The 57671-nt window shown below is 60.2% G+C and carries 50 protein-coding genes and 1 tRNA gene (1 of these 51 running past the window's edge); 5 read left to right on the plus strand and 46 right to left on the minus strand.

From position 1 onward, the window contains the following. Nucleotides 1-480: 480 nt before the first annotated feature. The 13 genes from QNJ86_RS02405 to rpoN all read right to left on the minus strand — a co-directional run bounded on the left by QNJ86_RS02405 (nt 481) and on the right by rpoN (nt 18427). The gene (locus tag QNJ86_RS02405; protein WP_283830980.1) at nt 481-2553 is read right to left on the minus strand and encodes an elongation factor G; all 2073 of its coding nucleotides are present in this window, start codon (nt 2551-2553) and stop codon (nt 481-483) included. Between the two features lie 181 nt (nt 2554-2734). Beyond that, nucleotides 2735-4975, minus strand: a complete 2241-nt coding sequence (locus QNJ86_RS02410; RefSeq protein ID WP_283830981.1) for a sigma-54-dependent Fis family transcriptional regulator — start codon at nt 4973-4975, stop codon at nt 2735-2737. A 224-nt stretch (nt 4976-5199) separates the two neighbouring features. Then, the gene (locus QNJ86_RS02415) at nt 5200-5784 is read right to left on the minus strand and encodes a hypothetical protein (protein ID WP_283830982.1); all 585 of its coding nucleotides are present in this window, start codon (nt 5782-5784) and stop codon (nt 5200-5202) included. Between the two features lie 33 nt (nt 5785-5817). Beyond that, complete coding sequence (locus tag QNJ86_RS02420) at nt 5818-6540, minus strand: class I SAM-dependent methyltransferase (RefSeq protein WP_283830983.1); 723 nt, start codon at nt 6538-6540, stop codon at nt 5818-5820. A gap of 38 nt (nt 6541-6578) precedes the next feature. Further along, the gene (locus QNJ86_RS02425) at nt 6579-7418 is read right to left on the minus strand and encodes a trigger factor (protein WP_283830984.1); all 840 of its coding nucleotides are present in this window, start codon (nt 7416-7418) and stop codon (nt 6579-6581) included. A 103-nt stretch (nt 7419-7521) separates the two neighbouring features. Continuing rightward, complete coding sequence (locus tag QNJ86_RS02430; RefSeq protein WP_283830985.1) at nt 7522-9024, minus strand: ATP-binding protein; 1503 nt, start codon at nt 9022-9024, stop codon at nt 7522-7524. A 60-nt stretch (nt 9025-9084) separates the two neighbouring features. Continuing rightward, nucleotides 9085-10761, minus strand: a complete 1677-nt coding sequence (locus tag QNJ86_RS02435) for a vWA domain-containing protein (RefSeq protein ID WP_283830986.1) — start codon at nt 10759-10761, stop codon at nt 9085-9087. A 13-nt stretch (nt 10762-10774) separates the two neighbouring features. After that, nucleotides 10775-12823: a leucine-rich repeat domain-containing protein gene (locus QNJ86_RS02440; RefSeq protein ID WP_283830987.1), complete on the minus strand. Its 2049-nt coding sequence runs from the start codon at nt 12821-12823 to the stop codon at nt 10775-10777. 558 nt (nt 12824-13381) lie between these two features. Further along, nucleotides 13382-13645, minus strand: coding sequence for a hypothetical protein (locus QNJ86_RS02445; RefSeq protein ID WP_283830988.1), 264 nt, complete (start codon nt 13643-13645; stop codon nt 13382-13384). Between the two features lie 74 nt (nt 13646-13719). Continuing rightward, nucleotides 13720-14064, minus strand: coding sequence for a 4Fe-4S dicluster domain-containing protein (locus QNJ86_RS02450; RefSeq protein ID WP_283830989.1), 345 nt, complete (start codon nt 14062-14064; stop codon nt 13720-13722). Between the two features lies 1 nt (nt 14065). Continuing rightward, nucleotides 14066-16405, minus strand: a complete 2340-nt coding sequence (locus tag QNJ86_RS02455) for a molybdopterin-dependent oxidoreductase (RefSeq protein ID WP_283830990.1) — start codon at nt 16403-16405, stop codon at nt 14066-14068. Nucleotides 16406-16452: 47 nt separating this feature from the next. Next, nucleotides 16453-16620: a hypothetical protein gene (locus QNJ86_RS02460; protein ID WP_283830991.1), complete on the minus strand. Its 168-nt coding sequence runs from the start codon at nt 16618-16620 to the stop codon at nt 16453-16455. A 427-nt stretch (nt 16621-17047) separates the two neighbouring features. Continuing rightward, a complete protein-coding gene (rpoN, locus tag QNJ86_RS02465; protein WP_283830992.1) occupies nt 17048-18427 on the minus strand; it encodes an RNA polymerase factor sigma-54 in 1380 nt (459 codons plus the stop codon). A gap of 310 nt (nt 18428-18737) precedes the next feature. Between rpoN and QNJ86_RS02470 the strand changes: the two genes are divergently transcribed. After that, nucleotides 18738-19130: a hypothetical protein gene (locus QNJ86_RS02470; protein WP_283830993.1), complete on the plus strand. Its 393-nt coding sequence runs from the start codon at nt 18738-18740 to the stop codon at nt 19128-19130. 12 nt (nt 19131-19142) lie between these two features. On the opposite strand, the gene QNJ86_RS02475 is transcribed toward QNJ86_RS02470, so the two are convergent. The 5 genes from QNJ86_RS02475 to QNJ86_RS02495 all read right to left on the minus strand — a co-directional run bounded on the left by QNJ86_RS02475 (nt 19143) and on the right by QNJ86_RS02495 (nt 24219). After that, nucleotides 19143-19853, minus strand: a complete 711-nt coding sequence (locus tag QNJ86_RS02475; RefSeq protein WP_283830994.1) for an ABC transporter ATP-binding protein — start codon at nt 19851-19853, stop codon at nt 19143-19145. Beyond that, entirely contained in the window at nt 19831-20874 is a 1044-nt protein-coding gene (locus tag QNJ86_RS02480; RefSeq protein ID WP_283830995.1) for an ABC transporter permease, read from the minus strand. The genes QNJ86_RS02475 and QNJ86_RS02480 overlap by 23 nt, the downstream gene beginning before the upstream one ends. 2 nt (nt 20875-20876) lie before the next feature. Then, nucleotides 20877-21725, minus strand: coding sequence for a molybdate ABC transporter substrate-binding protein (gene modA / locus QNJ86_RS02485; RefSeq protein WP_283830996.1), 849 nt, complete (start codon nt 21723-21725; stop codon nt 20877-20879). 284 nt (nt 21726-22009) lie between these two features. Then, complete coding sequence (gene modD, locus QNJ86_RS02490; protein WP_283830998.1) at nt 22010-22852, minus strand: ModD protein; 843 nt, start codon at nt 22850-22852, stop codon at nt 22010-22012. A 62-nt stretch (nt 22853-22914) separates the two neighbouring features. Further along, the gene (locus QNJ86_RS02495) at nt 22915-24219 is read right to left on the minus strand and encodes an amidohydrolase (protein ID WP_283830999.1); all 1305 of its coding nucleotides are present in this window, start codon (nt 24217-24219) and stop codon (nt 22915-22917) included. Nucleotides 24220-24444: 225 nt separating this feature from the next. On the opposite strand from QNJ86_RS02495, the gene QNJ86_RS02500 reads away from it, so the two are divergent. From QNJ86_RS02500 to QNJ86_RS02510, 3 genes are all read left to right on the plus strand, one after another. Continuing rightward, on the plus strand, nt 24445-25302 hold the full coding sequence (locus tag QNJ86_RS02500) for an Mrp/NBP35 family ATP-binding protein (RefSeq protein ID WP_283831000.1): 858 nt from the start codon (nt 24445-24447) through the stop codon (nt 25300-25302). A 186-nt stretch (nt 25303-25488) separates the two neighbouring features. Then, nucleotides 25489-25564, plus strand: a tRNA-Ala gene (locus QNJ86_RS02505). A 295-nt stretch (nt 25565-25859) separates the two neighbouring features. Continuing rightward, nucleotides 25860-28733 (plus strand): EAL domain-containing protein, encoded by a 2874-nt coding sequence (locus QNJ86_RS02510; RefSeq protein ID WP_283831001.1) that lies wholly within the window; start codon nt 25860-25862, stop codon nt 28731-28733. A 45-nt stretch (nt 28734-28778) separates the two neighbouring features. Here the strand turns inward: QNJ86_RS02510 and QNJ86_RS02515 are convergent, their stop codons facing one another. The 8 genes from QNJ86_RS02515 to QNJ86_RS02550 all read right to left on the minus strand — a co-directional run bounded on the left by QNJ86_RS02515 (nt 28779) and on the right by QNJ86_RS02550 (nt 35264). Then, nucleotides 28779-29618, minus strand: a complete 840-nt coding sequence (locus tag QNJ86_RS02515; protein ID WP_283831002.1) for a deoxyribonuclease IV — start codon at nt 29616-29618, stop codon at nt 28779-28781. A gap of 118 nt (nt 29619-29736) precedes the next feature. Continuing rightward, nucleotides 29737-30039 carry a carboxymuconolactone decarboxylase family protein gene (locus QNJ86_RS02520; protein WP_283831003.1) on the minus strand — a complete coding sequence of 101 codons (303 nt, stop codon included), beginning with the start codon at nt 30037-30039 and terminating at the stop codon, nt 29737-29739. Between the two features lie 119 nt (nt 30040-30158). Beyond that, the gene (locus QNJ86_RS02525) at nt 30159-30653 is read right to left on the minus strand and encodes a pyridoxamine 5'-phosphate oxidase family protein (protein WP_283831004.1); all 495 of its coding nucleotides are present in this window, start codon (nt 30651-30653) and stop codon (nt 30159-30161) included. Between the two features lie 121 nt (nt 30654-30774). Next, nucleotides 30775-31545: an energy-coupling factor transporter transmembrane component T family protein gene (locus QNJ86_RS02530; RefSeq protein ID WP_283831005.1), complete on the minus strand. Its 771-nt coding sequence runs from the start codon at nt 31543-31545 to the stop codon at nt 30775-30777. Next, nucleotides 31542-32372 (minus strand): energy-coupling factor ABC transporter ATP-binding protein, encoded by an 831-nt coding sequence (locus QNJ86_RS02535; RefSeq protein WP_283831006.1) that lies wholly within the window; start codon nt 32370-32372, stop codon nt 31542-31544. The genes QNJ86_RS02530 and QNJ86_RS02535 overlap by 4 nt, the downstream gene beginning before the upstream one ends. Beyond that, complete coding sequence (locus QNJ86_RS02540) at nt 32369-33208, minus strand: energy-coupling factor ABC transporter ATP-binding protein (protein ID WP_283831007.1); 840 nt, start codon at nt 33206-33208, stop codon at nt 32369-32371. The genes QNJ86_RS02535 and QNJ86_RS02540 overlap by 4 nt, the downstream gene beginning before the upstream one ends. A 175-nt stretch (nt 33209-33383) precedes the next feature. Next, nucleotides 33384-34019: a hypothetical protein gene (locus QNJ86_RS02545; protein WP_283831008.1), complete on the minus strand. Its 636-nt coding sequence runs from the start codon at nt 34017-34019 to the stop codon at nt 33384-33386. Between the two features lie 585 nt (nt 34020-34604). Further along, nucleotides 34605-35264, minus strand: a complete 660-nt coding sequence (locus QNJ86_RS02550) for a TetR/AcrR family transcriptional regulator (protein ID WP_283831009.1) — start codon at nt 35262-35264, stop codon at nt 34605-34607. Between the two features lie 256 nt (nt 35265-35520). On the opposite strand from QNJ86_RS02550, the gene QNJ86_RS02555 reads away from it, so the two are divergent. Next, nucleotides 35521-37521 carry an MDR family MFS transporter gene (locus QNJ86_RS02555; RefSeq protein ID WP_283831010.1) on the plus strand — a complete coding sequence of 667 codons (2001 nt, stop codon included), beginning with the start codon at nt 35521-35523 and terminating at the stop codon, nt 37519-37521. 72 nt (nt 37522-37593) lie between these two features. On the opposite strand, the gene QNJ86_RS02560 is transcribed toward QNJ86_RS02555, so the two are convergent. The 20 genes from QNJ86_RS02560 to QNJ86_RS02655 all read right to left on the minus strand — a co-directional run. Beyond that, nucleotides 37594-38511: a slipin family protein gene (locus QNJ86_RS02560; RefSeq protein ID WP_420052773.1), complete on the minus strand. Its 918-nt coding sequence runs from the start codon at nt 38509-38511 to the stop codon at nt 37594-37596. Nucleotides 38512-38654: 143 nt separating this feature from the next. Next, on the minus strand, nt 38655-39053 hold the full coding sequence (locus tag QNJ86_RS02565; protein ID WP_283831012.1) for a GntR family transcriptional regulator: 399 nt from the start codon (nt 39051-39053) through the stop codon (nt 38655-38657). 10 nt (nt 39054-39063) lie between these two features. Beyond that, the gene (gene nrfD / locus QNJ86_RS02570) at nt 39064-40017 is read right to left on the minus strand and encodes an NrfD/PsrC family molybdoenzyme membrane anchor subunit (protein WP_283831013.1); all 954 of its coding nucleotides are present in this window, start codon (nt 40015-40017) and stop codon (nt 39064-39066) included. Nucleotides 40018-40150: 133 nt separating this feature from the next. Continuing rightward, nucleotides 40151-40834: a TorD/DmsD family molecular chaperone gene (locus tag QNJ86_RS02575; RefSeq protein WP_283831014.1), complete on the minus strand. Its 684-nt coding sequence runs from the start codon at nt 40832-40834 to the stop codon at nt 40151-40153. Between the two features lie 182 nt (nt 40835-41016). Continuing rightward, complete coding sequence (locus QNJ86_RS02580) at nt 41017-41466, minus strand: DUF4405 domain-containing protein (protein ID WP_283831015.1); 450 nt, start codon at nt 41464-41466, stop codon at nt 41017-41019. 13 nt (nt 41467-41479) lie between these two features. After that, nucleotides 41480-41836, minus strand: a complete 357-nt coding sequence (locus tag QNJ86_RS02585; RefSeq protein WP_283831016.1) for a hypothetical protein — start codon at nt 41834-41836, stop codon at nt 41480-41482. 134 nt (nt 41837-41970) lie between these two features. Further along, nucleotides 41971-43203, minus strand: coding sequence for an NrfD/PsrC family molybdoenzyme membrane anchor subunit (gene nrfD / locus QNJ86_RS02590; protein ID WP_283831017.1), 1233 nt, complete (start codon nt 43201-43203; stop codon nt 41971-41973). 18 nt (nt 43204-43221) lie between these two features. Then, the gene (locus tag QNJ86_RS02595) at nt 43222-43845 is read right to left on the minus strand and encodes a 4Fe-4S dicluster domain-containing protein (RefSeq protein ID WP_283831018.1); all 624 of its coding nucleotides are present in this window, start codon (nt 43843-43845) and stop codon (nt 43222-43224) included. Then, the gene (locus QNJ86_RS02600; RefSeq protein WP_283831019.1) at nt 43845-46286 is read right to left on the minus strand and encodes a molybdopterin-containing oxidoreductase family protein; all 2442 of its coding nucleotides are present in this window, start codon (nt 46284-46286) and stop codon (nt 43845-43847) included. Before QNJ86_RS02600 ends, QNJ86_RS02595 begins: the two co-directional genes overlap by 1 nt. 426 nt (nt 46287-46712) lie before the next feature. Further along, nucleotides 46713-47273 (minus strand): nucleotidyltransferase family protein, encoded by a 561-nt coding sequence (locus tag QNJ86_RS02605; RefSeq protein ID WP_283831020.1) that lies wholly within the window; start codon nt 47271-47273, stop codon nt 46713-46715. 114 nt (nt 47274-47387) lie between these two features. Further along, nucleotides 47388-48404 carry a slipin family protein gene (locus tag QNJ86_RS02610; RefSeq protein ID WP_283831021.1) on the minus strand — a complete coding sequence of 339 codons (1017 nt, stop codon included), beginning with the start codon at nt 48402-48404 and terminating at the stop codon, nt 47388-47390. Between the two features lie 5 nt (nt 48405-48409). Further along, nucleotides 48410-48892, minus strand: a complete 483-nt coding sequence (locus QNJ86_RS02615; RefSeq protein ID WP_283831022.1) for a GntR family transcriptional regulator — start codon at nt 48890-48892, stop codon at nt 48410-48412. 13 nt (nt 48893-48905) lie between these two features. Beyond that, nucleotides 48906-49880: an NrfD/PsrC family molybdoenzyme membrane anchor subunit gene (nrfD, locus tag QNJ86_RS02620; RefSeq protein WP_283831023.1), complete on the minus strand. Its 975-nt coding sequence runs from the start codon at nt 49878-49880 to the stop codon at nt 48906-48908. A gap of 279 nt (nt 49881-50159) precedes the next feature. After that, a complete protein-coding gene (nrfD, locus tag QNJ86_RS02625; RefSeq protein WP_283831024.1) occupies nt 50160-51389 on the minus strand; it encodes an NrfD/PsrC family molybdoenzyme membrane anchor subunit in 1230 nt (409 codons plus the stop codon). A gap of 17 nt (nt 51390-51406) precedes the next feature. Continuing rightward, nucleotides 51407-52036, minus strand: a complete 630-nt coding sequence (locus QNJ86_RS02630; RefSeq protein WP_283831025.1) for a 4Fe-4S dicluster domain-containing protein — start codon at nt 52034-52036, stop codon at nt 51407-51409. Beyond that, nucleotides 52036-54507, minus strand: coding sequence for a molybdopterin-containing oxidoreductase family protein (locus tag QNJ86_RS02635; RefSeq protein ID WP_283831026.1), 2472 nt, complete (start codon nt 54505-54507; stop codon nt 52036-52038). The genes QNJ86_RS02630 and QNJ86_RS02635 overlap by 1 nt, the downstream gene beginning before the upstream one ends. A gap of 284 nt (nt 54508-54791) precedes the next feature. Beyond that, nucleotides 54792-55196, minus strand: a complete 405-nt coding sequence (locus QNJ86_RS02640) for a GntR family transcriptional regulator (protein WP_283831027.1) — start codon at nt 55194-55196, stop codon at nt 54792-54794. A gap of 103 nt (nt 55197-55299) precedes the next feature. Further along, nucleotides 55300-56265, minus strand: a complete 966-nt coding sequence (locus tag QNJ86_RS02645) for a slipin family protein (RefSeq protein ID WP_283831028.1) — start codon at nt 56263-56265, stop codon at nt 55300-55302. A gap of 84 nt (nt 56266-56349) precedes the next feature. Beyond that, the gene (nrfD, locus tag QNJ86_RS02650; RefSeq protein ID WP_283831029.1) at nt 56350-57279 is read right to left on the minus strand and encodes an NrfD/PsrC family molybdoenzyme membrane anchor subunit; all 930 of its coding nucleotides are present in this window, start codon (nt 57277-57279) and stop codon (nt 56350-56352) included. Nucleotides 57280-57391: 112 nt separating this feature from the next. After that, nucleotides 57392-57671 carry the 3' portion of a TorD/DmsD family molecular chaperone gene (locus QNJ86_RS02655; RefSeq protein WP_283831030.1) on the minus strand. The gene runs 380 nt beyond the window's last position, so only the last 280 of its 660 coding nucleotides appear in the window; its start codon lies beyond the right edge, outside the window; the stop codon is at nt 57392-57394.

Below are 57671 nucleotides of genomic sequence, written 5' to 3' on the forward strand. Positions count from 1 at the left end.
TTTATCTCACATGCAACCTACATTGGAAAGGACGTACTCGCCATAAATCTGGCGACATAAAGAGTATATGAGGGGCGATTCACGAATCGCCCTTTCGCGCGAAGCGCGAAAACGCAGGCCGTCGTTGTATTCTCCGCCTGCGGCGGAGAGGGCGGTTCGTGAACCGCCCCTACGGTCAACCTGTCTGCCGATACGAACTTTCCAGTCAGTCAGCCCGCGTCATAAGGTTAGGGATGTGGAAATACTTGTGGCGTAGTAGCCAGCGCGTTAGCGCGTCACACTTGTTCGCGCGCAGCGCGAAAAGAGGGAAATCGGTTGTGTTCTCCGCCTACGGCGGAGAGGGCGGTTCGTGAACCGCCCCTACGGTCAACCTGTCTGCCGATACGGCTTTCTGGCGTAGTAGCTCGCGCGTTAGCGCGTCACCCTTTTCCCGCCCTACGTAGTGAGGCCTCCGCGAACGGAGGCCTCACTCATTCTCGGTTAGTTCCCGGCGGCGCGGGCGGCTTGGTAGGCTTCTACCAGCTTCTTCGTCACATCCATCGGGGCGGGCTCGTAGCCTTCCAGTTCGATGGTGTAGGAGCCGCTGCCACGCGTGATGGAGCGCAGGTCCTTCGTGTACGTAACCACCTCAGCGTAGGGCACGCGCACGATGATGACCGTCTCGCCGGCATCGTTGGAGTCGGTGCCCACAATGCGGCCGCGGCGCGTGGAGATGTCACCCATCACGGCACCGGCGTATTCCTCGCCCACCGTCACGTTCAGGTTAGCCATGGGCTCAAGCAGGATGGGGTCGGCCTTCTCGCAAGCGGCGCGGAAGCCGATGCGGGCTGCCGTCTTGAACGCCATTTCGTTGGAGTCAACCGCGTGATACGAGCCGTCGTACACGGCGCACTTGATGTCCACCATGGGATAGCCCGCCAAAAAGCCCTCGGTCATGGCGTCCTGCACGCCCTTGTCCACCGCGGGGATGAAGCCGCGCGGAATCTTGCCGCCCACAATTTCATCCAGGAACTCGTAGCCGCCACCGGGGTTGGGTTCCAAGCGCAGCCAGCAGTCGCCGAACTGACCGGCGCCACCCGTCTGCTTCTTGTGGCGACCCTGCGCCTCGGCCACCTTGCGGATGGTCTCGCGATACGGAATGCGCACGGGCACGAGCTTCGCCTCGACGCCCGTCTGCTCCTTCAGGCGCGCAATAAGCGTATCCACCTGAGCGTCACCCATCGCCGTGATCACGGTCTGGTGCGTTTCCTCGCTGCGGCTCACGCGGATGGTGGGATCGGTTTCCACGGCGCGCGCCAGGAACGTGCCCAGCTTGTCCTCGTCCTTCTTGTTCACGGCCTCAATGGCCACGGGGTACTGCGGCTCGGGCAGCGGCAGTGGGTCAATGGCCACCTCGCCGCTCTTCGACAGCGTGTCACCCGTGCGCGTTTCGGTCAGCTTCGGCACCACGATAATGTCGCCGGCCTTTGCGCTTTTCACGTCGTTGGTTTCCTTGCCCATCATGACGTAGAGGTGACCCAGACGATCTTTCTTCGACGTGCGGGCATTCACCAACTCCATGCCGGGCTCCAACACGCCGGAGATCACCTTGAGGAAACTCAGGCGGCCCACAAACGGGTCGGACACGGTCTTGAACACGAACGCCGCCGGCTCGCCGTTCTCGTCAACGAGGGTTTCCTCGCCGTTGGCCAGGCGGAAGCGGCCATGGTGGCGCGGATGCGGGAAGTAGGTGGCGATATCTTCCATAACGCCCTGAATGCCCTGCTCAATAATCGTAGAGCCCACGAACACGGGGATGAACAGTTCCTGCGCGATGGCCTTGTCAAGCAACTGCTCCAACTCGTCCTGCGTCAGCTGTTCTTCGCCGTCGAGGTACTTCATCATAAGTTCGTCGTCGGCCTCGGCCACAAGATCGCACAGCTTGTCGCGGGCAGCCTGCGCCACGTCCATGAAGTCCGCGGGGATGTCCTCAATGCGCTCTTCGCCGCCGTTGCCATCGTGGTAGCGCGCCTTCATGCGGATGATGTCGATAACGCCCTTGAAGTCGACGTCCTCGCCAATGGGAATGCTCACCGGGCCCAGGCGCGAGCCGAAGCGGGCGTGCAGCGTGGCCATAGCCACGTCGTAGTTCGCATTTTCGCGGTCGATATGGTTGATGAACACGGCGCGAGACAGGCGCATGTCCTCGGCCTCGTGCCACAGTTTGGTGGTCATGACCTGCGGGCCCGCCACGGCGTCTACCACAAACAGTGCCATCTCGGCCGCCTGCATGGTGGCCAGCGTGTCACCGATGAAGTCCGGGTGGCCGGAGGTGTCCAGCAGGTTGATCTTGTAATCCTTGTACGGAATGGGGGCGATGGAGGTGCCGATGGTGAACTTGCGCCGGATCTCCTCCTCGTCGTAATCGAGGTAGGATTTCCCGTCGTGCGTCGTGCCCATGCGGGGCGTACGGCCGGAGACGTGCAGCATCGCCTCGGCGAGCGATGTCTTGCCGGCGCCGTCTTGGCCGACAAGCACAATGTTTCGCACGTGTTCGGTAGCAGGAGCTGCCATGTTGACCACCAACTTTCCTGTCGCGTGGTCCTGCGCCGTATGTGTTTCCAAGGCGCGAACCACAGTCGAGCCTTACCTGTCCCTTCGCCGCGCGCTCGTGTGACCACGCGGCGAAGAGCCGTTGCTAGCTAGTGTATCGCAAGTAGACGGCGCGCAGGTCGTAAACGAGCAATTCCGCGCGCTACTCTATGCCGTATTCTTTGAGTTTGCGATACAGCGTGGCCTTACTAATGCCCAACAGCGTGGAAGCCTCCTTCACGTTGTTGTGGGCAATGCGCATGGCCAGACGAATGGCGGCGAGTTCCGCCTCGGCGAGCGACAAAGCACCAGTTGACGCCTCGATGGCATCCAGCACTTCCTCAGGCGTGGGTTCGAGCGCCACCGCGGGGCCACCTGCCGCGCGCCCCTCCGCGGGTACAGCTGGAGTGGACGCATCCGACGCATCGCCGCCGGCGGGCACGGAAGCTGGCGACGTAAGATCAACCTCGTCGTCCGGTTCGTCACCAGGCACGTAATCAAACGCGCGCAGAATGTAAGTAGAGAAGTCGTCTACGTCGATGACGTCGCCTTCCACGGCGTAGTACATCGAGTACACCGCGTTTTTGATTTGGCGCACGTTGCCTAGCCACCGGTAGTTCTCAAACAGACGCTGCGCGCCGGGCGTGATATCGCGCGGCCCACCGGGCGACTTGCAGCGGCACTCGTTCAGGAAGTACTTCGCAAAGTAGAGCGCATCCCCTTGGCGCGCCCGCAGCGGCGGCAGTTCCACCGTGAGGATGGCCAGGCGATACAGCAAGTCTTCGCGGAACGTGCCCTCGCGCACCATGGTGCCTAGGTCGCGGTTCGTGGCGGCCACCACGCGGAAGTCCACCTGCTTGTATATTTTGCCACCAAGGCGCATGACGCGCTTGTTCTCCAGCACGCGCAGAAGCGTGGCTTGCAACTCCAGCGGCATGTCGCCAATCTCGTCGAGGAAGAGCGTGCCGCCGTTGGCGAGTTCAATCTTGCCCGCCTTGCCGCCCCGCTCGGCGCCGGTGAACGCGCCGCTTTCGTAGCCGAAGAGTTCGCTTTCAATGAGGCGCGGCGGAATGGCGGCACAGTTGATGGACATAAACGGCCCATCCGGGCGCGATTCGTTGTGAATGGCCTGGGCAAACAGTTCCTTGCCCGTGCCGCTTTCGCCGATGATGAGAATGTTTTCGGCCGTGACGGCATAGCGGCGCGCCAGCGCGATGGCCTGGGCAATTTGCGGGCTTTCGCCCAGAATGTCCTTGAACGTGATGCTGGCGCGCTCGCCCACGGCCCGCGCGCTCGGCTCTTTGCCGCGCGTGCGTTCCTCCAGGCGCACCAGCACCCCTTCCAGCGCGTCGCCCTTCGTCCCCTGAATGCTGGTGCCGCGCAGCATAAACGTGCGGCCGCGAATACTCGTCTTCGCACTGGCGGTTTTCTTGGTGCCGTCGAGCAACGCACCAAAACTCTGTTGCCAATTCACGTCAAACAGCGCATCCACGGTGGTGTCCACCACGTCCACCGGCCCGCGCCCAATGATGCGCGCAGCCTCCGGGCTGATTTTCTGCACGACGCCCTGCGTGTCCACAATCATCACGGGGTCGCTGCTGGTGTCGATGGTGGTGTCCAGCATGCGCCGCATCTTGGCCGACTGCGCCGTGGTGCGCGCGTATTCCTTGCCCATATTCTGCAAATCGGCGGACAGATGAATGAAGCTCATCTGGTATTCAATGGCTGAACATACCGAGGTAATAAGCCCCAGCGCATGCATGAGCAGCTTGTGATAGGCTGGTGACCAGGGGTCTTCCGGTAGCGGCTGCGTCAGCAGCAGTGCGGCAATAACCACGTCGTCCTCGCCGCGGATGGGGGCGGCATCGGCCGCGAGGCAGTGCAGCGCTTCGCTGTAGTGCTCGTGGCCCACCACCTGGAACGGCTCCTTGTGCCGCATACACAGCGAGTGTGCGTTCGTGCCCATGGTGGCCTCGCTGAAGATATCGCGCTCCTTCACGAAGGGGTGCAAGTCCAGGTTACCCACGCGCAGAAGCGAGGCCCCGTTGCGCGCGACCAACTCAAAGATGTAGTCGTTCGTGATGCCAAGGTCATCCACAATGCCTATCATGGGCCGCGTAATTTCAATAAGCGGCTCGTAGATGTCGAGTATTTTGTCGAATTCCTCGGTGGTGACGGGAGAGGACAGCACGCGATTGTGCGGATCCAGCCCAAACGCGCGGCTGCGCACCCACGAGTCGGCAATTTCGGGCCTCACGGCCGGGGAAAGATGCGGGTCGGTGCCCTCGTGCGTGAACGCGTGCCAGGCACGCTCGATGGCGGGCCCCGTCATATCGTCAGCTGCTGCGTCGGCGGCAATGAAGCCAGCTCCGCTGCGGCCATCAACCGTGTCGTCGGTATTCAAGCTAAGCCCCCTTCTTTTCAGCTTGATACGCTTCAGCCCTCACACGCGTTTCGCGTGCGCCCCCCGGAAGCTGTTTGTTCCACTTTAACATTTAATGCGCCACCTGCGGGGAAGCACTGCATCGAATGCGTAAAAACGATTGATTTCCTCACCATTCTACGCACAAAAAGCGGGGGCCGAAAGGCACCCCGCTTTAACTACTCTGCGAACCCTCCGCGCGGGTCTTACCACACGGCCGCGCAGTCCACTCCGGTGCGCATTTGGCCCTTGCCGTTGGCGCGGCGCATGAACTTGTCAATCTCCCACTTTTCGAAGATGAGCGCACGGTTGGTGCGATAGATGTCATACGCGCCGTCCAGCTCCACGCCGCAGCAGGTATGCTTGCCGTAGATGGAGCAGAACAGATCGGCCGCCTTCTCGTTGAAGCCGTTCTCTTTGAACAGGTAAAGGTCGCAGGAGAGACCACGGCCCGTCATAGGAATGAGAATCTCGCTGCCGTCACTGCTTTGCAGGAAAATGCCGCGATCGTCGAGCAGTTTGTTGTGGAAGACCTCGTCGGCTTCGAAGCGGTCGAGCCACTTCTTCTTTTTCATCTTCGCCCACATGGCCCACACGTTGTTGTAGCGGCACGCGTCGTCGTTGTACACCAGCTCGTAGAACTCGTCACACGTGGACGCCGCCGCCAGGTGTTCGCGCAGCTCAGGCCACACATTGCCCGCCACGCCCGACATGGCCAAAAGCTCGCGGTAGTCCTTCGCCTTCGATCCCGACACGGCCGCAATCTGCTCTTTCAATTCCTGATAGTCCATGTATCTCCCCTTTTTCGTTTCCTAATCGTGCCGCTAACGCGGCTTGCTTACCAGGGCGGTGGTGCGCGTGAAGCGTACGTTTTCGGTGGTGTCAGCCACCGGCACCGTGTAGTCGTCCACGTAGCCGGTTTCCGGCCGCACCTCAGATTCCTCGTAGTAGTCGGGCGCGAAGAAACCCGCGTCCTTCACCATGCGCTCGAACTCCGCACGACTCGGCGAGGCTTGGATGGCGTTGCCGAGCGCCCGCGCCTGCTCCACCGTGGCAACGTCGCGCTCTCCCTCGGCCACCACGCCGTCGAACAAGAACACGCCGCCGGGGCGCAACGCGCGGAAGATCTCATGCACTACGCGCTCGGGGTCGTAGTCGATGGCAATACTGCTGTTGGCAAACACCGCGTCGAACGAGCCCTCAGCGATGCCGGCCGCCGCCAAGTCCTCGGGATACGCCACAGCGTAGTCCATGTTGCAGTGAGGCAAGCCGTTTTTGCGCCACGACTCTTCCTTGAACGACTGGGCGATCTCAATCCACTCCGGCGACGGGTCCACGCCCAGCGCGAACCCCTTCGGCCCCACCGAAGCGGACAGCTTGATAACACCCTTGCCACGCCGACAATCAATATCCAGCACGCGCTTGCCGGTAAGGTCGCCCAGAAGCGTCATTTTGCACTGGCTCGCAAACCCGTACTCCGAGGGCCGCGCCTCGTAGAAGGCCTTCAACACCTCGTGATCGGGCGCTGCCATCGCGTTGTCGGTCATCGAAACCACCCCTTGCACGCCGCCTCTTCGCTACTTGTCTACTTGTACGACACGCGCGAGCTGTTCACCAGCCACGACAGCGCCGCCTCGCGACGCGCGAATACGCGTGCTTCATCGGCCAGGCCCTGCTCCTGCAGCTGTGCGAGAATCTTCTCGCGCTGCTCGGCGTCCTCGCCGGGCATCTGCGCCATCACGTCCTCATCGGAAAGCTCGATGGCCAGATGGTCGGCCAGCGCGTCGATGGCGCACATCGCGCGCAGGGCGTCGGTGGGCATACCCTCCATGCGGTCGGCCTCGTCGGGCTCTTCCACCAGGCGCTCAGCCAGCTTCTCCAACACGAGGTCGGGGAACTGCGGATCGTTTTTCTGCATGTCCTTCAAGCCGAACTGACTGGCCACACCCTCGCGGAACTCCGCCACGGTGTTCGCGGGCTGGAAGTGCTCTTTCACCAGTTCATCGGTGAGTTCAGGCTGCACGCAGTAGAGGATTTTCTCAACGGTCACCGTCATGGTGAGCGCCGAGGCGTCGCCGTCTTTGGCCAGCGGCAGCTTGATCTTTGCCACCACGTCCTTGGTGGTTCCAGCCTCCATGCCCATGAGTTCGTCGTCAAACGAACGCGGCATCTCGCCGCCACCGGTGTGATACAGCGAGTGCTGCAGGATGAAGTTCTTCGCCGGGTTGCCGTCGATGCAGGCGTTTTCCGTGGTCACAACCAGGAAGTCACCCATGATGGCGCCGCGGTCTTCCTCAATTTCGTGATACTCAGCCAAAGGCTCCAACAGCTTTTCAATTTGCGCGTCAACCAAGCTGTCGGGAACTTGCGGTTTCGGCAGCTCCATGCTGACGGGCTCATAGCTGGTGAGCGTGTACTTTCCCATAGTGGTGAATCCTCTCTTCATGCCTTCGATAACTACTTCTACTAGTGCTCGCCCCCACGGGGGCGGTTGTGCCGTTGTGCGCGCATGGCGCGACGAGCTGCGCCTACAGGCCCAACTCTTCAATACGGTGGCGCAAATCGCGCTGCCGCTCCGACAAAATCATGTCCTCATTGTGCGCGAAGTAGGACGGGCTTCCGTATTGGGCCAGGTAGCGCGCCGTTACCGTGCGCGACGTGAGTTCGGTCGTGAACACCAGCAGCTCCTGCTGGTCGCCGAACGCCGCTTCCACAAACTCAAACGCGCGAGCCAGGCGTTCTTCCACCTTCGCCGCGTCGTCCTTCAGGCCCTGGGCCTTGTTCGCAAACTCCTTCTCCACGCGTGCAAATGCTTCCCCCGTATCACCCGTGTCCGCAAGCAGAATAAGCTCATCCAACGCGTGCAACTCGCGCTCGGCATTCAGGCGCTTCGCCTTCGACAACACGCCCGTGGCAAGCGACATTTCCAGCTTCGATTCCTTGCGCAGGCGCACTGCGCGCAGTTCCTCCACCGTGTCCTGCCCCTGCTCCTGAACGGCCACCTTCACGGCGCGCAAATCGTCGCGCACGACCACCAGCACATCGGTGGCGTCCATGATGGTTTGCACGTCGCCGCTGATGGCGTCCAGCAACAGCCCCACCAGCGACAATCGCTCGTCGAACTCCGCCGCCTGCGCGCGCTCGACCACGTCTTCAATAGCGCCGCCTTCCAGGATTTCGTCCACCCGGTAGTCCTCGCGGTACTTGTTGAACAGATCGTAGTACGCGGAAAACTCGCGCGCGATGGGTTCGCTTTGCACGTACTGCACAATCAGGTCGTAGTCGACGGGCTTATTCAGCTTCTCGAACACCGTAATCATATCAGAAAGGTCGTCCCAGCCACGCGCCGTGACGAACGCCTTGCCCTCAAGCGACGCCTCCACCGAATAGAACCGATTCTTCTTGATATCGAGGAACGTGAGAATAGCCGGGTGCGTGTCCTTCGAAAGGGCGTAGGCCTTCCATGCCTCGTAGTCGGGCTCCACGACGATTTTCTTCACGCGGTCAAGCGTGACAATGTCGAACTCGTGCACGCTCTTGTTGTACTCGGGCGGATTGCCTGCGCACGCGATGATCCAGCCGTCGGGCACCTTGTGGCGGCCGAACGTTTTGAACTGGAGGAATTGCAGCATGGAGGGGTACAGCGTCTCCGATACGCAGTTGATCTCGTCCAAGAACAGAATGCCGCGCTCCACGCCCGTGGTCTTCATATAGGTGTACACCGACGCGATGATTTCGCTCATGGTGTACTCAGACGCCTCGTATTCGAAGTCGCCGTAAGATTCCTTCTCGATGAAAGGCAGGCCGAGCGCGCTTTGACGCGTGTGGTGCGTCATGGAGTAGGACACCAGGCCAATGCCCAGCTCAGAAGCAATCTGGGCCATGATAGCCGTCTTACCAATGCCGGGCGCGCCCACCAAAAACACCGGGCGCTGCCGCGAGGTGTCCAGCAGGGGCAGCCCGTGATCGTCGGTGGCCAGGTAGGCCTCGATGGTGTCTTTCACCTGCTGTTTTGCTCGTGCGATATGCATGGTTCGCTCCTCTTTGCGTTGCTCGAAACCGCTTTAAACGCGTATGCGCCAAGCGGCCGCCTATCCCAAGTCCCTCTCGTCCAACAGCACCTTCAACGCCCACGGGGGCACCACGGGGTCGGAATATCCATCATCCAGAAACACAAACACCGCGTCGTAGGCGGGTTGCTTGCGCGGGAAGGTACCCTGCCCATCCGTGAAGTACACCAGCCCCTTCAAGTCGGTGAACTCGCGTTTTTCCACCAGCAGGTTCACGTAGTCGAACACCGGGCGGAAGTCCGTGCCGCCGAAACCCTTCAGCTCCATGGTTTTCAGGTACTCGTCCAGCTGGTCAAGCGAGGTGATTTTCGTGTCCTCTTGCACGCGTGCGTCGCACTGCACAATGTGGATGTTCACACGGTCGTTGAAACTTTCCACGTGCTTCAAGATGTTGTACGTCTTGCGCATGAACGCCTGCACCAAGTCGCCCGACACCGACTCCGAGGTATCAATGGCAATAACGAAGTCACGCACCGAGCGGTCTTCCTTATATTCCAAGGGCTCGATGAGCGGCATGTTGCCGTAGCGATCGAGGCCAAACGTGTAGTAGATGTAGTCGAACTCGTCGGCGTTTACGCGCATGCGCTCGTGCAGCGTGGCGAAGCGGCGCAGGAACTCCGTGTAGTCGTAGCGCTCGCGGTTGATGGCTTGCAGCGCGGCCACCATGTTGCCGGCTTGGTCGCCCTGGCGCGCCATCTGGGATTCCAGCTCTATCTGGATGCGACGGCTGATGTCTTCCCAGGCGTCCGACAACTCCTTTTCCGTTTGCTCGGAGGCGCTGTCGGTGGTGGGGGTGTCGTCGGTATCGGTGTCGCTACCGTCGTCGCGCGTTTCGTCTTCGGCGCGCTGTTGTTCGTCATCTTCGTGCTGCTGCGTTTCGTCGCCTTCGCCGCCGTCGGTCGAGGGCATCTCGGACATGCCGCGCGTGTCATCAAGCGACTCAGAGCCTTCCGTGTTCGGCATCTGGCCGCCCTCGCGGTCCTCGGTTTGCTGACGCGCCGCGCCGGTGGCACCGCGCTGGGCATCGCCGTCTGCCTCGCTGTACCACATGCCGTGCGAGTCGTGATAGAACAGCGGCGCCAACGAGCGCAAATCCACCTTGTTGCCCTCGTTCGAGAAGAAGCGATACAACCGCTCGGCCGTTATCACGCCACCCACCTGCGCCTTCAACAGCTTCAGCGACTCGCGCGCACGCCGGTCCATGTTCGAGGGGAAGGCCTCCCCCACTAAATCGAGCAGCAACGCCTCAATGGCGATGTCACACGACACGTCCCACGGCTGGCGCAGCACCGAGTACAACATAAACGGATGGCGGAAGATGCAGTGGAACAGGCAGTGCACCACGTCGCGCACCACTTCATTCGGCGACAGCTTGAAGCGCGCCACCACAAATTCTGGGTCGTAATAGAACTTCACACCATCGCTGGCCAGGCCATACACGTCAAAGCTGGGCACAAGCGGCATGCGCCACAGCGCCCGATCAAGAAAGCGGAAGCGCACGGCCAGCGCCGAGCGCGCCTCTTCCAAAATGTCATTGGCAATGGGAACGCACAGCTCGTAGCGCGCACGGCGCTCGGCGAGTTTTTCCTCGCTCAGCACGCTCACGCGCTCCGAAGGCTTCGGCTTGGAGAGCATGCCCAAGCGCTCGCGCTCTTTCAGCGCCACATCGCCTTCCAATATGGGCGTTAAATCTTTCAAAACCGCCCCCTTTTCATAAGCTGAAATCTATTCCCGTGTCGGGCACCCAGCGGTGCTTCAGTTCCAACAAACACCCGGTGGCCTGGGCTCTTCCCTCACGCACGGCCACGGCAAGCTCCGCTTCCACCGTTTGCTCGTCAAGCAGGCCGCGTTCGCACAATTCTTCCAGCGCCGCAAGGTTGGCATGCTCGGCAAAGTAGCGACATACCTGGGCGCTGCGGCGTGCGAAAATACCTTCGTACAGCTCGCGCGTTTCATCCGGCAGGCTCATAGGATGCTGCAGCCGGTAGAGTGCGGCAGGCGCGAACTCGTTCACGTCGACCGCATGGGTCACCCACGAGTCGTAGTATTCGAAGTCGAACACCGTGCCCTTCGCGTTCGTGGTAATAAGGTAGGAAGGCGAGCGGTAGCGCGCCGAGAGGCTGGGCACCTGGAAGTCGCCCGACTCGTAGCCATCAATGGGTTCCGGGAAGCGCACGTGCATCCATGGAATGGTGCGCGCGGTGGAAAAGGCACCCATACACACGCTTTGCAGATGGTCGTGAATATAGAGTTCGTCCACGCCACTCGTACCGCAAAACGCCAGGTTAGCCACCTTTGTTACCTGGTCAGGGATGTGCACAATGTGGTCGGGTCCCACGTACAGAAGGCACGTGTCGCCGCCCGCCTTGTTGCCCTCGCGCTCACACAAAAGCCCATTTTCCAGGTAGAACAGCGGGTTGCCCTCGGCCACTTCCACCGAAGAAAGCGGTGTGTTGTGTGTGAGCTGGTTCTGCCCCTGCACCAGAAGTGCGTCCTCGCCAATCTCGCGCACGCGTTCTGACAACGTGAGCGTAATGAGCGCCGTGTCCAAAAACGCGCGCTCACCAATGCGTTCAAGCGAATGCGGCAAATCCACGCGCATGAGCTGGCGGCACCCGCGAAACGCTTCGGCCCGCACTTCGAACAGCCCCTCGGGCAACTCCACCGCGCGCACCGTGCGATGGCGCTTGAACGCCTCGGCACCCACGGCGTGAGTACCCGGACGCACGGCATAGGCCGGAGCGAGGCCGATATACTCAGCAAACACGTCATGGCAATAGAGGCCACCTTGCGCGTCTAAGTCCATGTGCGGGTTCGCGGAGTCAACCGCAATCGCACCTTCATCCACGCTTCGCTGAGCAGGCGTTTTATCGAACGCACGAAAACCCAATTGTTCCACCGAGGCAGGCACCCTCACGCGCTGTATGCCGGACAGCGCAAAGGCCTCTTCGCCGATACTCTTCAAACCGAAGGACAGCGAAACACTTGTCAGCTTGGCGCAGTGGTAAAACGCCATGGCATCAATGTGCTCCACCGCCGGGGGAATACGCACAGAACCAAGCGCCGTCTTCGCAAACGCCAGCCGCCCGATGCTTTTGAGAGAATCGGGCAAGGACACCTCGCGCAAACACGCAACCGAATCGAACGCCCTATCTTCAATAACCTGGCATCCCTCGGCCACCGTGAACTGTTCACAGGCCACCACCAGGCGATACAGCGCGCTCCCATCCTTGGAGTACAGCGCAAGCCCGTCGGTGCTAAAGCGCTCATTATCCTCATCAACCGAGATTTCGCGAATCTTGAGAAGTGGCAGCGGCTTGGCCTCAAGCTCGCGCACCAGCGGGCCAAACCGCACACGCGTAATGGGAGAATCGCAAAACGAATCGTTTTCCAGCTTCACCGTGGGAGCCGTCAGCACCACTTCGGCAAGCTCTCGGCACCCGGCAAACATCGTGCGATCGATAGCCTCAAGCGAAGCCGAAAGCCGAGCATAGTGCAGATTGCGACACCCATCAAACACGTGGTGCCCCACGAACTCCACCGTATCGGGAAGTTCCACCCGCTCAAGTTCGGTGTGGTTACGGAACAAATTCGAAGCAAGGGAGGTGACCGGCACCTCTTCAATGTGCGAGGGAATGGACACGCACGCATCCGACCCCTCATATCCCACAAGACGGATGGTTCCAGCAGCACGGCAGCGGAAACGGAAGGCACCGAAGTGGCGCTCCTCTACCTCCTGCTGTCTGCTGTCATCATGCAACGATACCCCTCTCGCTATCCATTTCATGACGTGCGCAGCACCCGTGCACACCATGAAATGGATAGCGCTGGGAGGACACGAGGCGCCTCCCAGCGCTACCGGTATAGTTCTTGCCATGCGGAAGGCACGGCCTGTCTGCCTGTATCGGCTCCCCTAAACCGATACAGGTGACATTAGAGTGGGCTGCCGCAGTTTTTGCAATGCGTGCGGGTACCCAGCATGTAGCTGCCGCATTCGGGGCACACTTTCGTACGTCCCAACTCGACGCATTCGTTGCAAAGCGGCCTCTCGAAGGGCGAGCAGAAGAAACAGGCTTTCTTCACCTCGTTGTTCAGGTGAGTAACCGCCTTCGAATCGTCATGCTCAATGGTCGCGCCGCATTTTTTGCACACGTCCCGCTCGTACGGGTTATACCATCCGCACTGTGGACAGGGGACGGGGAATTTCATCTCCGCCTTTTTGTGGCAGCGGTTGCACCACGGGCTGCATGTTCGACAATTCGGCATTTGCTTCGCTACGCCTTCTTACCTGAATCGCGTTCGGAGAATGACGCTCTCGTTAGTTCTTCGGGGCGCCGGGAGCCTTCGGGGCAGCAGGAGCCTTGGGGGCGCCGGGAGCCTTGGGGGCGTCATCGAGACCCTGGGGGGTCAACGAGATTTCGGACGGAGCAGGAGCAGTAGCAGCGATAGCATCCTCTGCAGCCTTGCGAGAAGCAGTCAGGTCGGTACCGCACTTCTTGCACGTTTCATCCGTGGGCTTGTTAAAGGTACCGCACTCGAGGCACTTAACAATGGTAACGGTAGCCGCCGGTCTGAAGCACATATCATTCTCCTTACGTTATCGGTGGTTTCGAATCGGTGCCCTGCGGGGGCAGGGCACCGACTATTACTTAGTTCTTACTGCTCGGGCACGTACACCCAGGAGCGCGGCATTTCCTTGGCCTTCGCAGCCAGCTCGTCAACCGTGCCATACTTCATGCACGCGGCCTGGCAGTGATGCACGCAGGTAGGCAGCTTGCCCATAGCCGTGCGGTCGGCGCAGAGGTCGCAGAGCGACGTCATGACCGGCAGGTAGGTGTACTCGAACTTACCATTGGGGAACATGCGGGGGCCGTCAGCGAACAGCATAACGCCGTTGGCCTCGCCAGCCTGCCAACCATGCTCGACCTTGCAGGCCATTTCGCAGGAGTGGCAGCCGGTGCACCACTGGTAATCAATCAGAATACCGTACTTTTCAGCCATCTTAGAATCCTCCCTCGCGAGTCACGATCTCGCTGGGCGAGCAGTCGTTCTCCTTCGTGACCGGATAAATCTTGCAGATCTGGTTTGCGTACGGAGCGCCGTACAGCGTAGGACCGGTAACACCCTGGACCGTGAGGTTGTTGATGTTGGAGTCGAACACGCCGAACAGGTTGGGCTCTGCACCCTCCTGCTCCGGGAACCACCAGCCGTGCTCAGAACGCACGGTGTCAAGCTTGAGCGAGGCGTTGAAGCGCACGCGCTGCTTGCACTTGCCGCGCATGTTCTCAACCCAGATCCAGTCGCCCTCGGTCACACCAATCTTGGCAGCCGTCTCGGGATGCAGATCGGTCAGCGGGTCGGGATGCGACTCACGCAGACGCGGAACCATGCGCTCCTCAGAGTGGAAGTACTCCCACGTACGGGCGCCGGTGGTCAGAACGTACGGATACTCCTCGAACAGCTCAGGCGTGGAGATCGGGGACTCTGGCGGCTCCTCGTAGTACGGCAGCGGATCGAAGCCCCACGCGTCAAACAGCGTGTTGAACAGCTCGCACTTGCCGGTGTTCGTGTTGAAGCCGGGCTGACCGTCGTCACGCAGCCAACCGAGCTCGTACTTGCGATAGGCCCAGTCATCCGGCCAGTCGATGACCTTCTCGGTGAGGTCAAGGAACGTCTGATCGGTCTTGTGCGGCCAACCAGCATGGAAGCGGTTACCGGACTGAATCCACCAGGTCATCAGCTCGACGTCCGTCTCCCACGGGAACAGCCTGGGATTGAGCTTCTTGCCAATCTCAAGGATGATCTGCTCGTCGGACTTGGCCTCGTAGTAGTCGCCAACCTTCACGATGGAGCGCAGCGGCCACCACCACACACGAGCGGAGTTACGCTCGCAGCTCATGCCGCAGGGCAGCACGATGTCGGCGCACGCAACAGCCGTCGGGGTCATGAACACGTCGACCACCACGTTGTAGTCAACCGAACGCATGGCGCGGTACACGCGCGGAGCCTCGGAGGACATGTTCGCGAAGGTGTTCGTGGACTGGATGAACAGCATGCGAATGGGATACGGCTCGCCCGTCTCGATGGCGTTGAGGACGGTGTCGCCGTTGGCCGTCGGGTCGAAGCCGAGAGCGTGCAGCGGAGAGGTCTCCACGCCGAGCATCTTGCCGAGCATCTCGTCAGAGAGGTTCCACATGCCGCAGCCATAGGAGTCAGGAATGTCGTAAGCGCAACGCGGGATCATCATGCCGCCGGGCACGTCGATGTCGCCGCAGATGGCGCCGAGGGAGAGCAGAGCCTGGGCCAGCGGAATGCCGCAGACGGTCTGGTCAACCTTGAGGCCCCACTGAATCGTGGAGGGGTTGCCGGAAGCATAGAGGCGAGCAGCCTTGCGGATGTCCTCAGCGTCAACGCCAGCGATCTCAGCGGCACGCTCGGGCGGGTACTCGCGGCAGCGCTCGGCCAGCTCTTCGAAGCCGTAGCACCAGTTCTCAACGAAGTCATGATCGTACAGATCCTCTTCGATGACAACGTTCAGCATAGCGATAACAACAGCAGCGTCGGTACCAGGACGCACCGGCAGCCACACCTCAGCCTTAGAGGCCAACCACGTGCAGGACGGGTCGAGGACGAGCAGCTTGGTGCCGCCTTCCTTCATGACGTCGACGATCCAGTGACCGAAGAAGCCGTCGCCGTTGGAGATGAGGGCGTTGTTGCCGACGTTCAGGATGTAGTCGGGGAACACGTACTCGGGGTCAGCGTAGCGCTTCTCGAGGTGCTGCGAGCAGTCAGCCACGAAGAAGTCGCCCATGAAGCAGTGACCGATGGTCGTACGGGGCAGGTAGCACGCGTCGCCGGAGAGGAAGCCGAGCACGAAGTTCGGGCTGCCGAACGCGGCATAGCTCAGGTACGGGGTCTGCCAGCAGATGTTACGGCCGGTGCCCTGCATGGACACGATGGACTCGGGGCCGTAGTCTTCCCAGATAGCACGCACATGCTCGGCGATGTCGTCGATAGCCTCATCCCACGTGATGCGCTCCCACTTGTTCTCGCCGCGCTCGCCTACGCGCTTCAGGGGGTACTTCAAACGATCCTTGTGATAGAACGTCTCGACAACGTCGAGGCAACGCATGCACAGACGACCCTGGTTGTAGGGGGACAGCGGGTCGCCCTCAATCTTCTCAACCTTGTTGTCCTTGGTGTAATAGAGAACGGAGCAACCGTTGTGGCAACCAGGAGCAGTCCACATGTTGGTGCGGGTAACCGTGTACTCGCCCTCCTGCCACTGCCAGTCGGTTTTATAGACGTCTTTGTTGACGCCCTCAAGCTCGTTGGTAAGCATACCTTGAATCCCTTCTGTTCGTCTTTAAGAATCGGTTCTCGAATTCTTTAGACTTCCCCGTCTTTCAGCTGCGGACGGAACGGTTTCGTCCAGTCGCGCCCGGAAGCATCCTGCGCCTTCTGGTTCCATGCCTGCTTGTTCTTCTCCGGATCCTTCAGGTGTTCCTTGATACGCTTCTCCTGATACTCTGGATCCTTGTGCTTGTCTTCCGCCATCTGTAAAGCCTCCTCTCCGTTTTTGACTCGCCATGCGACATGGCCTTCTCTGAGATCGTGAACATCCCCCCGTTTCTCACGAAACTCGTTCACGCTTGCCCCTATAGATGCATGTACTGTGCCAGTTTTGCCAAAAATATCGAAAAAAGTTTTGTATTCCCTGGTCAATATACCTAACAAGAATTGGGAGAAGAATTTGGAGCACCGATAGCCCGTGGTACGAAATTGAAAAAGAGACGTTGAATTCTCGTTTTTGAACTGTTTCTTGGCTGAAATGCTCATTTTGAGACAGATTGCTGAGAACGGTTCGGACGGCGGTCAAAAATGAGCATCGAGCGGTGAGGCCGTGCGGGGGACGGCAGAAATGGGGGAATGAGCGGTTGGATGGCGGCGCGGGCGCTGGATGAAAATGAGAAAGCGGGGGGCGCTAGCCGCGACGGCGGGCGGCGCGGGCGGGAATGCCCAACTCTCCGCGATACTTATTAACCGTGCGGCGCGACAGCACGATGCCGGTAGCCGCGAGCGCGTCCACGATGGCTTGGTCGCTCAGCGGGCGCGCGGAATCTTCGGCAGCCACGAGTTCACTTATCTTGTGGCGCACGCTGGTGGAGGACACCGCCGCCTCCGACGCATTGCTGGCAGCGGAGCTAAAGAAGAAGCGCAGTTCGAAAGTGCCCACCGGCGTCTGGATGTAGTTGCCGTTCACCAGGCGACTGACGGTGGACTCAGAGACACCGGTTGCTTGCGCCACCTGGGCCATGGTAAGCGGGCGAAGGTAATCGTAGCCTTTGGCGAAGAAGTCAACCTGCATGTCGGCGATGCAACACGCTACCTTATATAAGGTAGTCTTGCGATACGTGATGTTGCTCATGAGGGTTTCGGCCTCTTTGAGCTTTTCCTTCAAATAGGTTTGCGTGCCGGGCTCCTTCACGCTGGACGCGAGCGTGCGGTACTGTTCGTTGATGCGCAAATGCGGCAGGTAGAAATCCTGGAGGTGCACGCGGAAGCCACCTTCTTCTGCCTGTTCTATCACCACTTCAGGCCACACGGGTTCAGAGGGGCTACCGAACTGGCCAGCCGGTCGCAGGTTGCAGGCGCGCACGACATCGAGCGCTTCGCTGAGTTCACGCAGCGTGATACCCATGTCATGAGCAATAGCTGCGGGCGTACGCGATTCAAATTCGGTGATATGTTCGATGAGCTGCTTCACCAACGGCGTCATGCGACCGGCAGCTTCCAGCTGGAGCGTGAGGCACTCGGATAAGTTGCGGGCGCCAATTCCCGGAGGGTCAAACTTCTGAATAATGCCAAGGATGTCTAGCACCTCATCGACGCTGGCACCCACGGCCTCGGCCACCGACTCCACGGGTGTGCGCAGATAGCCGCTTGAATCGATGTTACCAATAAGGTATTCGCCCACCGCTTGGGAGCGCTTATCGCTCACCTGCATGTGCAGCTGTTCCAGCAGATATTCTTCCAGCGAAGCATCGTCCACGAGAAAGCGGTCGAACGAGAAGCTGCGCTGCGACATGCTGGAGCGCTCGTTGTCGAAGTTTTCCGGACTGCCGTGACCGCGCCTATCCAGCAGCGCATCAGCGCTTTCGGCCCGCTTGAAGCGGTCGACCTCATAGGGATGCAGGGGCTCAACCCAGTCATCATCGAAGAAGGGATTTTCCTCAACGCACGTCTTCACGTACTCGCTCAAGTCCGACGCGTTCATTTGCAGCACGGAGATACCCTGCTTAATCTCCGTGGTCAAGTGCAAACCGTGATGCTGAGAAAGACCAGGTGCGTGGCCTATTTCCATTTCAGTCCCCCTGTCGACACGGTTGGGCCTGACACTCCCTTGCCACGCTGTACCGTTGGGTCATGATTATAGCCACTCGCAGGAAGGGCGCAAGCAGAGGGCGCACTCCTTCTGCGTAAATTCGCAACCCGTCCGTCTGGCCGCTTTCGGCCGCGGTGCTTCAACGTTTGGAGAAGTCGCGAGGGATTCGTTACCGAACGGTGACGGAATGCACCTGCGGTGGCGGGAGCGCCAAGGCGGGAGTGGCGGGTCGGTATAATCGAAGAGAGATAGGCACGAGAAGCACACCCCGATAAGCGAGGTAGAAAGCATGAGCAAGCACGAGCCACCCATCGACGTTGAACCCCTTGCAAGCGCACGCGACAAGGCAAAGGGTGCCGCGAAGGCGGCTACAAATGCGGCCTCTGAGGCGGGCTTTAGCGCACCATCTTACGGGCGCAAGGCAGCCAAGGCGGGAGCAGCGGGCGCGGCAGTGGCTGGTGGTGTTGCGAAAAAGGCAGGTGAAGCGGCGAAAGCCACGGTGGTCGACGGCAAGGGCGGCGGCGCATCTCGCCGCGTGGCGGGTGCGGTGCAGACGGTGGTGGGCGGTGCCATCATGGCGGTAGGAGTACCCATGCTCATTCTGCCGGGCCCCGGCCTACTCGCCATCGGCGGCGGAGCCGTGGTAGCCGCAGGCGGCGTAAAGAAGCTGCTGGGTAAGTAGCATTCGCGCTGGTCAAAGGCCGAGGAAGCGCGCGACTTCCGCATCGTGCATTTGGTCGAAAAGTTCAGCAGCGGGCACCACGGCGCACAAGCGGCCACCGAGGATCACCGCCACTCTATCGGCAAGGCGACGAGCTTCCTCGAAATCATGGGTCACGAAAACAATCGTACAGTCAAAGCGCTCGTGCACGTCACGCAAAGTGGCATAGAGACGCTCTTTCGTAGCGGGATCGAGCGCCGAAAACGGCTCGTCGAGCAAGAGGATATCAGGCTCCAACACCAATGCCCGCGAAAGCGCAACGCGTTGCGATTCGCCCCCGCTGATAATTCCCGGGTAGCTTTCGGCAATGCGCTCAATGGAGAACAATTCCAAAACCGCGCCAACCCTCTGATCGATTTCCGACGGCGGGCAACCGTTCATGCGCAGCCCGTAGGCAACGTTTTCGTACACCGTCATGTGGGGAAACAACGCGTAGTCTTGGTAGACTATTCCCAGGTGCCGCTGTTGAATAGGCAGCGTTTCCACGTCTTTGCCATCAAGCAAGATGTGCCCAGCACTGAAAGGAAAGGCACCAGCTATTGATTCAAGCAGCACCGTTTTTCCCGCGCCGGTTTCCCCTAAAATGGCAAACACCTCGCGCGGTTCCACGGACAACTTATCTACTTCCAGCGAGAACGAACCGCGCTTTACACGCAGGCCTTCAACGTCTATGCGTCCAGCCACGGAAAGTCCTCCTTCCCCGCTTCGCCTCCGCGCCAACGCGCGAGGCACCCACGGGACGGTTCAGCACATTCGCCACAACGAGCGTGGCGGCCGACAGTAGAAGCATAATCATGGCCGTTGCCATGGCGGTGTCGGTGTTGCCGGTAGAGATACTGAGGTAGATGCTGCCTGGCAGCGTCTCGGTTTTCATGCGCGTGACACCTACCAGCATGAGCGTAGCACCAAACTCGCCCATACCACGCGCCCACGTAAGCACGAAGGTGCTGATGAGCGAGTTGCGACACAGAGGCAAAATAACAGTACGAAATACGTCTCCCGGCATGGCCCCCAACGTCTGCGCCACAAACTCCATGCGAGGATTCACCTCGGCAAACGCCGTGCGCACCATGCGTATAGCGAACGGGAGATTCACGATAAGCTGGGCAAACACGATGCCAGCTGGTTCAAATACCACCGCGAATCCCACGTCCTTGAGCATTTTGCCTACCGGAGAAGAGAAGATGAGCAAAAGCGCGAACCCCAACAAAATATAAGGAAGCGAAAGGGTGAGCTCCATCAGCACCTCGGCAGCGCGCTTGAAGGGCATAAAGGTACGCGACAAAGCGTATGCCGTCGGCAGTGCCAAAACCAGACAAAGCGCAGTTGAAATGGTGGAGGTAATCACGCTCATGCGAAGCGAAAACAGCACTTCTGCCGAGGTGATGGCTTCACCAAAGTGCGTAATACCACCAGCCACAATGGCAACGATGGCGCTTCCCACGAACAAGAGCACCACACCAGCCACGGCAATGGACACGCCCGAAAAGACGTCACGCCGTCTGCCGCGGTGCTTACGACGCGCTGCCGCGTCGGTGCGTTTCAGACGAAAGCTGCGCGCCCTGCTACACGGGGCAGCAGCACAGGGGATGTTTGCTACAGGAGCAGCCCCCTCACCTACTGCCCCGCCCTCGATTTCGCCTTCTTTGGGCGTGGGCCTGTCTAAAACCGTGGCGCCCGCGTTAACAGGCGCGGTGGTTGTCATACTTAAACCTGTTCGTAGCCGAATTCAGCCCAAATGCTCTGAGCGGCATCCGTCAGCAAGAATTCACTGAATGCTTTCACAGCATCGGCATCGGCCGCGCACGAGAGTTCGGCAGCAGGCACCGTTTTCACGAAATCGTCGAGGTCAGACGTATCGACAATCGCAACGCCAGTAACCTTCGCATTTTCTTTCCATACGATACCTGCGTCACCTTCGCCATTGACAAGGGCCGTGGCAATTTGCGGAGCGGTTGTCGTGGTTGTGATGACATTTGCAGACATAAGTTGATCCCAAAGACCCGCCTGCGAAAGCGCTTTTTGAGCAATCTTGCCGATAGGCGTTGACTCGGGGTCGCCCGTCAGCAGCCGGTCGACACCAGCAAGATCAGCCAAACCAGAAACAGCTTTTGGATTGTCGGAAGGCACCGCCAGCACCGGGATATGCTTCACAAGATCGGTGCTTGAAGCAACATACGCTTCGACGGGCTTAAGTTCGTCTGCCGAGCCAGCAATGAAGAAATCACCCTGCTGAGTGGTGTTGATCTGGGTTTGTATTTGGGCGGCATTCGCAAACGTCACATTCATCTTGCAGCCAGTCTCCTCGGCAAACGCATCGGAGATTTTCTGAAACGGGTCGGTCATGCCAGCACCGCAATAGATGTTGAGTTCCTTACCCTCAAGCTGGCGTTCGACTGCTGGCTCTGAAGGAGCGGCGTTCTGGTCGGAGGTACTTTCTATCGAAGCTGATGAGCAGCCCGCGAAAAGCGTGCACGCGAGTGCCGTGGCCAGCGCAAGAGCAGCCAGTCCAACCGCTCGGTGCGCCGTGATCTTGTGCATAAACTGAAGACTCATCGAAATATCCTCCTTCTCTTAGATGCGGCGCACTTCTGAGGCGACGCATCAAGCGACATCAATAACAAGGGCTGCCGCTTATTATTCCCATTTAGTAATAATATCATATAGATATATTTCCACTTTGCAATATTCTAGAATGAAATATATTTGCAAATGGGTATAAAAGATGGTGGGCTAACGCAGGGGTGACGCTGCTGGGGAGGTATAGCAAAGCTGTACTTGAAGCGTGGCGAAAGCCAGGTTAGGCCTTCGCCACAACTGTTTCAACTTCGATGGCCGGCTTAGCAAGCGCGCATGCGTACGCTCATGTCGAGGGGCTTGGCGGCGAAGGGGGCGGTGGTGGCTAGGCCATCTACGCCGGTGGCCGCGTAGGCGGCGGCGTTATTGGGGTTCACCCCACCTGCCGCAATAAGCGTGAGGTGCGGATAGGTGACGCGCAGTTCCGCCACCAGCGGCGTAAGTTCATCCACCGGTATCTTGTCGAACTGGATACCGTCCACGCCAGCGCGCGCGAGAATGCGAGCACGCTCAGGATCCGCCTCCACAATCAGCTTCTTTTCGATGCAGCGCGCTTTGATAGCGGGCAGGTTCTCCACGAACGCATCAAAGCCGCCGCAGAACGTGAAATGGTGGTCGAACACGAGCACCGTCTCGGACAACCCCAATCGATGCGGGAACGCACCGCCCGCCATAACCGCAAGTGTGAACAGGTCTTTCGCACCCGGCTGGCTCTTGCGCGTGGTGAGCACTTCACAATGCGGGTTAACCGCATGTGCCGCATCCACCATGGCGCGCGTCTTCGTGGCCACGGCCGAGCAGTGGTCGAACACGTTCAGGCACACCTTCCACGCCGCATGCAAATCGGCCGCCGCCCCGCGCAGGCGGAAGAACGTCTCGCCCGCCGCCACACGCTCCCCATCACGACGCGCCTCTACCACTTCACAACCAAGCTTGCTCGCCATGCGCCGCGCAACGTCGGTGCCCGCCAGCACACACTCTTCACGCGTGAAGTAGTCCATCTCCCCTGGCGCATCGCCAATACCCAACACCTCGCACGTCAAGTCTATATAGGGCACGTCTTCAGTAATGAATTCCTCAATACGCGCATCCGAAATCCGCAACATGTTCTCCCCTTTTCTTCCTTGATCCCCTGAAAGTTCGCCCAAGTGCAGCAACCCGTGAGCACCTACACCTCAGCGATTATACGTTTCGTACGCGTTGCTACTTCGGCCTTGGCGCGTTCCACATCCACCGTGGGGAAGGTGCCGTCGCGGTAAACCACCGTGCCGTCGCTCATGGTGAGACAGACATCGGAGCCGTGACCTGCGTAGACAAGGTTTACCAGCGGGTCGGTCATGGGTGCCCAGGAGGGACCGGACACGTCGAGCACGGCAAGGTCGGCGCGCATGCCTTCCTTCACCATGCCGCAATCCTCGCGACCCTGCGACAGCGCACCCATGCGCGTGGCGGCCGAGAAGGCCTGCTTCGGCGTGACCACGGACGGGTCGTTCGTCGAGCCTTTATATAATAGTGCGAGCAGATACAAATCCTGCATCATGTCGTGGTTGTTGTTCGACGCCATGCCGTCGGTGCCCAGGCACACGTTCACGCCGCGTTCAAGCATGGCCGGGATGGGCGCGTATCCGCTGCCCAGCTTCATGTTGGAGGCGGGGTTCGCCGCCACAAACACCCCACGCTCGGCAAGGATATCCCAGTCGGCCGGCTCGCACCACACGCAGTGGGCAGCCGTGGTGGGCGAATCAAGCACGCCGATGCTTTCGAAATACTGGATGGGCGTCATACCGTTGTGGCGCTGCTTGCATTCCTCGTGTTCGCTTTTCGTCTCCGAAGCGTGCAGGTGCATGCGCAGCCCCTTCTCCTTCGTGACAGCGGCAATGTCGGCGCAGGTCTGCGGGTTGGACGTGTACTCGGCGTGGATGTTGTAGTCAATGAGGATGCGCCCGTTCGCGGCACCGTGATACTTCTTCACGTATTCCTCGCACTTGGCGGCGCACGCGTACTCGCTGAAGGGCTTCGGCTCGAAGTAGAGTTCGCTCTCGCAGATGTTGGCCTTGAGGCCGCTTTCCACCACGGCGCGCACGCGCTCGTCGGTGTGGTAGTACATGTCCGAGAAGCTTACCACGCCGTAGCGCGCCATTTCGGCGCAGGCCAGAAGCGTGGCCCAGTAGTTGTCCTCGCCCGTCATCTTCGCCTCAAACGGCCACACCATGTCGTTCAGCCACGCCTGCAACGGCAGATTCTCGGCGTAGCCGCGCAACAGCGTCATGGGTGCGTGGGCGTGCGCGTTGTAGAACGCGGGTACCAGCAACTTGCCCGCGCCGTAGTAGGTTTCGCCAAACGCTGCCGCCAGCCCACCCTCCGGCGCGTGGTCGCCCACGTAGGCAATGAGGCCATCCTCGGTTGTGCCAACCCAGCGATGGGTTTGATAGTCCAGGTTTTCGTCCAGCAGGTTGATATCTGCGAACAGCATGGTTTCTCCTTCTCTGGCGTTTCTCTGCCTTCGGCGCGCGGTGTGCGAGGCGCGTGTCATATGCATGTTGGCTATTATAGGACTATATCTAGTAATAGCCAGATGCGATTCTTTCACCCGGCAGCCGTATTCGTCTATCTGCCGTCAACATATATGCTATCATGCCGGAGAGACGAGACGACGGGTCGCGCCACGAAGCCGCGGCCCCTCGAGAAAGAAGGAGTCATGGCTGAAGAAGAATGCACGCACGAGTGCGGCAGCTGCGGCGTCGCCGGATGCGGCGACCGCGCTGACGCGGGTCCGTCCACGTTCCCGGTGAACTCCCGCACGAAAATCAAGCACGTCATTGGCGTGGTTTCCGGCAAAGGCGGCGTGGGCAAATCGCTCGTGACCAGCCTGTTGGCCAGCGAAATGCAGAAGAAGGGCCTGAAGGTGGGCATCCTGGACGCCGACGTGACCGGCCCGTCCATCCCCAAGACGTTCGGCGTGACGAACCCGCTCACGGCCGACGCCGACGGCATTATTCCCGCCTCCACCCAAAGCGGCATCAAGGTGATGTCGGTCAACCTCATGCTGCCGAAGGATGACATCCCCGTGGCATGGCGTGGCCCGGTGGTAAGTGGCATCATCAAGCAGTTCTGGGGCGAAACCAGCTGGGGCGACATCGACTACCTGTTCGTGGACATGCCTCCGGGAACCTCCGACGTGTTCCTGACCGTGTTCCAGTCGCTTCCGGTGGACGGCATTGTGACCGTGTCGGCACCGCAAGAGCTGGTGGCCATGATTGTGGGCAAGGCCGTGAACCTGGCGCACGACCTTGAAGTGCCGGTCATTGGCCTGGTGGAGAACATGGCGTACTTCAAGTGCGACGAGTGCGGCAAGGAGCACCACATCTTCGGCGAGCCTCAGGGCGAAGCCGTTGCGAAGAAATACGACATCCCCGCATTCGCCACGCTGCCCATCGACCCGTCGTTCGCGCGCCTGTGCGACGAGGGCAAGGTGGAAGAGTACGACGTGGACGGCGCGCTTGACACCATCATCACCCAGATCGAGGCAAGCGGCAAACCGGAAGCAACCGCCTAGGCACAACCGCTGACGTAGCGTGAAAGCCTCCGGCAGTGCCCGGGGGCTTTTCTATGGGCTTTGAGGCGCCGGTTATCCCGATCACGCGCAACCCCCGTTCGCAAGCGGCACAAAACTTGGTGAATTTCTCAAAAATGGTGCTTGACCCTTAGCTTGCTTCCGTTATACTAGGTTTCGCACTTTTTCGGGGCCTTAGCTCAGCTGGGAGAGCGCATGGCTGGCAGCCATGAGGTCAGGGGTTCGATCCCCCTAGGCTCCACCATCTACTTCATAACGAATGCAACACCGCATTCGTTATTTTTTTGTCTTAACACCCGTCATTCTCCCTACTTGCCGATCATTTGGCAGGTGCGCCCGGCTTCTGCAGCAGGCTCCGCACAGGGGGTGGCGTATTGTGGTATGGTGCTGCGTTGTACTGCTGTGCGAGATCAACACACCCGCAGACGGAGGGCACCATAGCGCCATTCACAACATCTTTCTCTCTTCGAAGACTGAAGGCGGCGCTGTTCGGTGCGCTGCTTATTGTTGCTTTCGCTGTTCTTATGGGCGGAAGCGCCGTGCCCTCGGCCCTCGCTGAAGATGGCGCTGCGAGTACGGATAAGCGCGTCGTACGCGTGGCCTTTTACGAAAACGGCGACTATCAGTACACCAAAAACGAAGGCACCCACGGGGGTTTCACGGTAGACTACCTGAACGAGGTGGGACGCTATGCCGACTGGACCTACAACTTCGTAAGCTATCCGAATTGGGAAAGTGCCTTCGCCGCCGTGCAAGCGGGCGAAGCCGACCTGCTGCCCCTCGTGTATTTCTCCGAAGAACGTGCACGTCAGGTGCGCTTCTCGTCGTCGCCGCTGTGCGATTTGTATTCCACGCTCAACGTGCGCGAAAATGACAAGCGCTTTGCCTACGAAGATTTCGCCGCCTTTACCGGTATGCGCGTGGGCGTGATAGCGGGCAGCGAGGACGCGCGGTCGTTTACCGCCTACGCTGCGGAGCACGGGTTCACTCCCGAACTTGTATCCTATGAGACAACGGAAGCATTGTTTGACGCACTCAACAACGGAACGCTTGATGCCATCGCCATGACGCATTTGGGCAGCAACTCGCCCTTTCGCATAGTTGCGCAGTTTGACCCTGCCCCGCTCTTCGCCATCTTCCCACTCGACCGCGCAGACGTAGCGGCGGAGTTTGACAAGGCCACGGACGAGCTGATGCTGCGCGACCCCGATTTCGCCACGCTGCTGTGCGACCGCTACTTCGGTATTAACACCGACCAAGACCCCGTGTTCACCGCCGACGAGTATGCCTACCTGGCCTCGGCACCCACGCTGCGTGTGGCCTACGACGCACACCGCGCGCCGCTCGCCTACACCGATCCCGAGACCGGCGCGTTTGCCGGCGTGGGCGCGCGACTGTTCGAAGACATCAGCCGCATCACCGGGCTGTCCTTCGAATTCGTTCCCACTGAAGTGCATGCTGAGGTCATGTCACTGCTCGCAGAGGGTGAGGTTGACATCGGCTGCGGCGTTGCACGCGACCTCGATCACGAATCGAAGGGGCTCATCACCACAACGGGACCTTATCTGCGCGACCCGCTGGCCGTTGTGGTGGGGGCAAACTCCGACGGCAACCGCGTGGGGGTTCCGCAAGGCTTTATGAGCGATGATGTGGCGGGGAACCTGCGCGATACCGACGAGATCACGCGCTTGGACACCCCCAAGGCGTGCTTTGACGCCCTGCTGGCAGACGAGGTGGATCGCGTGTACGTTGACACGCACGTAGCGAGTTACCTTATGGCCGAACCGCAGTATTCCCCGCTGAGCATGGCCACGTTGACCAACTACGCCAACGATTTGAGCCTGGGTGTGACCGCCAGCGCCGACCCGCGGCTTGTGCGCATTCTCGACCGCTGCGTGCAGTACACCTCCGAAAGCAAGATGACCACCTGGCTTTCGGAAAGTTCGCTCAGCGTGCATCCCACCAGCTTGATGGACATTCTGCGGCAGTATCCGCTGGAGATTATCCTCGGTCTGTTCCTGCTGTTTTGCTGCGTGAGTGCGGTGGGCTATTACTTGAGCCGCACGAAGGTGCGGACGGCGCGGCGCATTGAGGAACTGTCGTTCACCGACCCTTTGACGGGTGGCTGGAGCCTTGCGCGCTTCCGTTCGCTGGTGAGCGAGCAGTTGCGCGAAGCGCCTGATGGCCGCTATGCGCTGCTGTACCTGGATATTAAGCGCTTCAAGAGCTTTAACGCCGCCTTCGGCTACACCGCGGGCTATGAGTTGCTGAAAGACCTCGCCCGCACACTGCACGATCTGTCGCGCGAGGACGAGCATTTCGCCCGCATTACCGCAGATGAGTTTGCCGTACTGGTGCGGTGGGATGGTTGGGACGACTTCATCACGCACTTTGCCGAACTTGACCGCCGCTTCAACGAGCTGCCGGTACTCACGGAGCTTTCGCACCGGTTGTCGCTGCAGGCGGGTGTGTGCCTGGTCGATCGCACGCATGGGGTGGAGCGCATCGACGCGCAAACCATCATGGAGTTCATGGATTGCGCCCGCTACGCGCGCGACAGCATTGGTGAGACATCGCAGAGCACAGCGGTGCTGTACAACGATGGCATGAAGGAGCGCGATATTGCCGAGCGCGCCTTGGTGGCGGCGGCGCACGACGCCCTCGCGGGCGGGGAATTCACGGCGTTTTACCAGCCCAAGGTGGAACTGGCCACGAACCGCATCGTCGGGTTCGAGGCGCTTGCCCGCTGGGAATCGCCCGAACGGGGGCTCGTGCCGCCCGACGAGTTCATTCCCCTGTTTGAGAAGACGGGCCTGGTGAAGGAGCTCGATCTGCAAGTGTTCAAGCAGGCCTGCGCCCGCATTCACGAGCGGCTGGAAGCAGGTGCCCCTATGGCGCGCATTGCTTGCAACTTCTCGCGGCTGCATCTGCTGGACGACGGGTTCCCCGACCACCTGAAGGCGCTCGTCGACAGCTACGGCGTGCCGGTGGAACTGCTTGAGCTGGAACTGACGGAGAACATTGTGATGGAGGACCTCGACCGCGCTGAAAGCGTGTGTCGACGCCTGAAGGATTTGGGATTCCGTATTTCCATTGACGACTTCGGCAGCGGGTACTCGTCGCTTGGCACGCTGCAGGATTTGCCCATCGACGTGCTGAAACTCGACCGCACGTTCCTCATGAGCAGCGAGAGTGGCGAGCGCAGCAAAACCATTCTTGAAGGCGTGGTGGGCATTGCCGAGAGGCTGCACGTCACCATTGTGGTGGAGGGTGTGGAAACCTGCGAGCAGGCGGCCATGCTGTTGCAGCTGGACGATGGGATTATCGCGCAGGGATTTTTGTACTCGCGGCCGGTGCCGCGCGCCGCGTCTGACCAGCAGATGGACGCGGGGGTGCTGGAGCCGGGGGCGTAGGGCGCGGTAGAAGCGCGTGGCGCGGTGCGGTGCGCGGCGCGGCGCCTACTCCTTGGCGTGCGCCTGGCGAAGCGAGGCGATTTCTTCGCCGTAGCCGGCAAGCGTGGGGTTCGGCGTTTCCAGATAGAACGGCATGTCGCGCAGCTTGGGGTGGTTCGTAACTGCAGCGAGCGCTTCGAAGCCGATTTCGCCTTCGCCGATGCGGGCGTGGCGGTCTTTGTGCGAGCCGCGCGCGTTTTGGGAGTCATTCAGGTGGATGGCACGCAGGCGATCGAGGCCGAGCACGCGGTCGAACTCGTCGATGACGCCGTCGAGGTCGCCCACGATGTCGTAACCGGCGTCCCACACGTGGCAGGTGTCCAGGCACACACCCACATGATCGGCCAGGTCAACCTGCGCAATAATAGCGGCAAGTTCCTCGAACGTGCCGCCGACTTCGCTTCCCTTTCCGGACATGGTTTCCAAAAGCAGCGTGGTGGTTTGCACCGGGAGCAGTGATTCATTCAGCGCCTCAGCAATTTTGGCTATGGCCGCCTCTTTCGGCTGACCGACGGCGCTGCCGGGATGCATGTTGTACAGCTGGTGCGGCGTTTCCTCCATGCGGCCGAGATCTTCGGCCAGCACCATGAGCGCGAAGTCGCGCGTCTGCTGCTTGTCGGAAGCCGGGTTCAGCGTGTAGGGCGCGTGCGCGAGGATGCGCGTGATGTTGTGATCGGCCGCGAAGGCGGTGTAAGCCGCCACGTCTTTCGGGTCAATCTCCTTCGCGCGGCCACCGCGCGGGTTGCGCGTGAAGAACTGGAACGTGTTCGCATCGATGGACACGGCGTCCTTCGCCATATGCAGGTAACCCTTAGCGCTTGAGAGGTGGCAGCCGATGGTAAACATATATGCATCCTTCCCAGTAACATTTCGCAAGATGCCATCATACCAAAGCCCTGCCACCTGCACGCACCGCGCGGCGAACCATCACGAAATTGTTGCCACTGCGTGCTAGGCTGCGATCTTACACGCGGTCGTAGGCTTCGAGTACGGGGGCGAGGGCTTCTACGGCGCGCATGCCAACCAGCGGCAGGCCCACGAGGGTGGCGCTTGCTACCTCGTCGCGCGTGGCACCGGCCTCCTTCGCCGCTTTCACATGGAAGTCCAGGCCGCCTTCCATGCCTTGCGCCACCAGCACCGAGAGATAGGCCAGCTGATGGGTCTTGTGCTCAAGCGCGCTTGTCTGCGCGAGCGCCGCCACCATGCCGCCGTACGCCTTTGCCACTTCGGGTGCTTCCTTCATGAAGGTTTCGAATGCCTGCGCCATGTTTGGCCTCCTTGTTCTGTGTGCCTGCGTTCCTTGGCGCAAGTATACGCCGCGGCAAGGCCGCAACTGAGCGCAGCCGTCATGGCGCACGGAACTGTTGCCCCCGCCTTTCGCGCGCGCTATGAACGCTTCTTGCGACGAGCGGCTTTGCCGACGATGGACTCGGGTTCAATGACCCACACATCGGTATCGGCAATTTCGCTCTCGATGGCGGCGCCGATTTTGTCCTTGTGTTCCGGCAGGTACTTCATGCAGAGCGCCACAAGCGCATGGCGCACCTCGATGTCCTGCTCCACGCGGCGAATGCGCCCGGTCACAAGCGCCGACCCGTAGCGGCTGGTCATGAACCCATCCTCGTAGCAGGCCTCCACGTCCACCACCGCCACCGCACTCACGCGCGCATCGCGGCGGAAGTCGTCCAGCTTGCGCCCGTATGTGTTCGTGGTATGCACATACAACTTGCCATCCATCAGCACAAACGACATCGGCACGCCGTAGGGTGCCCCGTCCGCGTCCACCGTCGATATCACGCAGTACGCAGCCTCTTCAAGAATGCCCAGCGCCTCCTCAAGCGACGTCTCACGATCGGCAACACGCATACGATACTCGGTCATAGTGCATTCCTTTCCGCTCATCAGATACGGTCATTGTATCTCACCGGGCATCCCACTCATCTCTTCGCGAAGGTGACAGAACTTCACTGGCATGAGGAAGCGGGTGTCACAATACCTTCGCTTACAACACCATGCTAAGGGTGATTGCTAGGGCGACGAGTAGGGCGGTGCCGAGTAGAGCGATTATGTCTAACGGGGTGAAGGGGTATTCTTTGTAGCCGCTGGTGGGGGTGCGGAGGTTGAAGCCGCGGACTTCGGCGGCTATGGCGGCGCTGTTCGTTTTGCGCACCGATGACACCAGCAGCGGGACACACAGTGGCACCATAAGGCGCACTTTCTTCACGATGCCTCCCGCGTCGAACTCCACGCCGCGCGCGGTCTGCGCCTCCATGATACCGGCCATATCGTTCATGAACACGGGAATGAAATGGATGGTGGAGGTGAACGTGAACGCGTACTTGTACGGCACATGTAGTACCTTGACCACAGCGTTTGTGATGTCATTCATCTTGGTGACGTAGAACACGAGGAAGAGCGGGATGGCCGCTGCCACGAGGCGCACCACCGTGGTGAGCGCCGCGAGCAGGCCTCCCGTGCCGATATAGCCCCAGGGCAGCACTACGAGCACGGCACCGCTCGGCGTGGTGAGCACCTGCACAAGGGCCAGGATCAGCGAAAACGCGAACACCGCTTTCGCCAGCCCGAGGGTTTGACGCACCATGCCACACGATGCTGCCAGCGTGAACGCTGCCACCAACAGCACCGCCAAAAACACCAGATTACTAGAGCAGAAGCACGCGATGGCGAAGAGTGCAGCGGCGCCCAACTTGGCCACCGGGTTCATGCGATGGAGCGGACTTGCGCCCGGCACATATTCCAAAAACGCGCTCATTGCGCACTCCTTTCGTCCACGATGGCGGCTGCCATCTCTTCCACCGTGTTGGCGCACCCCACCGGCCTGCTCGCCAGCCGGGGAACGGCGCACGCAAGCTCCATCGACACGGCCACAATCTGCGGCGGCACGAGCGAGGCGCGCTCAAGCGTGTCGCTGTTGCGCAACACTTCGAAGGTGGGGCCGTCGTCCACCACCTGGCCGTCACTCATGACGATGCAGCGGCTTGCGTAATCGGCAACCACCTCCATGTCGTGGCACACCATGATGACCGTAGTGCCGCCCTCGTGCAGCTGGCGCACGATGTCCATCACTTTGACGCACTCGCGGTAGTCAAGGCCGGTCGTGGGCTCGTCGAGCACCACCACCGGGGGCGCCAGCACCACGATAGACGCGAGTGCCAACAGCTGCCGCGCACCGCGGTTCATGAGGAAGGGGTCCTCGTCGGGGTCAAAGCCGAACTCGCTGATGAGCGCATCCACGCGCGCGTCGGCCTCAGGGCCTGCCAGGCCAAGCGCCTTAAAGCCAAACAGCAGTTCCTCGCGGACGGTATTGCAGCAAATTTGCCGATCGGGGTTCTGGAAGAGGAAACCCACGGTGCGCGCGAGCTGACTCGTCTTGAGTTCGGTCGTGGACATCCCGTCGATGAGCACCTCGCCCGCATCGGGCTTCAGCAGGCCGTTCACCAGGCGCATCGTGGTGGACTTCCCCGCGCCGTTCGTACCGACGAAGGCCACGAACTCGCCGCGTTCCACGGTGAAACTCACACCCTTCAGGATGGGCAGCGCCTCGTCGTAGGACGCGTGCACGTCTTTGAACTGAATCACGCGATCACCTCCTTCAGGACTTCACACGCCTCCTGCACGTTGCGCACCGCCGGGCCGCTGTACGCACCCGCGGCGCGCAAGCGGTTCATGAGCGTGGTCGAACGCGGGCAGTTCACGCCGATGCGCTTGAGTTCGTCAGCGTGTTCAAGCACGACTGCCGGCGCGTCGGCGAAGCGAATGCGGCCCTCATCCATGATGACCAGCAGGTCAGCGAATTGGGAAAGGAGTGCAATCTTCTGCTCCACCACCACAACGGTGGTGCCGTGTTCGCGCGCGTAGGCGGCCAAGAGCTCGAACACGTTCGTTGAACTGGCCGGGTCGAGTTCAGCAGTGGGCTCGTCAAGCACGAGCACGCGCGGCTGCATGGCCAGGATGGACGCGATGGCCACCTTCTGCTTCTGCCCGCCCGAAAGCGATGAGATCACGCGGTCGCGTAGCTCGGTGATGCCCATATCGGCCAGGGCCTGTGCCACGCGACGCTCCATCTGGTCGCGCGGCACGCCGAAGTTCTCCAGGCCGTAGAGCACCTCGTCTTCCACCAGCTCGCACACGAACTGGCTGTCGACGTCCTGACACACGCTTCCCACCAGGCGCGACAAGTCAGTGAGTACCACTTCGCAGGTGTCGAGGCCCTCCACAACCACCGAGCCGTAGAAGTCGCCCGGATAGCAGTGCGGCACGATGCCGTTCAGCGCGTACGTGAGCGTGGACTTGCCCGACCCCGCCGCGCCCGTGATACCCACGAACACGCCATCAGGAATGGTGAGGCTGATGTCGCTCACCACCGGCGAGACCCCCTCGCGGTACTGAAACGTGAAGTTGTTGAGTTCGATCATGAAAGTGCTTTCTCCCGTATTTCCGAGGGTTTCCGTAGGGCAAGGGCTCTGCCCTTGCCGTCAGTCGCCATCAACTTGCAGGTTTACCTTTGCCGAGCGGCAAGGGTAGAACCCTTGCCCTACGGACAACCCGCCAGGCGAAGCGACATGCGCGGAGTTAACGCACAACCAGCGTTTACTTCTTGAGCACTTTTTTCAGCGGAACAGCCAGGACTTGCACGAGGATGGCGTTGAAGGTGGCGGTGCCGAAAACGATGGCGGCGTAGGTGGCGAGCGCTACCATGACGTCGCCGCCGGTGGACACCACGTTGATGTAGATGGACAGCAGGGCGAACGTGCCGCCGGACACCACGGTGGAAAGGAAGGTGTTCACAAGCGGGTTCAAGTCAAGCTTGCCGCCGATGCGCATCGGAATCTTGATGAGCAGGCCGCACGCCAGCGCACCGAGAATCTCCGAAGGAATGTTCAGCAGCGGTGTGGCGTTGAGCAGCGGCACCTGGCAGATAAGCCCCGCCAGAAGGCCAATGATGAGCGCTTGGCCCACCTTCGGACGCGTGATGATGATAGCCAGACAGTACATGGCAATGATGAAGTTCGGCTTCATACCCATGGACGACAGCAGCGAGCCCACCGTCAACTTGAGCACCGCGCCTGCCGCCAGCAGCACGGCAATGAGAATGAGATCCTGTGTAGTGAGCCCCGCCTTCTTCTGCGGTGCCGTCACTGCGCGCTTCGCGGCCCGCGGCGTGGCCTCCCCCGCACCCGCCGTCGCTGCTTGCGTTGCAACCTCGCGCTTGATCTGCTGTTCCATGTTTCTCAATCCTTTCTGTGGCGGAGTTCCCGCCGGTCGTTGCCCCTCCCGGGGCGTCCAGTCTGCCGGCACGAACTTCGCAGAGAGGATTGCAGACTCGCCGGTCCAACAAGGTCAGCGAGGGAGCTTGGAGTGCCCAAGATCGTGGGGATGGCGATGGCGAAGCGTACTTTGGTACGCGAGTCATCGGCATCGCCGCGAGATTGGGTGCTCCAAGCTTCCGCAGCGTCGGCTCATTTCGCTGGCCGTCAGGCCAGCGAAACAAAAAAAGACCTGTCCTTTGAGATAAAGGACAGGTCTTGTACCTGCGGTGCCACCTTTATTGATCCTGCGGATGCAGAACCCTCTCACGAACATGCCAACACATGTTCTGCCCTTAACGCAGGCTCACGGTCCAGATACTCGGTCGCCGCAACGCGGCTTCCTTTCCCCTTTCCCTCGGCGATCCATTTACCATCCGGCTTCCTGCGGGAATCCCAGCTACGCCCGCTCTCTGTGAGTGCCCATGATGGCTTGACTTTCGCCTCATCGGTTTCAAGGTATTAAGTTGTGGCGCATACTCTAGCACACCGAAGCGGTGGTGTGTCAAGAAGAAATTTCTGCCGACGGGCCGCCCGCCTGCTCTCCCGCAGCAAGGTAGGTCATGACAAGATGGCGAATGTCGGCGGCGGTGGGTTCGCAGTTGCCGCTTACGTGCAGCATCGAACGCGTGCGCGCAAGGCCGATGGCCGAAGACGACGCCACCAGCACTTCATCGCGCAGCGGACGGTCGCTGAGCAGGCGTTTCTCGGGGTGACGCTCCAAGTAGGCATGCAGCCCACGGGCCATTGAACGCTGCATTTCTGGCACCTCACGGCGGTTCTGGAAAAACAGCTGCGGCATGGCTTCCAGCGCTTCGCGGCGCAAGCGCGCCAGGTCGTCATCGGGCTCGGTCACCAGCCGCGCGCCCACCACATCGGTGAGCACGTCCACGTAGCATTCCTCGGAGCGCTCTTCTAAAATCACGGCAAGCTGCTCCGGCTCGGGAAAGGGTTCAGTGCGCCCGGTGATGGCCGCCGCCTTCGACGAGAAGTAGTTGAAGAACGTCTTCTTGGAAATTTCCGCTCGCGCGCAGATGTCTTCCACGGTTACGCCGTCGTATCCCCGCTCGATGACCAGCTCCAATGCCGCTCGCTCGACCGCCATGCGAGCCTTCAGCTTCTTACGGTACCGAAGTCCTTCCACCGGTGCCTGTCCCTGCTCCACGATTTCGCGCCGCCTCCCGTTCATATGTCACCCGGCTGACACTGTCCCCACAGTGTCGAAGTTGTCATGACGTTGTGCCGATTCGGTGAGGGTACCACAAGATGCGCCCGCACCACTTCCTTTTACCGAATAAATATTTATACTGAGTGTAAATCACTTCAGCCGCTTGCAAAGGCGTCTTCGAAGACGGGCCGCGCGCTCGTATCGGGGGCGCCTTTGTGTGCGGTGGCACATCTCGTATCGGAAGGAATGTTGTATGGGTCTTACTCGCAAGCAAATTATCATGTTGGCGGTGCTCGTGTTCGGCACGTTTGTCACCGTTTTGAACCAGACTGTTGTGGCGCCGGCGCTGCCGTCCGTCATGGCCGAAATGAGCGTGGATGCTGCCACGGCGCAGTGGCTCACTACGGGGTTTACGCTGGTCAACGCTATCATGATTCCCATTACGGCGTTTCTTACCGACCGCTTCACCACCAAGCGGCTGTTCCTCGTGTCCATGGTTATCTTTACGGTGGGCAGCGCGCTGGCCGGTTGGGGGCCGAACTTCGGCGTGCTTTTGCTGGGACGCCTCGTACAGGCGGCGGGCGCGGGCATTCTTATGCCACTCGTTATGACCGTGCTCATGTGGACCTTCCCCGTGGACAAGCGCGGCACGGCCATGGGACTGTTCGGCGTGGTTATCGCGTTCGGTCCGGCCATTGGCCCCACGGTGGCGGGCGTCATCATCGACCGCTACACCTGGCACGACATGTTCTACATCATTACGGTGCTGTCGGCGATTGTTGTGGTCATTGGTGCCGTGGTGCTGCAGAAAGGCGGCGACACGAACAAGGATGTCACGCTTGACGTACCGTCGGTCATACTGTCCTCGCTCGGCTTCGGCGGGCTTCTGTATGGCTTGTCCACCATTGGCTCGTACGGCCTGCGCGCCGACGCTATCGCGGGTACGCTCGTGGGCGTGGTGGCGCTCGTGTTCTTCTTCCGCCGTCAGCTGAAGATGGAACATCCCATGCTGCAGGTGCGCGTGCTGGCGAACCGCAAGTTCCTCATTGCTACCATCATCGGCATGCTGGTGCAGGGCGCACTTCTGGCCGCCGGCATTTTGGTGCCCATCTACCTGCAGTCGCTCATGGGTTACTCGGCGACGGTGTCGGGCTTGGTGCTGCTGCCGGGTGCCATCATCATGGGCGCCATGGGCCCTATCGCGGGTCGTCTGTTCGACAAGCATGGGCCGCGCGTGCTGGCACTGGTGGGCATGGGCGTGCTCACGCTGACAACATTCTGCTTCGCCTTCCTTGGCACCGAGACGGGACTCATCATGCTGACGGTGCTGTACACGGTGCGCCTGTTCTCGCTGTCACTGGTGAACATGCCTATTACCACGTGGGGCATGAACGCGCTCGACAACGAGTTGGTGAACCACGGCACCTCGGTGAACAACACGTTTCGCCAGGTGGCGGGCTCGCTGGGCACCGCCATTATCGTGTCGGCATCCACCATTGCCACCAACACTGGCTCACGCGTGATGACGCCCACCCAGGCGAGCATTTTCGGCATTGACGTGGCGTTTGCGCTGGCGGGCGTGCTGTGCCTCATCGGCTTTATCATGGTGGTGTTCCTGGTGAAGAACCGCCCGGGCGACTCCGCCGCGAAGGATAAGGACAACGCGCGCCGCACGGTGCTTGAGTCCATCATGAAGCGCGACGTGTTCACGCTGCCCGCCAACGCCACCGTGGCCGAGGCCATGAAACTGCTGGTGGACAAGCACATCAGCGCCGCACCGCTGGTGAATGCCGAGGGCAAGGCCGTCGGGTTTGTGTCAGACGGTGACATCATGCGCTACCTGTCGAAGCGCAGCGCCATGGTGATGGACCCGGTAGTCATGATCATGCAGACCGTGGACACCGATACCAGCAACTCGGACTTCGCGCGCAAGCTGGACGCGCTCATGGGCATGCCCGCCACCAGCATTGGCGCGAAGGGTATCATCGGCGTGGATGTGCACGCCGACTTGCCCGAGGTGTGCCGCGTGCTGGGCGAGAACCACCTGAAGAAGGTGCCCGTGCTGGACGAGGGCCAGATTGTGGGCGTGATCAACCGCTCCGACATCACGCACTATTCCATGGAGAAGTACCTGGCCGAACGCGGCGAAGAGGCGTTCGTTGGCGGTGGTGGCAACAACGGCCCGTCGAAGCTTGAGCGTGCCGAAGAGGCCGCCGCCCTGCCGGACGACGAAGCGGTGGCGAGTTCGATTTAGCGCGAGGTTGGTTTTTTTGCTGGCAGGTACGGGGTTGCAACGGTAACCCCGCACCCGCCAGAGTCTCTGTGGTTAGTTGGTGCTTGAGCTGGGGGTATCGTGCGCGGCAGGCTTTTGTTCGACAAAACCTTCGCTGAAGGCGCTCGGAACTACCAGCGTGCCGCCCGAGTGTTTCACGCTTTCGTAGGCCAGGTGCATCGTGCGCAGGCGCAGGGCATCCTGGTCGCCGTCGTACACCTCTGAGGCGTCTTTCAGCATTTCGGAGATATCCTTTTCGGCCTCGGCCAGCACCATGCGGGCGTTGCGCTCGCGCTCGGCCACCGCCTCAATAGCCATGGCCTCCTGTAACTCCTTCGGCACCACAATATCGCGTATCTCCACGTCAATGATCGTAATGCCCCAGGGGTTCAGCTTTTCTTCGATAGCTTCTTTTAGTTCCTCGTCCAGTTGGTCGCGGCGCGTGGCCACCTCGGCTACCGTCGCGCGACCGATAGCCTTGCGCATGGCCGTCTGTGCGATCCACGACACGGCTGAGGCGTAATCTTCCACCTCCACGGTGGCGCTTTTCGCACTCCACACCATCCAGAACAGGACGGCATCCACGTTGATGGGCACGAGGTCGGACGTGAGCGTTTCCTCCGCGCCGAAGTATGTGGCCGAGACGCGCTGGTCGATGCGCAGCGTGTAAAATTCTACGATAGGCCAGGTGAACACCACACCCGGCCCAGCCACGCGGTTGAATTTGCCGAGGCGCAGCACAACCGCTTTCTCCCACTCCAGCACAATGTGGATGGACGACGAGGCGAGCCACCCCGCCAACGCCGCCACAAGAATGGCCGCCAGGCCGATGCGACCCAGCGCAAAGTGTGCGACAGCCAGCACAAGAGTTGCCGCCACCACAAACACCACCAGGGCGAACACCACGGCGCCGTTGCGCGAGGCGCGCGGGCGGCCGGTGTTCAGGTGCGCTCCGCCCGCCGACCAGGGCATTGTTGCGCCCGTTGCCTGCGCTGGCGCGCCCCCGCCCGCCGCGGCTGACCCGCCCGCCGCGTGGAAGGCCGAGGCCGCCGTCGAGGCATCTCCGTTCTTGTTGCGCTTCATGTACCCGCTCCCTTCGCCATCGGGCTCGCCGGTTAGTTGCCGGCGTCCCGCTTGCTTTTCGCTTCCTTCACGCTGCGCGCGAACTGCTCTTCGATGTCTTCCAGCGTCATGCCCAGTTCAAAGCAGCGTTTGAGGTATTCGCTCGTTACAATTTCGGCCGTCGACGAAATGCTGACACCCGGCTTGTCGCTCACATCCAACACGAACGCGCCCTGGCGGCGCTTTGACTGAATGTAGCCGTCCTGCTCCAGGCTCATGTACACCTTGCTGACGGTGTTGTAGTTCACCTCGACGTCGGCGGCCAGGCCGCGCACGGTGGGCAGCTGGTCACCGGGCTTGTAATACCCCGAGGTGATGAGGTAGATGAACCGGTTTTTCAGCTGCAGCCAAATGGGAATGCTGCTTTTCTCGTTTATCTCGAAGAGGGCCACGGGGTCTGTCCTATTCCAATCGAAGCGTGTGCGCGCTGGGGGTTTCCTGCAGTTCGAGGGCGCGGTGCGTGCCGGCATCCACGAGGGACGCGCGCAGGCAGAAGCCACCCACCAGCACAAACACCGCCGCCAGGGCGAGCACGGTGCGGGCAGGCGGAAGCGGCAGACGCATGGCGAACACCTCTAGCGCGAGGGGCACCACAAGCCCACAGGCCGCGAAGCCAATCCACCACAGGGTTGCTTGTGCACCCGCGACCAGGCTTTCGGCCGAGGTTACCGCCGCGGGGTGACTACTTGCGAGTGAGAGCCCAACAAGGGCCGCCGCGCAGAGAGCTTCTGCCACGATGAGTGCGAGGTCGACGCGCACGAGGGTGCGCACCAGGCGCTCGACCGGCGGGTCGAGCGGGCCCGCGAAGCGCGCACTTGCCAGCATGGCGGCGATGCCGCACGAGAGCGACGACAGCACGAACAACACCGGGATCAGGGGTGTTTGCCAGAACGCGACCCCACCCAAACTTTGCAGCAACAAACCCGTGTACAGCATGGCCGCACATCCCGCGACCACGGCCACCCCTTCGACCACGGCTATCACGGTGCGTGGCACCGCCGGCAGGTACGCGAAGCGCACCGCCGCGAGAAACGCCCCGCACGTAAGAAGCGCCACCAGCACGTAGGCTCCCACCGAGAGGAACGTGGGAGCGGGGTTCGCCAGCAGCACATCAATGCGGTCGACGCGTCCGAGGTCAAACACGAGGCACAGCACGCCCGCCACCACGGCCGCGAAACCGGCAAGCAGCGTGAAGGCCACAAGGCGCTCGGCCGGCAGCGCCTCGTCAAGCGACACGCGCGCCGTCACGCCAAACGACTGCTTGAGCCACACGAGGTCAACAAGCGAGACAAGCGCGAGGGCACCCGCCCCGGCACCGCCGAGGAAGAGGTAAGCCGTCGTCAACGTGCCGAACATGGCCCCTCCCCTCGCGTGTGATGTCCCTGATGTGTGCTGCCTTCTGCGGCACTTTTGTCAGTATCCCACAAAAGAGACACCGTGCCTATGACACGGTGTCATATATCTGAGGTTGTTGTATGCCGGATGGCGCTTATGCGACGGCGGCCGCCAGCAGATGGGCGCAGGCGCGGTAGAGAGGCACGCGCGCGTCGGCGGCAAGGTGCTCGGCGAAGGCGGGCATCCAGACGCGCGCATGTTCGGCGAGGAACGTCTCGTAGGCGGCAGCGGGCGAACCACCAGGCAGATCTTCTGCCGCTGGCGCCGATTCGGGAACAGGCGCACCCGCCGCGCGCAGGGCGAGGTGTTCCAACAGTTCGCACTCGGTGGCGGCGTGATCGAGCGGCTCGTTCGTGCCCTCGGGTCGGCCCAGGCCACAGGCGCGACAGAAACGCTCCACCTCCATGGAGTGCGGGTTCACGAACAGCAGTGGCTGCACGCCCTCTTCCTTGGCGCGCCACACGCCTTCGAAGGGCGGGCAGGCGGGCTCAGGGGCACCCACAAACAGGCGCGTGGCCTCCACGCGCAGGTCGCTGAGAAGTGCTGCCGGGTCGGGCGGCTCGATGCCCGCGGCGGGCGCGCCCGGCACACCCTCAAGCCAGCCTTCGGGAAGCGTGAGGTCCAGCACGTCAGCCACCTCGGCGGCCGCCAGCGCCCACTCCCCCGACGCCACCGCGTCAGCAAGCGTCCCATCCGGATAGCGCAACGTCAGGGCCAAAAGTTCCCAGGTCGTAGCACGTGCCACCCACATCTGATCAACCATCGTCTCTTCGCCCATGGCGACGTCCTCTCTCTTTCCAAGCAAGCGCCCACTAATCCCTAAAATAATACCACGACCCTACCGTTTCCAAGAGCGGAGGGCGCTTTCCCCGGCCGTCGTGATCAAGGAAGTTTTCGCCTGCGTAGCGCACGTCAAAACGGCCCGCGTTCAGAAAGTTCAAACAAGCGGCAACCTTCGAATTACTGATGACTTTCATCTTTTTTCTTCCCCATCAGACTGGCGAACCAACGCCAGTGGACTACCACGTGCACCAGCAGCAACGCGAGCAGTGCCTTCGCGGAAATGGCATGCAGGGGGTCCCAGAAGTAGTAGTCATCTGCGAAAAAGCCGAAAGCGGGAAGCACGGCGCCGGACACCAGCAATCCCGACACGGTGCACACGACAAAAGCAATCAGGATAAGTGCATCCAGTACCAGGTTGCCGAGGTGCGCCCACGAATGCGCAGCGAGCGAGCCCTTGATAGTGTCGACAATCCAGTCGACGTGCACCACCACGTGCACGAAAAAAACCGCCGCCAGCGCAAGGCCGAGCCACTCATGCAGCGCGATGCCCGTAAGCGCAGGCGTGGCTACCACCAAAAACACCACGAGTGCCACCACATCAATGGCGAGGTTCTTGCCTTTTTCCATGGTCATCGCCCCCTTACAGTTTCCGCACGAGCAGCACAAGGCCCACAACCAGCGCCACCGGGGCAAGCACCCACAGATTCAAGCTGGCATCGGAAGGCTGGTAGTAACGCGTGGTCAGCGTGTCCCAGGCGTGGCATTCCACCGAAGCACACGTGGCCTCAGGGCACGACATCTCGTGCGCGCCGTCGGGCTGGGGCACGGCGTCGAAGCCATGGCACGCCCCACTTGCGCACGCCGTGGCCGGACAGGGCGAGCTGGGCGTGATGCATTGCGGAAGCCCTACGCGCTCGTCCGCTAGCGCACCTGCCGCAAACACCACGGCTCCTACCAGCAGAAACGCCACGACGGTGAGCAGTGTTTTTCTGAGCATACGAATACACCGTCCTCAAGTGATGAAGAGCGCTCACACCGCAGGTGTCAGACGAGGCGGTGGAGCGCTCTTCAAGGGAGCGGATGCGCGCCGAACTGGGGAGGGAGTGGCCCGGCGCGCTCCGAGCGAATAGGCTAGCGTACGTCCTCCGAGATAGGCGGGCGCAGGGGCAGGAACTTCAACCCGACAAGCAACAGAAGCACGCCGAGTCCTATCACGCCAAGCATGACACCGAACTCAAGAGCCGAGGGCGTGTAGACCATGCCCTGGTAAGCACCGGTCATGCCGCCCGTCCAATCGGTGACCGTAAGAGAGGTCATCGGGCCTGCATAGTCGATATTCGGAATCTGGAAGCCACCGACCAGCAGTTGTACGCGCTTGCAGAGGATGCCGATGATAGCGAGCAGGCTTGCCACGATGAGCAGCGGGTTTGTGCGCAGCTTGGGCACGAAGCACACCACGGCGGCCAGCGCGCAGCCAATGATTTCAATCCAGAAGAAGGGTGCGAGCGGGCCAGATACCAGCATAGCCACCTGATCGGCACCACTTCCTGCCGGGAAGGCGCTCGTGAGCAAATCGCAGCCGAAAAAGTAGAGGTCAACGCAGACAAACGCCCCGAGCATTTTCGCCATCTTGACGATATTTGTTTGCGCTACGTCCAAGTAGCCCGCCTTACGAAGTGCGATGACCACTACGAGGACGAGCGCGGTGCCGCACACGAGCGCGGAAGACACAAACCAGGGAGCAAGCAAGGCGGTATACCAGAGTTCATGCGCCTGCTGCAGCCCGAAGATCCAAGCGGTCACACTGTGCACGAGCACGGCGCATACAAGCGCAAACACGCTGACCACACGCAGAGCGACCTGGGATACTTTGCCTGCCTCGGCGCGCAGGGTGGCCCAGAGATAGACGATAGACAAAATGAGGTACACGGCCAGCACAATGATGTCCCACATGAGTGGCGAACCTAAGTTGGAGTACGCGAACAACTCCCACAGGCGAGCGGGTTGGCCCAGGTCAACAACCACGAATCCAATAGCCAACACGGTGCAGCAGATGGATGTCCACACGGCCACCTTACTGATGCCGCCGAAACCTTCCATGCCGAAAGCGCGCGGCACCGACGAAATGATGAGGCCACCGGCCGACAAGCCCACCAGGAACATAAACATGGTGATGTAAAGTCCCCACGAATCCAGGTTGCGCATGTTCGTTTGCACAAGGCCACCCGAAAGCTGCATCACCCATAAACCAATACCTGCAACCGTAACCACCGCTGCCACCACAATGGCGATGTTGAGCCCCTTGCCCCCGAACGCGGCAGCAGGAGCCTGAGGCGACGTTGTCGCCTGATTATTCTCAGACATAATGTTCTCCTTATCAGCCTAGACGAGGTAATACACAGAAGGCTTCGTCCCCTGCTCCGGCAACAATTGCTGGTACTCACGCTCACGAATAAGCTTCGACACCTCCGAATTCGGGTCATCGAAGTCTCCCCAAAAACGAGCGCGACCAATACAAAGTTCCATGCAGGCAGGCTCTTCTCCACGAGCAATACGCTGATAGCAAAACGTGCATTTCTCTACGACATGCTTCTGGTGCTTTGGCACATCGGCATCACCTGTCGCGATGTCAATGTGATATTTCGGTTCCTCCCAATTGAACGAACGTACCCCCGTGTAAGGACACGCCGCCATGCACATACGGCATCCAATACACTTGTCATAGTCCTGACGCACAATGCCCGTTTCCGGATCCTTGTACGTAGCCCCCACGGGACACACCTTCACACAGGCGGGATTTTCGCAGTGCTGGCAATTTATTGAAATAAAGTCCAAGGTATTATTAGGAAAATCGCCGTCGGGAGTATCTATATCCTCCCCGCCAATTGTCAATACTCTATTCCACCATACATCTTTCGGCAAATTATTTTCTTGTTTACAAGCAACTGAACAGTTCATACAGCCAATGCACCGCGCAGTATCTACCACCATTCCGTATCGAGTCATCACTTATCACCTTCTTTATAAGATTCCACTTCGACGAGAACATCAAACTGGATGTGATTATCAGATGCCGGAGTGGACGTACGCTGCGTTAACTCTTGAAAAGAGCCTGGAGCAACGTATTGATCACGCTGCCACCCCTTGGGACAGTTCACAACGCCAGGAGGAAGACCTTTGCTTATCAAGGCCTTCACCACTATCTGCCCACGATCGTTGAAGATGCGAATCAGGTCCCCTCGTTTGATGCCTCGCTTTTCTGCATCTTGGGGCGAAAGATAGGCCACTGGCTCGGGGTCGAGTTCGCGCAGCACCGGATCATACGCCCATTGAGTATGCATACGCCAGCGAGTATGGTCTTGCAAAAAAACTAAGGGATACTTTTGATACAAATCATTTTCGGGCCAAGCTTCGAGTGGCGGAATAAAATGCGGGAGGTGCTCAATAGATGGATCAAACTTTGGATCTTTGGCAAAAGACGTCGGCTTCTCACAGTAGAACTCAAGCCTTTTGGTAGGCGTGGGGAAGACTCCACCTTCTGCAAAAATGAAGGGATTGTCATCGTCACCCGGCAAACAACGTACAGCACCTTCTTTACGAAGCCGCTCGATCGTAACATTATTCGCGACGGCAGCCTTACTTTTCTTAAGCGCCTCTTCGGTGTATTCAATATCCGACTGCTGAAAATATTCGCCAAGACCCATTTTCTCAGCTAAAAGATTAATGATTTCGGCGTCTGTTTTACTTTCAAACAAAGGCTCAATGCACTTTTCTTGCATGATCGCGTAGGGGTGAGTGGCGTTCCCGGTAACATCCTCTTTTTCAAACCAATATGCCGGAGGGAGCACAATGTCAGCAAAACGGACTGTGTCTGTGTAGTGAAAATCTGCCACCACAAACAAATCGATGCAATCCGGGGTCATCAAAGCATCAATCCAGGCATTCTGGTCTGAGTAATTACCTATAAAGTTACTCGTACATGCGTATATAGCCTTTATTGGGTAATCCTTGCCTCGATATTTGCCAGTTCGAATGACATCTACTGCCTCACCTGAAGCTATAGCAGTTGCCCTTCCTTTTGTGGGAGTATTAAGCGTGCCTCCACTCAAGTATGTCCAGAGAACGTGCTCGCCAATGCTTGCACCAGGCTTTCCGATATTGCCAGTAATCCCCGCCATCGCAGCCATAGCATGCGAGAAAAAGTGCCCGTTGTAAAACCGATCAGGTCCAAAAAGTGTGAAGATAGTATTCGGTCCATCAAGAGCGTACACCTCAGCCAGTTCTTCAATTTTCGCTGCTGGCACGGTAGATAGCTTTTCGGCATATTCAGGAGAGAATTCATCAACAACTTCTTTTAGCATGGTCAAAGCCGTCTTTACGTGATAACCTCCCACGTCAAATTCTCCAAAGAGTTCAGGATCGGAAGCTTCAGCAAGCAACATCTCTTTATGAGTTTTAGCATCAACGACGACGTAATCTTCGCCAGCTCCACCAAGATCACTTTCGCGCAAGAACAGCCCGTCATTTTTAACCAAGAACGGTGCTACCGTATGGTCGCGACAGAATTCTCGATCAATCCAATCGCGTTCGATGATCAACCTCATCATCGCCATCATTACAGCAGTATCAGAGCCACACCGCACCGGAATATATTCGTCAGCCTTGGATGCGCCTGTATTGAACTTAGGATCAATAAACCATATCTTCGTACCTTGCTCTTGAGCCTCGCGCATAAAATGCCAGTTATGGGGCTGAGAGTCGGGCATGTTCGCACCCCAGATAAAAAGGTTCTTTGCATTCTTAACGTCAACGATTTCGTTCTGATTCCAAAAAACACTAAACGCAAAGCCTATCGTCCTTTGAAAACCCGTCACGGCGTTGTAATCGAATACACCCGTTGTTTTCGAACCTTCCATTGCATTCATGAACTTCGTGGGGATGCCACTGCAAGTTGAAACCCCCACATTACCTGTTCCGTTAAAAAACAGGATAGATTGCTTACCATACTGTTCATGAAGCCTTTTCCAGCATTCTGTGATTTCAGAAATCGCATCATCCCATGAAATACGCTCCCATTCTCCCGACCCACGCTCGCCAACGCGCTTCATGGGATATTTGATCCTGTCAGGATGATAAGTCCTGAACACGTGTGACATACCTTTAAGGCAAATACGCTTGTACTCGTTGTTCGGAAAATCACCCGCAGTAGCCTTGACAAGTTTTCCGTCACGTACCGTGAGTTTCAATCGACAGGTATTTTCGCAGTTTGGAACACATGCGCTGTGAAAAATTTGATCACCTTTATGCATTGGCTGCGTATCCTCTGCAAGCGCCGTGAGCGTTGGCAGAGCGGCACTGCCTGCTACTGCGGCTCCGGCGACGAGGCCGGTGGTTTTGAGAAAGTTCCTGCGTGTGAGCCCCGGGTGAGGGCTAGTTGCTCCTGACATGGTCCCTCCTTTAAGGAATGCCAGGATACCGGTGAGAGTGATTCCCCCGAAGACAGAGCGGCGCTGTGGCTCTTTGCAGCATCGATCCCATCCAAAGCCGCATCTTCAGCCAAACACCGAGCCATCCGCAAGGCGCAATTCCTCCTGGTATCCCCTTCGATACTCCCATGAGAATTGGCCAATTCCACTGGGTTCACCATACCAAATTATCCTATGACAATCAATGATTGTCATAGGATAATTCCCCACACGACTATTCTATTTTTAGATAATTTTTCCCGATTATGCAGGTCATAATATGAGCGCGCAAAAAGGCTGCAAGCGCCTGATAACAAAACCAGGAACAAATTTTTCACGTGAAACAATGCGAGGATGAAATTAGCGAAATAAAAAATGGGAATATACTACGATCAAAAGCGACAATCATCAGCTTTCGCGTTCATATGCGAGCACCTTTTCCTTTTCTATGGCTGCTGCGAGATTTCTATTTTTCAATTGTCGCGCGGATACTACATCGACGCTGCGGCCTGTGGCGCGTTCGATGTGCTTTTCAAAGTGGGCGAGATCCCGCAGGTTGAACGGTGCCGTTTCGTCAAGTTCAACCCGCACATCAACGTCACTCTGCGCGTCGAAATCGCCGCGAGCGAAGGATCCGAACAAGTACGCCCGCTTAATGGCAGGAAACCCCTCAGCCGCCTGTGCAACCGCATCAAAAACGGAATCTCGCACAGTATCCGCAGCCGGACTCGATTCGTGATCGCGTTTGAGCAGCGCTTTTATTTGTTCAAGCTGGGATTCAATTTCTTCAAGCCGATCTGCCCGCACGGCAGATTCTTCAGCCTCCATGCCCTTCTGCAAGAAGTGAAGGAATGCGTCCGTCTTGCTTATTCTATTGGAATGAGCGTACTCCCCCACCGTTTCAACCACGTGCGCAGGGAGCCTCAGCGACAAAGGGACACGAGGAAGCGCGCTATCAGCACTCACCATGGGAGCCTCCTTTTCGTTCGGTTACCTTGCCAGTATACGGCTTGTTGTATTGCAAATGCAATACACTTACATTGCATGACAAAAAGCCCGACAATCCGTGCGAGCGTCGTTCGTTTAAGACTGCGGAGTTTTGTTGGTAATGTCTTTGGTGTCGCCGAGGACGTCGCTGAAGCCTTCGCTGAAGCTGCTGGGGACTACTATGGTGCCGCCGGTTTCGCGGACGCTTTCGTAGAGAAGGTGCATGGCGCGCAGGCGCAGGGCGGCATCGTTTCGGGCGTAGGTGTCGCCGAGGTCTTCCATCATTTCGCAGATGTCCTGTTCAGCCTCCATAAGAATGATGCGCGCCTTCTTGCGCTGCTCTGCTTGAGCTTCAAGCGACATCACGTCTTGCAGCTCCTTCGGCAGCAGAATGTCGCGCACTTCCACCGACAAAATGGTGATACCCCAGGGGGCCACCTTCTCTTCCAGCACGCGCTTGAGTTCGCGGTCAAGCTGCTCGCGGCGGATGGCCACCTCGGCCACGCCGGCGCGACCGATGGCATCGCGCAGTGCGGTTTGGGACGCCAGCTCCACGGCGCGCGTAAAGTCCCCCACCTCGGTGCAGGCGGCTTTCGCATCCCACACGTGCCAAAACAGCACGGCGTTCACGTCGAGGGGCACAAGGTCGGCCGTCAGCGTTTCCTCGGCACCGAACGTGGTCACACGCACGCGGGTGTCAACCCGCATGGTGTTCTGCTCGATGACGGGCAGCGTCCAGAAGAGGCCGGGGCCGCTCACGCGGTTGAACGCGCCGAGTCGCAACACGACCACCTTCTCCCACTGCTGGGCTACGTGTACGGCCATGGTCACCAGCACGGCAGCCACCAACGCGCCAACAACCGCGCCCACACCGATGCCGCCGGCAAGTATCTGCACGCCAGCCAGCACCACGCACAGCACCACGATGAACACCACGGCCGAGAACAGCAGCACGCCCGCATTCGAGGCACGCTCGCCTACAACCTCGGTGTTCGCGTCGGGCACGGTGCGAAACGTGCGGCTCCCGTGCGCCAGTGCGCTTTCCGCCTGCTCGTATGCCGCTGCCCTCGCGGCGGATGCTGCGCCGTTTCGCCCGTTGTTTCGGCTGGTCATTGCCCTCACGCTCCCGTCTGCGAAATGCGTCCAGCCGGCGCCGGAGCTACGTCAATTTCCACAATGCGTCCGACGCCCGTGGAGGCATCGGCCGAAGCGCCGCCGCGCTCGTGCTTCAATTGCTTAATCTTGCGCGCCATACACTTCTGGATGTCGTCAAGCGACAGCCCCAGGTCGCGGCAGGCCGCCACGCAATCTTCCAACACGCCGTCGACCCCCTTGGTATACTCGTCGTCGATCTCCGCGTCCAGGTCGCGCACGAACACGCCGCGCCCGCGCGTCGACTCCAAGTATCCGTCGGACACCAGGCTGAGGTAGGCTTTGTTCACCGTGTTGTAATTGATGGATATCTCGCTGGCCAGCCCGCGTACCGTGGGCAGCTGATCGCCCGGCTTGAAATACCCGGAGTTGATCAGGTAAATCAGCCGCTGCCGCAACTGCACCCACAGGGGCACGTCGGTTGTGGTATCCACTTCGAAGGGGAACATGGGTCAAGCCTTTCTAGCCGGTTGCCATCGCGATGAGCGGGTGCAACCCCGCCTCCACCACGCAGTATCTGAGCGCGAAACCACCAACAAGCACGCACGCGGCCGTCGTGAGCGCAAGGGGCGGACACGAACGGCGAATGTAAGCGAACGCGCAGTCAAGCACCAAGGGAATCACGAGGCCCACCAGCACAAAGCCACCCCAGAACACCCAGGAGCCTTCGCTATACGCGAGCGTCTGGGCCGATGCCGCGAGGGCGTGAGCCGTGGCGGTGTCGGCAAATTCGCCACCAGTGCCGGAAAGCGCCATAACAAGAAACGTAGCGGTAGTAGCAGCCTCAAGCACAATCACCAGGACATCGGCAAGGGCCAAGCGGCGCAGCACGGAGCGAAACGCCTGGGCTGAGCCCGTGAACTGGGATGTTGCGAGCACCAAAGCAACGCCACACGAAAGCGCGGAAAGCACGAACAGCACGGGCAGCCACGGCGTCGCCCACAGCGGCACGGCGCGCAGGCTCTGCAACAGCAGCCCCGCATATGTCATAACGGCAAGTGCCACCAGCGCAAGCACTGCTTCAAGCACCCGCACAAGCGTGAAGCTCAACCCGCGTGCATACCCGCCCCACGCAAGCACACACACCAGCGCAAGCACCGCACACACAACGAGCGCCCACGCGCCAACGGCAAGAAAGGAGAACGAGGGGCTTACCAGCAGCAGCAAAAGCCGATCGGCGCGACCCACATCAGCCAACAGGCACACCACCCCCAACACCAGCGCGACCAAAGCCGCCGTGTAGCTGGGAGCGAAAAAACGACGATACGAATGGGGAACGCAAAGAACGGCCCGCCCCTGCCGCGATGCGCGCCCCGGTTCCCGGGGCACCGTCACACACACGCGCGGCGCCAGCAACCCCAGCACCGCAAGAACGAAACATGCGCCCGCACCCAAGCCGCCCAGGAAGAGGTAGCATACGATCAACGGACCAAGCACACTGCCCCCTCTCCGATCGCCAGGCGCGCGTCACCAGGGACACGCGACGCTGCTAAATTATCCTAAGACAATCTTTCTGCCATTGTAGGACATTTTCCCAAGCAGCGCCATCAACAGTGTGTCAGCGTTCGCGCCACACAGCTTTCAACCCTCGCCCGCACATAGACAAAGGGCGCTCACACCGCCGGCATGAAGCACAGCGGTTGAGCGCCCTTCGGCACAACGGAGGCGCGCCTCAAAAAATGGAGGGGATGGGTCGGCGCGTTCCGAACGAATGGGTTAGTGCACGTCCTCAACGGGCGGGCGCAGCGGCAGGAACTTCAAGCCCACGAGCAGCAGAAGCGCGCCCAGGCCCACCACACCCAACACCACACCAAACTCAAGCGGCGAAGGCGTATACACCATGCCCTGATAGGCACCCGCCATACCGCCGGTCCAGTCAGTCACTGTCAAGGAACTCATCGGTGCCGCGTAGTCGATGTTCGGAATTTGGAAGCCGCCGACCAGCAGCTGCACGCGCTTGCAGAGGATGCCCACGATGGCAAGCAGCGACGCAACCACAATGAGCGGGTTCGTGCGCAGCTTGGGCACAAAGCACACCACCGCAGCCAGCGCGCAGCCCACAATCTCAACCCAGAAGAACGGGGCAAGCGGGCCGGACACCAGCATGGTTACCACCTCGGCACCGCTGCCACCCGGAAAGCCAGCGGTCAGCAGATCACAGCCGAAGAAGTACAAGTCTACCAGCACAAACGCGCCCAGCATTTTCACGAGCTTCACCACATACGCCTGATCGAGCTCAAGGTAACCCACGCGGCGCAGCGCAATAACCACCACCAGCACCAAAGCCGTGCCGCACACGAGAGCGCTCGACACGAACCACGGGGCCAGAAGCGCCGTGTGCCAAAACTCGTGAGCCTGCTGCAGCCCGAAAATCCAAGCCGTCACACTGTGCACAAGCACGGCACACACAAGCGCAATCACGCTCACCACGCGCAGCGCCGTATTCGACACCTTGCCCGCCTCGGCGCGCAGGGTGGCCCATAAATACACAATGGACAGCACCAAGTACGTAGCCAGCACAATGATGTCCCACATCAAAGGCGAGCCCAGGTTAGAATACGCGAACAACTCCCACAGGCGCAGCGGCTGCCCCAGGTCAACCACCACAAACCCAATAGCCAGCACGGTACAGCAAATGGACGTCCATACGGCCACCTTCGAAATGCCGCCGAACCCCTTCATCCCGAACGCGCGCGGCACACTCGAAATGATGAGGCCACCGGCCGACAAGCCCACCAGGAACATAAACATGGTGATGTAGAGGCCCCACGAGTCCAGGTTGCGCATGTTCGTCTGCACAAGGCCGCCGGTCAACTGCATTATCCACAAACCAATACCCGCAACCGTGACCACCGCCGCCACGGCGATACCAAGGTTGAGCCCCTTGCCCCCGAATGTGGCAGCAGAAGCCTTGGCGGCCTTCGCCGCCTGAGTGTTCTCAGACATGATTGTCTCCTAATCGCCTAGACGAGATAGTACACAGAGGGTTCCGTGCCGCGGTCCTCAAGCAAGCGCATATGCTCCCGCTCGCGAATAAGCCGCGAAACCTCGGAGTTGGGGTCGTTGAAATCACCCCAGAACCGGGCATAGGCCGGGCACCCGTCAACGCACAGCGGGTTCTCCCCTTTCGCCAAGCGGTGCCAGCACATCGTGCACTTCTCTACCACGTGCTTCTGGTGGGCGGGCGCGTCGGCATCCCCCATAGTGTGATCAACCGAATACTGCGGCTCTTCCCAGTTGAACGAGCGCACACCGGTGTAGGGGCAGGCCGCCATGCACATGCGGCAGCCGATGCACTTGTCGAAGTCCTGGCGCACAACGCCCGTCTCCGGGTCTTTGTAGGTGGCACCCACCGGGCACACTTTTACACACGCCGGATTGTCGCAGTGCTGGCAAGCCATCGGAATGAACGTGCGCGAGGCCGCCTGGTACGAACCGCCGAACGCGTCGATGCTTTCTCCGCCGTCGGTCAGTATGCGGTTCCACCACAGGCCGTCCGGAATGTTATTCTCACTTTTGCACAGTACCGCGCAGGTGTGACACCCGACGCACTGCTTGGTGTCAATTACGAATCCGAATCTCTGAGCAGCCATTATTTGCTCCCTCCATCCCACTTACGCACTTCGACGCACGTATCGCTGAACGATGAGTTCACCGCAAAGGGATCCATGTGCAACGAACACAGCGATGCGAGGTCCCCCGCTTTGTACTGACGACCTTGCAGGCCCTTCGGGTACTGCAGCATGCCGGGACGCTTGCCCGCGTCGAGCACCACGCGCGCCACGCCACTGCCGCGATCGTTGAACACCTCAACGTCGTCGCCATCCTCGATGCCGCGCGCCTTTGCGTCCTCGATATTCATGCGAACGATGGGGCCTCGTTCAATCTCATTGAGCCACACGCCATCGAAACCACCGGTGTGGAAGCGGCCGCGCGAATGCTCGGGAATAAGGATGAGCGGATACTTCTTCATGGTTTCCGTCTCCGGCCACGCCTCGTGGGGCGGGAAGAAGCGCGGCAGGCGCTCGGGTGCCACGTCCAAGTCAAGTCCCAGGTCAACGCGCGGACGCGGCTTCTCGCAGTAGAACTCAACCTTACCCGTGGGCGTGTAGTACTTCCCGTCCTTATAGGCCACGCCCGCCGGAATGTAGCGCATGTCCTTCTTCTCGCGCAGCGCATCAAGCGTGATGCCCTGGGCTTTCAGCGCAGGGAAGTCCAGCTGTGCGCGCAGCCACGACTCGTCGTCGCCCTCGAAGTACTTCCCCACGCCCAAGCCCTCGGCGAGAAGTTTCGCCACCTGCAAGTCGGGCTTCGCCTCGAACGCCGGCTCGACAATCTTCGGCGCATGCTGCATGTGGTAGGACAGCGGCGAGCCGTACACGTCCTCAACCTCGTAGTAATGCGCGGCGGGAAGAACGATGTCGGCATAGAGCGCCGAATCGGTGAAGGCGACGTCAAGACACACGATGAATTCCAGCTTGTCGATGATCTCGGCAATGAGCTTATTCTTGTCCGGCCTGCCGCCGACGAACGCCGACCCCCTGATGTAGAGCGACTTGAACGGCGGGTACTTCTTACCCTTAAACATACCCGTTTCCATAACCTCAGGAAGATGAAGCACGGGGATGGTGGTTGTGAACGTACCTGTTGGGAACAGGAATTGGGCATTGCGCATACCCATGAACGCCGTGGCCTGAACACCCGCACCGGGCTTGCCCACCATGCCGGTGACCGCAAGCAGCAACCCCAGGCCCGAGCCAAACTGCAAGCCGTTGTCGTAAGCCTGCAATCCAAGGCCGAACATGTGGGAGACAGGGCCTTCCGTGGCCAAGCGGGCGAGGCGGCGAATGTCCTCGGACGACAACTCAACGATGTCCGCCACCGTCTCGGGCTTGTACTCCTGCACGCTTTCCACCATGAGGCTGTAGGCGGTCGTCACCTTGATGCCGGCAACAGTCCACGAGCCCTCAAGCGCAGGGTCGGTCGATTCGGCAGACGACATCTCCTTGTTGGCCGCCGCATCCCACACCACCGGCGGGTCAATGATGGTGGGCTTACGCGTTTGCGGATTGACGGGACCTTCGGTGGGCGCAACGCCCAGGTCGCTCATCCGCAAAAATTCTTTCGTGTCCTCGCGCACGAGGAAGGGGCCCACCGTGTCGCGCTTCAAGTACGCCACGTCGTGCAGGTCTTCTTCAATGATTACCTGAACCATCGACAAAATGAGCGCCGGGTCCGATCCGGGACGCAAAGCGTACCACTCGTCCGCGTGCGCGGAAACCGTGGTCTCGTTGGGGTCAATCGAGATAATTTTCGCGCCTTGCTTTTGCGCTTCCATCAGGTAGCGCCAGCGCTGCACGTAGGTTTCGGAAAGGTTGTTACCCCACATGAAAACTGTTTTCGCGTTGAAAATGTCCTCTTCGAACGGCTCGTTTCCGGGCGCGGTCATGATGCCCGTTGCAGGGTTGCCATACACGCGATGCAAGCCGTGATACACCGCCCAGTCGGCGCACATTTCCACGTTCGTGAACTGGAGAATGTTCTCTAAACGGCTGGCACCCGACACGGTAAAACGCGCGCCCGACGAGCCGGTGCTCACAAGAATGGACTGACCGCCGAATTCATCGATGTAGCCCTTCCACTTCTCCGTGATGGTGGCAATGGCCTCGTCCCACGAGATGCGCTCCCACTTGTTTTCGCCGCGCTCGCCGACTCGCTTCATGGGGTACTTGATGCGCTCCTGCGAATACATGCGCTGCGGAAGCGAATAGCCCTTGAGACAGGGACGCCTTCCGAACAGGGCATCGGGGTCGGGCGACACCTTCACAGCGCGCCCGTCGCGCACCGTCACGTTGTAGTTGCATGAGAAGCAGCCGCCGAAAAAGCACCTGCCTGGCATGACCTTTTCTCCCGCATCGGCTGCGCTCGCGCCGGAATCTGCCGCCAGTGCCTGCATGGCCGGCAACGCGCCTCCCGCCACCGCAGCCGCGCCTGCTACGGCGCCGGTTGTTTTGAGAAAACTCCGTCGTGTGAGCCCGGCATGCGGACTTTTCGTTCCTGACATTGCTCCTCCTCGAAGATTCGTCAGGATATCCCCTGTTCGCCATCCTACAGGAATATCCCCCGTACGTACCTGATAAGAATTGGCCAAATCCTTTCTTGTCACATTATCACAATGTCTTGCGACAATCAAACGATCAGACTAATCTAGTTTGGGAATAGAGCGAGGGGAAGTTGGCGAAGAGGTCACACAAGCGTGCGAAGATTGTTGGCACATTCTCCGCACCATATGCGGAGAATATCGGCGAGAATGTGCGCGAGATCAGTACGGAAGGACGGGGTGGCGGGCTACTTCGCCCCTACCATTTTCCTCAGGGCGAGGCGGGCTTCCACGAAGCTGAGGATGTCGTCTTCGCGCATGCCGGAGTTGGCGCAGGCGCGGATGAGGTCGTCTGCCAGCAGTTCGAGGGGGGTGTCGGTGGCGCGGGCGGCTCCCACCTCGTGGCGCTCGGCGACGAAGGTGCCGCGGCCCTTGCGCGTGGTGATGTAGCCGTCGCGCTCCAAGTCCATATAGGCGCGGTTCACGGTGTTGTAGCTGATGTCCAAGTCTACCGCCAGCGCGCGCACCGTGGGCAGCCTATCGCCCGCAACGTACTCCCCCGTTCCAATGAGGTAGGCAATGCGGTTCTTCACCTGAATCCATACCGGCAGGCCGCTGCTGTAGTCAATTTCGAAGGAATCAAGCGGGGTCATAGGGGCTTTCTCTCAGTCGGGCGATTATCATTCCATGATAGCAGACGCACATCGTCGCAGATGGCTATCGGGGGCAGGTTCGCGCAATCAACAAGGCTGCGCGTCATCGTGGCTCGCCTTCCACCGCGCGGGCGGCCGCGTCGGTGAAGCCGTCGGACAGCGCGCTTGGCACGGTAACCACCGCACCCTTCGACTTCTTCACAGTGTCGTACTGCATGAGCATGGTGCGCAGCTTGAGCGCGGCGGCGGGGTCACCGTAGATGTCGGCGGCTTCGCGCAGCATCTCGGCGAGGTCGGCCTCTGCGCCGGCTACGGTCATGCGCGCGTTGCGCTCGCGGTCGGCCTGGGCCTCCAGCGACATCACTTCTTGCAGCTCATCGGGAATGATGATGTCGCGCACCTTCACCGAAATGATGTCAACGCCCCAGTTCGCGGCCTCTTTCTCGATGTCGCCCTTAATTTCGGCATCCAGCTGGTCGCGGCGCAGCGCCACCTCGGCCACCGTCGAGCGGCCCACGGCCTCGCGCATGGCCGTCTGCGCGAGAAACGACACGGCGGCATAGTAATCTTCCACCTCGGTGCACGCACGCTCGGCGTCGCGCGCCACCCAAAACAGCACCGCGTCCACCGTCACGGGAACAAGGTCGGCCGTGAGCGTTTTCTCGGCGAAGAACGGCGTGGCGATGGTGCGCTGATCCACGCGGATAGTGCCGTGTTCAATGATGGGAATGGTGAAGTACAGCCCCGGCCCCACCACGCGGTTGAGCACGCCGAACCGCAGCACAACCACCTTTTCCCAGGACAGTGCAATGTGCGTGCACGACACCACCAAAAGGGCCACCACCAACATAACCGTGAGCGCGCCTGGCCCAATGTGTCCCGTGAGCAAAAACGCTACCGCCAGCACAACAGCGCACGTTGCGATGAACACCGCCATGCTGAAGATGACCGCGCCGTTGCGCGACGACTTGCGCGGCACATACGACGTGGCGGCGCGAATCTCAGCCTCTTTGTCGGTGAGCTCGTAGGGCGCGTCCTTCGTCACGCGCTCCGGTTTGCGTGGTTTCATGCCTTCGCCTTTCACTTCCATGGCGGCCTTGTGCGCGTGCGCCGGCGCCTCGCTGGTGGCGTGCGCTGCGCGGGCGGGCCGCCCTCATTCCATCATCAGGCCAAACAGTGCCTCCGGCATCTGCGTTACGTCGTAAGCCGCAGCCCCCGTCAGGGCGAAGCGCAGCGCCAGCCCGCCTGCCGCCAGCAGCGCTGCAATCCAGAGCAGCTGCGTACGGCTGTTGCCGTGCGTGAGAAACCGCTCCAACACGAACGGGCCCACGAGGCCACCTGCCACCACGCCGCCCCAGAAAAGCCAGCGAAGGTCGCCCGCTATCAGCGCTTTTGCCGCCGGTGCCGTGCCTTCCGCCGACAGGCCCCACACAAGGTAGACCACTAAACACAGCGCCTCCAGCACGATGAGCACCCCATCGACGCGCGCGAGGCGCGCAAGCGGACGGGCGAACGGACGGCGCGCCTCCACGAACACCGCACCCATAAACGCGCACGCGACACCACACGACAGCGACGAGAGCGAGAACAGCAGCGGTAACAGCGGCGTCTGCCAGAACAGCACCGAGGCCAGCCCCTGCAAAAGCACGCCGGTGTAAGCAAGCGCCACGAGGCCGGCGGCTGCGCCTAAGGCGGATGCCACAAAGAGGGCCGTCGGTTTGACGCGCGGTCCATCGAGCAGTTCCGTCAGCGCGAACGCGCCCGCACAGACGAGCGCGGCCGCCAGGGCGTAGGCCCCCACTGCGATGGCCGAAGGGGCCGGCGACATCACCAGGTTCAGCAAGCGGTCGGGTCGTCCCAGGTCAAAGAGCAGACACAGCACGCCGAGCGCCATCGTGACGAAACACAGCGGCCAGGCGCGGACAAAGAACTCGTCGGGCAATGCGAAGGCGCGTTCAACGCGTGAGATAACGCGTGGAGGATAGGCGAAGCGACGGCGGGCGTTCGCCGCCTCAAGCGCCGCAAGCACAACGAGCGCCCCCGCGCCTGCGCCGCCGAGGAAGAGATAGCATGTCGTCAGCACGCCAAACACGTCCGCTTTCGCCCCCTGCCCCTTTGCGTTGACCTGCTCGCACCCCTATTGTCGCAATGTAACAAGTCATAGGTATTATAGCACCGGAAAAGGTGCACAGCGGTTAAGACAAAAGGTGCGCTTGGGCATCCAACAGAGCGCTGGCGAGGGCGGTCAGGCCGTCGTAGTAGCCGCCGGGGCGTTCGGCAGCCACGCGCTCGTGGAAAGTTGCCGCCCAGGAGCGCGGGCGTTCCTCCAGGTAGGCGAGCACTTTCGCCGCACCCTCGGCGGCATCGGAGGCGTTCGCGCCCCCTTCGAGCGCTTCCGCCCGACGGCGGCACAACTCGGACAGCAGCAGCAATTCAATGCCCAGGTGGTCCTCATACTGGCGATTCTCGTTGCAC

Origin of the sequence: Gordonibacter faecis (assembly GCF_030077735.1) — a bacterium.
Lineage (GTDB): Bacteria > Actinomycetota > Coriobacteriia > Coriobacteriales > Eggerthellaceae > Gordonibacter > Gordonibacter faecis.

What these genes read in the sequence shown, in the direction of transcription:
- QNJ86_RS02405 (WP_283830980.1), bottom strand. Translation starts at nt 2,553, where the DNA reads ATGGCAGCTCCTGCTACCGAACACGTGCGAAACATTGTGCTTGTCGGC.
- QNJ86_RS02415 (WP_283830982.1), bottom strand. Translation starts at nt 5,784, where the DNA reads ATGGACTATCAGGAATTGAAAGAGCAGATTGCGGCCGTGTCGGGATCG.
- QNJ86_RS02420 (WP_283830983.1), bottom strand. Translation starts at nt 6,540, where the DNA reads ATGACCGACAACGCGATGGCAGCGCCCGATCACGAGGTGTTGAAGGCC.
- QNJ86_RS02425 (WP_283830984.1), bottom strand. Translation starts at nt 7,418, where the DNA reads ATGGGAAAGTACACGCTCACCAGCTATGAGCCCGTCAGCATGGAGCTG.
- QNJ86_RS02430 (WP_283830985.1), bottom strand. Translation starts at nt 9,024, where the DNA reads ATGCATATCGCACGAGCAAAACAGCAGGTGAAAGACACCATCGAGGCC.
- QNJ86_RS02445 (WP_283830988.1), bottom strand. Translation starts at nt 13,645, where the DNA reads ATGTGCTTCAGACCGGCGGCTACCGTTACCATTGTTAAGTGCCTCGAG.
- QNJ86_RS02450 (WP_283830989.1), bottom strand. Translation starts at nt 14,064, where the DNA reads ATGGCTGAAAAGTACGGTATTCTGATTGATTACCAGTGGTGCACCGGC.
- QNJ86_RS02455 (WP_283830990.1), bottom strand. Translation starts at nt 16,405, where the DNA reads ATGCTTACCAACGAGCTTGAGGGCGTCAACAAAGACGTCTATAAAACC.
- QNJ86_RS02460 (WP_283830991.1), bottom strand. Translation starts at nt 16,620, where the DNA reads ATGGCGGAAGACAAGCACAAGGATCCAGAGTATCAGGAGAAGCGTATC.
- rpoN (WP_283830992.1), bottom strand. Translation starts at nt 18,427, where the DNA reads ATGGAAATAGGCCACGCACCTGGTCTTTCTCAGCATCACGGTTTGCAC.
- QNJ86_RS02470 (WP_283830993.1), top strand. Translation starts at nt 18,738, where the DNA reads ATGAGCAAGCACGAGCCACCCATCGACGTTGAACCCCTTGCAAGCGCA.
- QNJ86_RS02480 (WP_283830995.1), bottom strand. Translation starts at nt 20,874, where the DNA reads ATGACAACCACCGCGCCTGTTAACGCGGGCGCCACGGTTTTAGACAGG.
- modA (WP_283830996.1), bottom strand. Translation starts at nt 21,725, where the DNA reads ATGAGTCTTCAGTTTATGCACAAGATCACGGCGCACCGAGCGGTTGGA.
- modD (WP_283830998.1), bottom strand. Translation starts at nt 22,852, where the DNA reads ATGTTGCGGATTTCGGATGCGCGTATTGAGGAATTCATTACTGAAGAC.
- QNJ86_RS02495 (WP_283830999.1), bottom strand. Translation starts at nt 24,219, where the DNA reads ATGCTGTTCGCAGATATCAACCTGCTGGACGAAAACCTGGACTATCAA.
- QNJ86_RS02500 (WP_283831000.1), top strand. Translation starts at nt 24,445, where the DNA reads ATGGCTGAAGAAGAATGCACGCACGAGTGCGGCAGCTGCGGCGTCGCC.
- QNJ86_RS02515 (WP_283831002.1), bottom strand. Translation starts at nt 29,618, where the DNA reads ATGTTTACCATCGGCTGCCACCTCTCAAGCGCTAAGGGTTACCTGCAT.
- QNJ86_RS02520 (WP_283831003.1), bottom strand. Translation starts at nt 30,039, where the DNA reads ATGGCGCAGGCATTCGAAACCTTCATGAAGGAAGCACCCGAAGTGGCA.
- QNJ86_RS02525 (WP_283831004.1), bottom strand. Translation starts at nt 30,653, where the DNA reads ATGACCGAGTATCGTATGCGTGTTGCCGATCGTGAGACGTCGCTTGAG.
- QNJ86_RS02530 (WP_283831005.1), bottom strand. Translation starts at nt 31,545, where the DNA reads ATGAGCGCGTTTTTGGAATATGTGCCGGGCGCAAGTCCGCTCCATCGC.
- QNJ86_RS02540 (WP_283831007.1), bottom strand. Translation starts at nt 33,208, where the DNA reads ATGATCGAACTCAACAACTTCACGTTTCAGTACCGCGAGGGGGTCTCG.
- QNJ86_RS02545 (WP_283831008.1), bottom strand. Translation starts at nt 34,019, where the DNA reads ATGGAACAGCAGATCAAGCGCGAGGTTGCAACGCAAGCAGCGACGGCG.
- QNJ86_RS02555 (WP_283831010.1), top strand. Translation starts at nt 35,521, where the DNA reads ATGGGTCTTACTCGCAAGCAAATTATCATGTTGGCGGTGCTCGTGTTC.
- QNJ86_RS02560 (WP_420052773.1), bottom strand. Translation starts at nt 38,511, where the DNA reads ATGCCCTGGTCGGCGGGCGGAGCGCACCTGAACACCGGCCGCCCGCGC.
- nrfD (WP_283831013.1), bottom strand. Translation starts at nt 40,017, where the DNA reads ATGTTCGGCACGTTGACGACGGCTTACCTCTTCCTCGGCGGTGCCGGG.
- QNJ86_RS02575 (WP_283831014.1), bottom strand. Translation starts at nt 40,834, where the DNA reads ATGGGCGAAGAGACGATGGTTGATCAGATGTGGGTGGCACGTGCTACG.
- QNJ86_RS02580 (WP_283831015.1), bottom strand. Translation starts at nt 41,466, where the DNA reads ATGGAAAAAGGCAAGAACCTCGCCATTGATGTGGTGGCACTCGTGGTG.
- QNJ86_RS02585 (WP_283831016.1), bottom strand. Translation starts at nt 41,836, where the DNA reads ATGCTCAGAAAAACACTGCTCACCGTCGTGGCGTTTCTGCTGGTAGGA.
- nrfD (WP_283831017.1), bottom strand. Translation starts at nt 43,203, where the DNA reads ATGTCTGAGAATAATCAGGCGACAACGTCGCCTCAGGCTCCTGCTGCC.
- QNJ86_RS02595 (WP_283831018.1), bottom strand. Translation starts at nt 43,845, where the DNA reads ATGACTCGATACGGAATGGTGGTAGATACTGCGCGGTGCATTGGCTGT.
- QNJ86_RS02600 (WP_283831019.1), bottom strand. Translation starts at nt 46,286, where the DNA reads ATGTCAGGAGCAACTAGCCCTCACCCGGGGCTCACACGCAGGAACTTT.
- QNJ86_RS02605 (WP_283831020.1), bottom strand. Translation starts at nt 47,273, where the DNA reads ATGGTGAGTGCTGATAGCGCGCTTCCTCGTGTCCCTTTGTCGCTGAGG.
- QNJ86_RS02610 (WP_283831021.1), bottom strand. Translation starts at nt 48,404, where the DNA reads ATGACCAGCCGAAACAACGGGCGAAACGGCGCAGCATCCGCCGCGAGG.
- QNJ86_RS02615 (WP_283831022.1), bottom strand. Translation starts at nt 48,892, where the DNA reads ATGTTCCCCTTCGAAGTGGATACCACAACCGACGTGCCCCTGTGGGTG.
- nrfD (WP_283831024.1), bottom strand. Translation starts at nt 51,389, where the DNA reads ATGTCTGAGAACACTCAGGCGGCGAAGGCCGCCAAGGCTTCTGCTGCC.
- QNJ86_RS02630 (WP_283831025.1), bottom strand. Translation starts at nt 52,036, where the DNA reads ATGGCTGCTCAGAGATTCGGATTCGTAATTGACACCAAGCAGTGCGTC.
- QNJ86_RS02635 (WP_283831026.1), bottom strand. Translation starts at nt 54,507, where the DNA reads ATGTCAGGAACGAAAAGTCCGCATGCCGGGCTCACACGACGGAGTTTT.
- QNJ86_RS02640 (WP_283831027.1), bottom strand. Translation starts at nt 55,196, where the DNA reads ATGACCCCGCTTGATTCCTTCGAAATTGACTACAGCAGCGGCCTGCCG.
- QNJ86_RS02645 (WP_283831028.1), bottom strand. Translation starts at nt 56,265, where the DNA reads ATGAAACCACGCAAACCGGAGCGCGTGACGAAGGACGCGCCCTACGAG.